We start from the raw sequence: 55,679 nt of genomic DNA, 5'->3' as shown, positions 1-55,679 counted from the left end.
ACGAGAAGTGCGCCGACGTCACGGTGAACTACAACCCGACCGGTTCCGGCGCGGGCATCAAGCAGTTCAACGCGAGCCAGGTCGACTTCGCCGGTTCGGACTCCGCCCTGAAGACCGAGGCCACCGACGGCGGTGAGACCGAGGCGGCCGCCGCGACCAAGCGCTGCCAGGGCAGCCCCGCGCTGAACCTGCCGATGGTGATCGGCCCGGTCGCGGTCGCCTACAACGTGGACGGCCTGGACAAGCTGATCGTCGACGGCCCGACCGCCGCCAAGATCTTCCAGGGCACCATCAAGACCTGGAACGACCCGGCCATCGCCGCCCTGAACCCGGGCGCCAAGCTGCCGACCGCCGCGATCGCCGTCTTCTTCCGCTCGGACGAGTCCGGCACCACCGAGAACTTCACCAAGTACCTGGCCGCGGCCGGTGGCGGCGCGTGGACCGGCAAGCCGGCCAAGAAGTGGACCGGCACGGGCGCCGGCAAGGAGAAGTCCGCCGGTGTCGCTGAAGGCGTGAAGAGCACCAAGAACTCGATCACCTACGTCGAGTGGAGCTACGCGGTCGACAACAAGCTCGGCGTCGCACAGGTCGAGACGGGCTCCGGCCCGGTCGAGCTGTCGGCCGAGTCCGCGGGCAAGGCGCTGGCGGCTGCCAAGCCGGCCGGCACCGGCTCCGACCTGGCGCTGAAGCTGGACTACGCGACCAAGGCCCCGGGTGCCTACCCGATCATCCTGGTCACCTACGAGATCGCCTGCAGCAAGGGCCTCCCGGCCGAGAAGACCGCACTGGTGAAGAGCTTCCTGACGTACTTCGCCAGCGCCGACGGCCAGGCCTCGCTGACCGAGCTGAAGTACGCGCCGCTGCCGGAGGAGACCCGGACCAAGGTCGACGCCGCCATCCAGGCGATCAGCTGACCCAGCCGGACCTTCGGAGTACGGCAAGCTGTGAGCCCCGGTCGTTCGTCACCTCGGACGGCCGGGGCTTCGGCTCGCCAGCTCGATCCCCCGCATCGACCAGGCGCTTGGAGCAGCATCGATGAGTAGTACAGACGGCACGGCCCCGCCCGACCGGCCGGCCGACCACACCCCCGGGAAGAAGCTCGACCTGGGCCCGGTCGGGCATCTCGGCGACCGGTTGTTCTCCGGCCTCGCCCACGGTTCCGGCGGCCTGGTGGTCGTCATCGTCGCGTTCGTCGGCATCTTCCTGCTCGCGCTGGCGATTCCGGCGCTGGCCGACAACCACACCAGCTTCCTCTTCTCCCGGGTCTGGGAGCCAGGCGGTGAGACTCCGCGGTTCGGCATCGCGGCGCTGTTCTACACCACCTTGATCAGCTCGATCATCGCGATGGTGATCGCGGTCCCGATCGCCGTCGGCGTCGCGCTGTTCACCACCTACTACTCACCCAAGCGGCTGGCCGCGCCGGTCTCGCACGCGATCGACCTGCTCGCCGCGGTGCCCTCGATCATCTACGGCCTGTGGGCGATCATCTTCTTCGCGCCGATCCTGCGCCCGGTGATCGACGGCCTGAGCTCCGCGCTCGGCTGGCTGCCGCTGTTCGAGAAGCCGGCCACCGACAACCTCGGCGTCGTGTTCACCGCCTCGGTGGTGCTGGCGATCATGATCCTGCCGGTGGTCACCGCGATCAGCCGCGAGATCTTCGCCCAGACCCCGATCACCCACCGCGAAGGCGCGCTCGCCCTCGGCGCGACCCGCTGGGAGATGATCCGGATGGCGGTGCTGCCCTACGGCCGCTCCGGCGTGGTCAGCGCCTCGATGCTCGGCCTCGGCCGGGCGCTCGGCGAGACCGTCGCGGTACTGATCATCCTGTCGGTGCCGAACGGCAACGACCCGTGGAACTCCTCCATCTTCGCCGGCGGCGAGACGTTCGCCTCCAAGATCGCCAACAACGCCGCGGAGTTCGACTCCCCGGAGAAGACCGGCGCCTACATCGCGGCCGGCCTGGTGCTGTTCGTGGTGACCTTCCTGGTCAACTCCGCCGCCCGCCTGATCGTGGCGCGCAGCGGCCCGGGCGGTAAGCGGCCGCGCCGCAACCGCCGGGCCGGCACCAACCCCGCCGAGACGCAAGGAGCCGCATCGTGACGACCCTCGCCGCGAACAAGCCGGCGTACGACGGGCAGGCGCTGGATCTGACCGGCAAGTCGGGCGCCCGGGCGTTCAGGAACACGCTGGCCACCGTGCTGATCGTGCTGTGCTTCCTGGTCGCGCTGGTACCGCTGCTGTGGATCCTGTGGACCGTTGTCTCCAAGGGCTACCACCTGCTGCTGGACCCGAACTGGTGGAGCCAGTCCCAGCGCGGCATCACCGTACGCCGGGTCGGCGGCGGCGCGTACCACGCGATCATCGGCACCCTGATCATGTCGCTGATCTGCGCCGCGATCGCGGTCCCGATCGCCATCATGGGCGCGGTCTACCTGGTCGAGTACGGCAAGGGCACCAAGGCCGCCCGGGTGGTCAGCTTCATGATCGACATCCTCACCGGGGTGCCGTCGATCGTCGCCGCGCTGTTCATCTACGCGGTCTGGATCACCGTGTTCGGCTTCAACCGGGTCGGATTCGCGGTCTCGCTGTCGCTGGTGCTGCTGATGCTGCCGGTGGTGCTGCGCTCCACCGAGGAGATGCTGAAGCTGGTCCCGGACGAGCTGCGCGAGGCGTCGTACGCGCTCGGGGTGCCGAAGTGGAAGACGATCCTCAAGGTGGTGGTGCCGACCGCGTTCGGCGGCATCATCACCGGCGTGATGCTCGGCCTGGCCCGGGTGATGGGTGAGACCGCGCCGCTGCTGATCCTGGTCGGCTACTCCAAGAACATCAACACGAATCCGTTCGACGGGTTCATGGGCGCACTGCCGACGATGATCAACCAGGACCGCACCGAGTTGGCGTTGCAGCCGGCGGCGGACCGGGTGTGGGCCGCGGCGCTGACGCTCATCCTGCTGGTCCTCCTGCTCAACCTGCTGGCCCGCGTGATCGCGCGGTTCAGCACCATCAAGTCCAAATAGTCGAGAGGTACTGAGTCGATATGGCTAAGCGCATCGAGGTCAGCGGCCTCAACGTCTACTACGGCGACTTCAAGGCCGTCGAGGATGTGTCGATGACGATCGAGCCCCGCTCGGTCACCGCGTTCATCGGCCCGTCCGGTTGCGGCAAGTCCACCTACCTGCGGACCCTGAACCGGATGCACGAGGTGATCCCCGGCGCCCGGGTCGAGGGCAAGGTGATGCTGGACCAGCAGGACCTGTACGCCAGCGGGATCGACCCGGTCGCGGTCCGCCGGGTGGTCGGGATGGTGTTCCAGCGGCCGAACCCGTTCCCGACCATGTCGATCTTCGACAACGTCGCGTCCGGGCTGAAGCTGAACGGTGTCAAGGACAAGAAGAAGCTGACCGAAGTGGTGGAGGCGTCGCTGAAGGGCGCGAACCTCTGGAACGAGGTGAAGGACCGCCTCGACAAGCCCGGCGCCGGGCTGTCGGGTGGTCAGCAGCAGCGGCTGTGCATCGCCCGGGCGATCGCGGTCGAGCCCGAGGTGATCCTGATGGACGAGCCCTGCTCGGCCCTGGACCCGATCTCGACGCTGGCGATCGAGGACCTGATCGAGAAGCTCAAGGACAAGTTCACCGTGGTGATCGTGACCCACAACATGCAGCAGGCGGCCCGGGTCTCGGACCAGACCGCCTTCTTCAACCTGGCCGCCACCGGCAAGCCCGGCCGGCTGATCGAGATGGGCCCGACCAAGCAGATCTTCTCCAACCCGAACGAGAAGGCCACCGAGGACTACATCACCGGGCGTTTCGGCTAACCGGCAAAGGCATTCGGCCGTAGTAGGGTCAGTGCCTTCTCAACGTTCTCCGAAGGGACCGTGGTGAGCACTCCGACGCCTCCTGGCGACGACAAGGACGACCAGAACCGGCCCCAGGACAATCCGGAGCAGCCGGGCGGATACGGGCAGCAGCCCGATCCGTACCAGCAGCCCGGTCAGCCTGGGGGCTATGGGCAACCAGGGCAGCCTGGCCAGTACGGGCAGCAGCCCGGCGAGCCTGGTTACGGCGAACAGCCTGGCTACGGCGAGCAGCCCGGGTACGGGCAGCAGCCGGGTCAGCCCGGTTACGGCCAGCAGCCCGGTCAGCCTGGCTATGGCCAGCAGCCGGGTCAGCCCGGGTACGGCGAACAGCCCGGGTACGGTCAGCAGCCCGGCTATGGTCAGCAGCCGCCCGGCCAGCCCGGCTACGGCCAGCAGCCTGGCGGATACGGGCAACAGCCCTACGGCCAGCAGCCCGGTGGCTACCCGGGCCAGCCCGGCGGTTACCCGGGTCAGCAGGGCGCCTACGGCTACGGCACCGGCGCACCGCAGAACAACACCCCGCAGACGCTGGCCATCATCGGCATCGTCTGCTGGTTCTGCTGTTCACCGGCCGCGATCGTCCTGGGCTTCCTTGCCCAGAGCAAGTTCCGTGAGCAGGGCAAGTCCGACACCCTGGCCAAGGTCGCGTGGATCGGCGGCATCGTCGCCTTCGTGATCGGCGTCATCGGCTACAGCGTCGGCCGCTAGCTCCACCCAGCACTTCCGCAGTACGTCGTACGGCGTCGCTCGTCAGTCAGTTGAGGTTGCGGGCGACGCCGTAGACGACCAGCAGGACAGCCAGCGCCTTGATGCCCCAGTCGAGAGCGCGCGGACTCAGCCGCAGCCGGGGCAGCTTGACCAGCCGGACCCGCTCCAGCCCCCAGGCCAGCAACTGGTAGCCGATGGCAACGCCCATCAGCGGGCCCAGGACCAGTACTACGGGGTTGAAGTGCCAGGCGGCGTCCAGATCCCCCCGGAGCAGCGCCGCGGCCATCCTGGTCGCTCCGCAGAACGGGCAGTTCAGCCCGGTGGTGGCGTGCAACAGACACGGGATGCCGAGCTGCCGCGAGCCGGACAGTTGGTAGATCGCTCCCAGGGCGAAGCCGCCGACGCCGACCGCCGCCAGACCGAGCACCTTGCGGTCCACCGGTTCGACCGGCCCTCGCGGGCGGAGGACGACTCCTTGCTGTGTCAGGGTCACGCCTCCAAGGTAACTCCTGGGCCTTGGAGGGATCCGCTCGGGCAGTTCATCCGTCGGATGGTCCGTAGCTTCCACTAGCCTGCAATCCACTCCTCACTTTGTCACTAGAAGGGACCGTCGTGAGCACTCCGACGCCGCCGCCGGGTTACGGCCCGCAGGACTCGAACCAGCCGGGACAGTACGGTCAAGAGCCCGGTCAGTACGGGCAACCCGGCACCGGCCAGTACGGGCAGCAGCAGCAGTACGGGCAGCCGCCGCAGCAGCCGGGCTACGGTCAGCCGCCGGCGCAGTACGGGCAGCAGGCTGAGCAGTACGGGCAACAGGCTGGGCAGTACGGACAGCCGCAGTACGGGCAACAGCAGTACGGTCAGCAGCCGGGCTACCCGCAGCCGTACGGGCAGCAGCCGTACGGGTACGGCGCTCCGACGGGTGCGCTGGCCGAGTGGCCGCTGCGGGTCGGCGGGACGCTCATCGACAGCGCGCTGGTGATGGTGCCGTACTTCATCGGTCTGGCCCTGGGCCGCTCCGTGCACAGCATCTTCCTGGTCGTCTTCGCCCTGGTGGCGTTCGGCGTCGGCATCTGGAACGTCGTCATCCGGCAGGGTCAGACGGGTCAGACCCTCGGCAAGACCGTGGTGAAGATCAAGCTGGTCGAGGCCACCACCGGGCAGCCGGTCGGGCCGGGCAAGGCGTTCATCCGCCAGCTCACCCACATCCTCGACGGGGCGGCTTGCTACGTCGGCTACCTGTGGCCACTGTGGGACGAGAAGAAGCAGACCTTCGCGGACAAGATCAACGACACCCTGGTCGTCAAGCTGTGAGAGGACTCCAGTGACCACCCCTCCTTACGGTCCCCAGGACCAGCCGCCCGGGCAGCCCTACGGCCAGCAGCCAGGCCAGTACGGGCCGCCCGGCCAGCCCGGCGGGTACGGGCAGCCGCAGTACGGGCAGCCCGGCTACGGCCAGCCGCAGTACGGCGCTCAGAACCCCTACCAGCAGGGCTACGGCTACGGTCCCGTCGGCGGCGGTGAGCTGGCCGGCTGGGGATCGCGGGTCGGCGCCTCGCTGCTGGACGGCCTGGTCTCCGGCGTACCGGTCATCATCGGGTACGTCGTGCTGCTCACCAGCGTCAGCAACAACGGCGAGAACATCTACTCCGACGGGAGCCCCTCGTCAGGAGCGATCGTCGTGTTCGTGATCGGCATCCTGGCCAGCATCGGCCTGTGGGTCTGGAACCGGGTGATCCGGCAGGGCAACACCGGTCAGAGCGTCGGCAAGAGCGTGCTGGGGATCAAGCTGGTGGACTCCGCCAGCTATCAGCCGATCGGCGCCGGCAAGGCGTTCCTGCGGGACTTCCTGCGCGGCATCTTCGACCAGGCCTGTCTGCTGAACTCGCTGTGGCCGTTGTGGGACGACAAGAAGCAGACCTGGCACGACAAGGTGATGTCCACCTATGTCGTGAAGCTCTAGCGCGACAAGAGGATGCCGGCGCAGGTGACGGACCAGAGCACGCTGGTGAAGGTGCCGATGATGAATCGCTCCGCCACCGCCTGGGGCGTCACCGACGCCGGCTGATCCGGAGCACGCAACTCGGGGTAGCGCGCGAGGCCCTTGATGGCCAGCACGATCGCCACTCCCTCAGGCCAGCCCGCCACGATCGAGCCGAAGATGGCGCCGCGCTCGAGCGCGCCGATCAGCGCGCCGCCGCGGAGTACTTCACCGGCTTGCTGCGTCGACTGCGACCGGGTGTTTCCCCGGTCGACCAGGGCCAGTACCGAGGTCGTCAGCGGTCCTCCCCCGGATACAGCGAGCGGACCGGCCAGCAGGAGCAGGATGTTCCACCAGGCCTCCCGCCAGCCCTCGACGCCGTGCCCGGTGAGCAGCACGATGGCCGCGGCCGTCAGACAGCCCAGCATCAGCCCACTGAACACGATCGCGAGCGTCGAGCCCGAGTTGGGCAGCCACGCCAGTACGGCGAACAGCAGGCCGGCCGCGGCCAGCGCCAGGACCACCGCCGTCATGCAGCGTCCCCTGCCTCGAGCAGCTCTGCCGCGAGCACTCGCCCGCGCTGCTCCTCGGCGAAGCCTGCCGCCTGTGCCCGTTGGGTCACCGCAGATTGGCTGATCCCCAGTTTCACGCCGATCTCCCGCCTGCTGAGTCCTTCGGTCAACAGATCTGCCACTGCCCAGCCGCGGTCGCTGCGGCGACGCAGTACCGATGCCATCAGCCACAGGACGCTCTCGGCCTGCTCGGCCAGGTGCTCGTTGGCGCCGACCACGTTCACGTGGTGGGGGCTGATCTTGGCCCGGTCGACCGCCTTCCGGGCCAGCACGAACGCGTCCCCGCTGCCCGCCCTGGTACTGCGGGGCAGCGGCTGGTCGACCGAGCCGACCCCGACCCCGACGTACCAGCTGTCCGCGCGCAGCAGCTGCACGATCACGTCGACGGTGGCACGCGCGTCCGACAGCACGCCCTGCACCTCGTCGCCCGCCGTCCGCTCGAACTTGCGCAGTAGCCCGATCCGCCGTGGCCGCCGGTTGAGCGTAGTCAGCAGCTCGGGTACGAGATCGCTCGTGCTTCGGCTGCCTCGCTGATCTACCGTGAGAACGAAGACCACTGTTCTACACCTCCCTCTCAACGCTGATTAAGGCTACAACCTTATTCACGCAGAGTGAAGGGAAAAACCTGAACCGGTTCGCCCGATCACTCACCGTGATCATCCCGATGGCCACCGAATTCCCAATTCTCCGCTGAATCCGGCCCTTCGCGCACCCCGACTCACCGCCGTTCTCACACGGAGTCAGGATGTTTTCGGACCGATTCAGCAGCGGACCGGGCAGTCCCGAAATACTTCCCGGGGTACCCCGGGCGCGCAGGCCCGGAGTACCCCGGATGGGTCAGTCAGCCAGCGGCAGGTAGAGCTTGGCGTCCTTGGCCTTGAACGTCTCCGACATCTCGGCGAAGCCGGCCTCGATCGCCTCGGCGGTGTCCAGACCGTTCTCCGCGGCGTACTTGCGGATGTCGGCGGTGATCCGCATCGAGCAGAACTTCGGCCCGCACATCGAGCAGAAGTGCGCGGTCTTGGCGGGCTCGGCCGGCAGCGTCTCGTCGTGGTACGAGCGAGCCGTGTCGGGGTCCAGCGAGAGGTTGAACTGGTCCTCCCAGCGGAACTCGAAGCGGGCCGTCGACAACGCGTCGTCCCAGTCCTGCGCGCCCGGGTGCCCCTTGGCCAGGTCGGCCGCGTGGGCGGCGATCTTGTAGGTGATCACGCCGACCTTCACGTCGTCGCGGTCCGGCAGGCCGAGGTGCTCCTTCGGGGTGACGTAGCAGAGCATCGCGGTACCGAGCCAGCCGATCTGGGCCGCGCCGATCGCGCTGGTGATGTGGTCGTAGGCCGGCGCGATATCAGTTGCCAACGGCCCCAAAGTGTAGAACGGCGCCTCGTGGCACAGCTCCTCCTCGAGCCGGACGTTCTCGGCGATCTTGTCCATCGGCACGTGTCCCGGGCCTTCGATCATCACCTGGACGTCGTGCTGCCAGGCGATCTGGGTCAGCTCCCCGAGCGTTCGCAGCTCGGCGAACTGGGCCGCGTCGTTGGCGTCCGCGATACAGCCCGGCCGCAGTCCGTCGCCGAGCGAGAAGGTCACGTCGTACGCGCGGAGGATCTCGCAGAGCTCCTCGAAATGCGTGTACAGGAAGGACTCCTGGTGGTGCGCGAGGCACCAGGCGGCCATGATCGAGCCACCGCGCGAGACGATGCCGGTGATCCGCCGGGCGGTCAGCGGCACGTACCGCAGCAGCACTCCGGCGTGCACGGTCATGTAGTCGACGCCCTGCTCGCACTGCTCGATCACCGTGTCGCGGTAGACGTCCCAGGACAGCTCGGTCGGGTCGCCCTTCACCTTCTCCAGCGCCTGGTAGAGCGGCACGGTGCCGATCGGGACCGGCGAGTTGCGCAGGATCCACTCGCGGGTGGCGTGGATGTTCTTGCCGGTGGACAGGTCCATCACCGTGTCAGCGCCCCAGCGGGTGGCCCAGACGAGCTTCTCCACCTCCTCCTCGACCGAACTGGAGACGGCCGAGTTGCCGATGTTCGCGTTCACCTTCACCAGGAACTTCTTGCCGATGATCATCGGCTCGGACTCCGGATGCCGGTGGTTGACCGGGATCACGGCCCGGCCGCGCGCCACCTCGGCCCGGACGAACTCGGGCTCGACGTTCTCCCGGATGGCGACGTACCGCATTTCCTCGGTGATCGTCCCGGCGCGCGCGTGCGCCAGCTGGGTCAGCGGCTCGCGGCCGGCCACCCAGTCCCGGCGTACGGGCGGAAGCCCTGCCTGGACGTCGATCTGGGCGTTCACGTCCGTGTACGGCCCGGACGTGTCGTACAGATCGAAGTGCTCCCCGTTGGTGAGGTTCACCCGCCGCTGCGGGACCCTCAGCTCGGAGGTGTAGATCTTCTCTGATCCGGAGATCGGGCCCGTGGTGACATTGGGCCGGACAGAGTTGTTCACAGTGGTCACGATGCTCCCTACGCCGGAATTACCCGGACAGGTTCGGCGGTCGGCGGCGCCGGGATCGAACCCAGCCGCCCTCTCAGCCCGCTACAGCGCGAGCTCCCGCGGTATCAACTTGTCGCCGTCACCCTAGCCTCCGTTGACCGAGCGGGTAACGTCAGCTCATGCGCGACATTGTGTACCCGCCGGTGATCGGCCTGGTAAAGACCGGCTTCAAGGTGCTCGACCTGGGGATCACCATGGTCGGGACGGAGCACATCCCGACCACGGGCGGTGCCGTGCTGGCGGTGAACCACATCAGCTACGTCGACTTCGTGATCGGCGGCTACGGCGCCCAGCCGAGCAAGCGGCTGGTCCGGTTCATGGCCAAGGAGGTGCTCTTCCGCAACCGGTACTCCGGTCCGCTGATGCGCTCGCTGCACCACATCCCGGTGGACCGCGGCGCGGGCGCGGCGTCGTACCGGCAGGCGGTCAGGTACCTCCGCGACGGCGAGCTGGTCGGCGTCTTCCCCGAGGCCACCATCAGCCGGTCGTTCGAGCTGAAGGACTTCAAGTCGGGCGCGGTCCGGATGGCCGCCGAGGCGGGTGTGCCGGTGATCCCGATGATCCTGTGGGGCACCCAGCGGATGATGACCAAGGACCACCCGCGCGACTTCTCCCGGCACCAGAAGGTCTCCATCACCGTCGGCGAGCCGATGCACGTCGCCCCGGAGGACGACGCCCTCGAGGCGACCGCCGAGCTGCGCGCCACGATGGCCGGGATGCTCGACCGCACGATCAGCTCGTACGCCGAGAAGCCGGCCGGCGCCTGGTGGCTGCCCGCGTCGTACGGCGGCAGCGCGCCGACACCCGCGGAGGCCGACCGGCTCGACGCCGAGGAGCTGCGCGAACGCGCCGCCAAACGCCGGAAATAGGCAGTAACTCCGCACAGCCGATCCAGTTATAGCGGTAATCGGTATCCGGACGAGGGGTTGACCCCAGGGCGGCCCACGGGTACCAAAGGTCTTTGGTAGTCGAAGCAGGACCTGGGGGGTCCCTCTCGACGGCAGGCTGCCGCGTTCCCGCCCCGGGCGCTCTGTCTGCGGTCATCGGGCTGGGCGGGGGGAAATGACAATCTTGTACGGATCAGACGAAGAGCTGCACCTCTTCGAGCCGGGGAAGCTGAGCATCCCGGGCAACGTCGCGGAGGAGATCCCGGACGTCGGGGTCTACTTCCTGTACTGGGCGACGCAGAACCTGCGCCCGGAACAGGCCCGCGAGATCGAGTCGGCGGTGAACGGCCGGCGCTGCCAGAACGGCTGGTTCCCGCTGGAGAGCCTGGACAATCTCGGCCGCCGGGGCGCCTGGCGGGGGCCGCTGACCTACCTGGCCCAGATGACCGCGAAGGACCCGGCGATCGTCAAGGCGTGGGCGACCATCAACATGCCGCCCGACGGCCACAAGGCGCGGATCGAGGACACGGCCGACCGGCTGCTGCACCAGCAGGGCCATGCCGCCGCCGCGACCTGGGTGATGGCGGTCCGGCCGCACGCGTTCCTGAGCCTCACCCTGCTCGGCGACTCCCTCTACAACAACTGGGAGAGCTCGGTGGCCTCGCTCCGCCCCAAGGACGTCGCGAGGTCGGTCCGCCGCTGGGGCCGCTAGTGGAACTGCGGGATGATCAAATACAACCCGTAGAGAACTGCACCTACGCAAGCCAGGAAACAGACGCCTGCCACCGCGGTGTCCGCCGGTGCCGTGCCCTTCTTCTCGTCGATCGCCACCGCGCGCCGCGACAGCGCGGTCACCCCGACGGCGAACAGCACCGCGATCCCGACCCCGAAGACCAGGCTGGCGATCGCGACCTGACCGAGTGCGCTCCAGTCGATGTGCATCCGTGCCTCCTCAAGCAGCCGGTACTGCGCTCGCCGGGGTCGCCGTCGCGCCCGGGTACTCGTTGACGTTCTTCGACGTCACCGGCTTGCGCCGCGACGCGTAGTACAGGCCACCGCCCGCTGCGGCCGCGGCGACGGCGATGATCGCGACACCGGTGTTGCCGGAGTTGGCGACCCTGCCTGCGAGTGCCCCGACCAGGGCGGCGGCCGGCAGCGTGAACAGCCAGGCCAGTGCCATCCGGCCGGCGACCGTCCAGCGGACCTCCGCGAGACGCTTGCCGAGGCCGGCGCCGAGGATGCTGCCGGAGCAGACCTGGGTGGTCGACAGCGGGAAGCCGAGGTGCGAGGAGGCCAGCAGGACGGCAGTGGAACTGCTCTCGGCCGCGAAGCCCTGCGGGGACTCGATCTCGGTCAGGCCCTTGCCCATGGTCCGGATGATCCGCCAGCCGCCCAGGTAGGTGCCGAGCGCGATCGCCAGCCCGGCGGCGAAGATCACCCACAGCGGCGGCCGGGAGCCTGCCGCCAGACTGCCCGAGGTGATCAGCACCAGCGTGATGATGCCCATCGTCTTCTGCGCGTCACCGGTGCCGTGGGCCAGCGAGACGAGCGAGGCGGAGGCGATCTGGCCGACCCGGAAGCCGTCGTCGACGGTCTTCTTCCGGGCCCGCCGGGTGATCGTGTAGGCCAGGTAGGTGCCCAGCAGGGCGACCACACCGGCCACGATCGGGGCGGCGACAGCCGGCACGATGATCTTCTGGACGACCGTGCCGAAGTTCACCGCGCCGCTGCCGGCCGCGATCCAGGTGGCCCCGATCAGGCCGCCGAACAGGGCGTGCGACGAGGAGCTGGGCAGACCGACGTACCAGGTCAGCAGGTTCCACAGAATCGCGCCGACCAGGCCGCCGAAGATGATCGGGACGGTGATTTTCGCGTCGTCGACCAGCCCGCTCGAGATGGTCTTGGCGACCTCGGTGGAGACGAAGGCGCCGGCCAGGTTCAGGATCGCCGACAGGCCGACGGCGACCTTCGGTTTCAGCGCGCCGGTGGCGATCGACGTCGCCATCGCGTTGGCGGTGTCATGGAAGCCGTTGGTGAAGTCGAACACCAACGCGGTGATGATGACCACGATGACAAGGAACGACAGATCCATCTCGTCCACATCCCGGAGGGCGGCGTCAGGGGCGCTTTCGACGCTAAGCCCGCCGGGTTAAATCGCAGTGAACTGAACTATTCCAGGATCAGATGGACAACGAAGTACACCCCGGCAGCCACCAGACCGGCGGCCGGAATCGTCATCACCCAGGCCAGGACGATGCCCTTCGCGACGCCCCAGCGGACCGCTGACAGCCGCTTGGTGGCGCCCGCGCCCATCACCGCCGAGGTGATCGTGTGCGTGGTCGAGACCGGCGCGTGCAGGCCGATCGCCATCACGTAGAGCACGGTCGCGGCGACCGCCTCGGAGGCGAAGCCACGGGCCGGGTCGAGGTGGATGATCCGGCGCCCGAGGGTCCGCATGATCCGCCAGCCACCCGAGTAGGTACCGAGCGAGATCGCGGTCGCGGCCGAGATCTTCACCCAGGTCGGGATGCCGTCCTCCTTGTTGACGTGCCCGGTGGTGAGCAGCGCCAGGAAGATCACGCCCATCGTCTTCTGGGCGTCCTGCAGACCGTGGCCGAGCGCCATCGCGGCCGCCGACAGCGACTGCGCCAGCCGGAAGCCACGGGTGGTCTTGCCGGGGTTGCTGCGGCGGAAGATCCACAGGATCGCCGTCATCAGCAGGAAGGCGCCGAAGAAGCCGATGGCCGGTGACAGCACCATCGGGATGACGACCTTGTCGACGATGCCGGACCACAGCACCACGCTGGTGGAGGCCAGTCCGGCGCCGACCAGGCCGCCGATCAGGGCGTGCGAGGACGAGGACGGCAGGCCGAAGTACCAGGTGATCAGGTTCCAGGTGATCGCGCCGACCAGCGCAGCGATCACGATCACCAGGCCGTGCTGCCCCGCCGGGATGTTGATGATGCCCTTGCCGATGGTGTCGGCCACCTCGGTGCCGAGGAAGGCGCCGACGAAGTTCATCACCGCCGCCATCACCAGGGCGACCCGCGGCGTCAGCGCCCGGGTGGAGACCGACGTCGCGATGGCGTTCGCGGCGTCGTGGAAACCGTTGGTGTAGTCGAAGGCGAGCGCGATGACGATGACCGCGATGACGAGCGCGAGCTCCACGCTCAGCTCTCCTTGACGGCGATCTGCTCGACCGTGTTCGCGACGTGCTCGAAGGCGTCGATGGCGGCCTCCAGCAGGTCGACCACGGTCTTCACCTTCATCACCGTCAGCGCGTCGAACTCGCCGCTGAACAGCTTGGCGATGATCCGGCGGTGGACCGCGTCACCGGTGTTCTCCAGCCGGTTGATCTCGATCCAGTACTCGGCCAGGTCCTTCATGGTGCGCAGGCTCGGCATCGTCTCGGCCGTCAGGGTGGCCATCCGCTGCAGCACCTCGATCTGCTCGGCCACCTCGGCCGGCAGGCTCTCGAGACCGAAGAGGTGGACGTTGTCGACCGCCTCCTCCATGAAGTCCATCACGTCGTCGAGATCGGAGGCAAGCCGGTAGATGTCCTCCCGGTCGAACGGCGTCACGAATGTCGAGTTGACCCGGCGAATGATCGAGTGGGTCGTCTCGTCCGCCGCGTGTTCGGCGTCCTTCATCTGGACTGCGATCTGGTGACTCGCGGACAGTCCCGATCCGGCCGTGCTGCCGAGCAGCTCAGCGAGAATGCGGGATCCGTCCACCAGGTGGTTGGCGGATTCGGTGAACAGGTCGTAGAACGTCGGGTCGTTCGGACGCAGACGTAACCGCACTTCAAGCTCCGGGTGAACGAGGGACAAACCGTGAACATGCTAGGGGCAACGGACCGCTGACGGAGCATCCGCCTGCTCAAGGTACCGCGAGATGACGGCTACGTAGACTCAATGCCGCCGGAAAGTGATCGGAAGACTTCACCGCGTGACCACCGCATAGAGGTCGAACACCCCCACCACGAGCACCAGACCGGCCGCCAGCCGCAGTACTCGCTCGGAACCCAGGGCGGTCGGGCGGACACCCCGGCGGTAGACCGCGCTGACAGCGGCCCAGCAGCCCAGTGCGAGCACTGTGACGACGATTCCGAGGCCCAGCCGGACGTCAGACGTACCGTGGCCGGAGGCAAGCAGCAGGCCCCCGTTGACGACCAGTCCCAGCGACGTACGGCGCCAGGCCAGCAAGGTGCGTTCGGCCTGGAGACCAGGATCACGTTCTGTGTTCATCGCCACAGGCTGAACAACAGGCCGATCAGCCCGACCACGGCGATTGTTGCCCCCAGCACCAAAGGCACCCTGGTCACCGGGAGTGGTCCGCCGGTTCGCATCGCGGTCTGATTGGCCTGCCAGCGCCGGAAGGCGCCTGCCGTGGTGACGATCCCCGCGGCGACCAGGATGATGCCGATGATCCGCGCGGGCCACCGGTCCGGACCGAGGTCCAGGAACTGTACTGCGGACAGCCCACCCGCGTAGCAGGCCAGCGAAGTGCGCAGATAGGCCAGGTAGGTGCGCTCGTTGGCGAGCGTGAACCGGTAGTCCGGCTCCTGCTCGGGCATGCTCATCCGCAGCTCAGCAGGCCGTAACTCTGCTTGAGCGTGAGGACCCGGCGAGCGCTGGTCCGGACACCCTCCGCGAATCCCATGTCCTGCTGGGCCTTCGCGACCAGCGCGTTGATCATGGTCGAGGTCAGCGAGGCCTTGGCGGTGATGACGATGTCGCCGCCCGCGGCGACGAACCGGGTGGCCCGCTGACCGGCCGGCACCGACGCGACCTCCGCGGCCGCACCGACGTCGTCGGTGATCACGACCCCGCCGTACCCGAGATCGCCGCGCAGCATGCCGCCGATGATGGTCGGCGAGAACACCGCCCGGTTCTTCGGGTCGATCTTGGTGTAGGTCACGGTGGAGATCATCACCAGGTCGGAACCGGCCTGGATGCCGGTGGCGAACGGCGCGAGATCGCTGTCGTTGCGGGTGGTGACGGTGTCCACCACTCCGGAGGAGAAGTCGGTGTTGCCCTTCACCCGGCCGAGCCCCGGGAAGTGCTTGACCGAGGTCATCACACCGGCCGACTTCATCCCCCTGACGAAGGCGGCGACGTGCGGGCTGACCTTCTCCGGCGTGTTCCCGTAGCCACGATCCAGCGCTCCGATGGGCGCGTTGCCATCACCGAGAGACGCCGGTACTACGTCCGCGACCGGCGCGAGGTCCATGTTCACGCCGGCCTGCTTGAGCTGGGTGGCCCAGGTCTTGGCTTGGGCGGTCAGCTTCTGGTCGGACCAGGTGGCTTGCACCGTCGCGGCTGGGATGCGGTCGAAGCCAGAGCCCTTGAGGCGCTGGATCTTGCCGCCTTCCTGGTCTGCGGCGATGAAGGGACGCACACCCTTCACCGTGGCCGCGGTGCTCGCCGTAGCCATCGCAGTACGGGTGTGGGAGGCGCTGCCGCCGGGGCCCATCAGCAGGAGGCCGCCGGGCTTCTGGGCGGTGGCGATGGCTCGCTCGGCCGAGGTCATGCCGTTGGTGGCGATACCGGTCATGATCAGCTGGGCTGCCTGCTCGCGCAGAGTAAGTTGCTGGAGCTTCTGGTCCACGCAGCTACCACCAGGCGGTGGTGGCGTGACGGTCTGGCTCGGTGTCTGGCCTGGAGACTGGCTGGGCGGCTGGATCGGCGTACTCGGTGGTGGGGTCTGCCGAGTGACCGTGGAGGAGGGCGCAGTACTCGGGCCCGCCGTTGGGGTGTCAGTGTCGCCGCAGCCTGCGAGCAGGGTGGCCGCAACTACTACGGCCAGTGCTCGGCTTCCCGTGGTCTTCATCCCGATCATTCTTGCCCATCGAGCTAGGCGGGCGAGGGACCAGCGCCCTTCGGCTCCCAGACAGCGCTGTCGTAGGTGCCGCCGGAGTGTCGGGCCAGGGCGGCGCAGATGTCCAGCAACTGCTCGACCTGCTCGCCGCTGAGCGCGTCGAAGACGGCCTGCCGGACGGTCTCGACATGGCCGGGCGCGGTGTCCTTGAGCTTCTGCCGGCCTTCCTCGGTGATGATCGCGACCTGGCCACGGCGGTCCGACTCGATCCCCTCGCGGCGGACCCAGCCGACCTTCTCCAGCCGGTTCACCGCGTGCGACAGCCGGCTGCGCGAACCGAGGGTGGAGACGGCGAGCTCGCTCATCCGCAACCGGCCGTCGTCGGCGTCGGCCAGCCGGACCAGGATCTCGAAGTACGTGTGCGGCATCCCGGCGTCGCGCTGCAGTTGCTGCTCGATCCGGCCGTTCACCACGCGCTGGGCCGCGATGAACGCTCGCCAGGCCCGCTGCTCTTGGTCATCCAGCCACCGTGGTTCCGCCATGGTCGCAGCGTAACGAGATCCTGGTCCTCGTGCGCCGTGGGCGGACCGTGATCAGCAGAACAGCCAGCGCGCAGAGCAGCATGCCGCCGACCGCGAGGGCGCCGATCGTCTCGCCGAACAGCAGGAAGGCGAAGACCATCGTCGTGGGTGGCACCAGGTAGAGCAGGGCGCTGATCCTGGTGGCGCCGGACAACTTGAGGTTCACCAGGTACAGGCCCCAGCCGCCACCGGTGGCCAGGACGACCAGCCACAGGACCGCGCCGTAGAACTGGACTTCGTGCGGCACGGTCAGTTGGCCGGTGGCTGCGGTGACCGCGACGAAGAACACGCACGAGACGAGACTCTGCAGGCAGAGTGCGTCCAGCAGGTTGGCGGTCGGCTTCCGGTGCCGCTCCCAGATCGTCCCGGCCACCAACCCGAGCAGGCCGCCTAATGGGAGGAGGAAGAGGACTGCCTTCGCGTGGCCCGCGCCAAGGTCATCCGCCACAACCAGGGCTACCCCGCCGACGCCCAGGACGAGGCCAAGCCACTGTTTGCTGCTGACTCGTTCTCCCAGCAGCGGACCGGCCAGCGTGGCGATCAGGATCGGTTGCAGCGAGCCGATCAGGGCTGTCACTCCGGCCGAGATGCCATGGTCGATGCCCGTGAAGATCAGGCCCAGGTAGAGGCACTGGGTGAGCAATGCCATCACCACGTGGGTGACGAGATCGTTGCGAGTCAGCCGCGGCCTCCGCTTCAGCAGTACTACGGCCGCGATCGCTCCGGCGAGCAGATAACGCCAGGCGAGCAGATCGAAGGCCGACGCGTACTCCGTTCCCCAGCGGGCGCCGATGAAGCCGCAACTCCAGAACACGACGAAGCCGCTTCCGGCGAGGACTGGGAGCGCCTTGGGATTGATCATGCTCTCCAAGTAACCACACCGGTCGGTATACTGTCAGTATGGTCGTTCACCAGGCGAGACTTCTGACGGACCGAGGCGAGCTGGAGGCGGCCCGGTTGACGCCTGCCGGCGAGCGCATCCTGGCGGCGGCGTCGACGCTGTTCTACGAGCGCGGGATCCGCACGGTCGGCGTCGACGCGATCGCGGAGGCCGCCGACGTGACGAAGAAGACCCTGTACGACCGGTTCGGGTCGAAGGACAAGCTGATCGCGGCCTACCTGGAGCGCCGGAACCGGGTGTGGCACGCGTTCCTCGACGACCAGCTGACCGAGCGGCGGCCGGCCTCGCCGGAAGAGATGATCCTGGCGCTGTTCGCGGCGCTGACGGACTGGATGGCCGAGTCACGGCGTGGCTGCGGCTTCATCAATGCGAGCGTGGAGCTGGCAGCGCCCGACCACCCGGCGATGCCGGTGATCGTGGCGCAGAAGCAGTGGATGCGAGCGGAGTTCCTGGCGCAGGCTGTGGTGGGCGGCTTCGAGCGGGTCGAGGAGCTGGCTGATCGGTTGCTGTTGCTGCACGAGGGTGCGCTCGTTTGCTTCCGGGTGGCGGCGATGGAGGATGCGCCGGAGGTGGCGCATCGGGCTGCTGCGGATCTGCTGGACGGTTGGCCGCGTCGCTAAGCAGGTGGCCGCGCCGCTAGGCGGTCAGGTTCGTTTGGCGACGGTCAGGCCGACAAGACGGGACACGACCATCGCGACGTACCCGAGGCCGGCCAGCTGCTCGATCATCACCACCGATCGTCCCCAGGACGTGATCGGCACGATGTCACTCAGCCCGGTGCTGGACAGCGTGGTGAAGCTGAGGAACAGCAGCTCCATCCAGTTGCGGTCCTGCGTCGGGTTGACCGCGGCGGTGAAGCTGCCCGGTACAAGCGCCTGGACGAAGACGAACAGGTAGGCGAAACCCCAAGCCACCAAGGTGAACGTGGCACCGGTGGCATAGAGCTCGTCGGAGCTCACGTCGTGGTCGCCCAACATGTAGCGGAGCAGACTGTAGGCGGCATAGAAGTAGAAGGCCGCATGCAGCGCGTTGGAGATCGGCACGATCGCTTCGGTCGGCCAGAAGACGTCCACCAGCGACAAGATGACCGCCGGAATTCCCAGGCAGACGCTGACCCAGGTGAGCCCCGGCGTCGAACGCACCGAGAAGACCGCCAGCGTCAGGACGACGATGCCGAGGATCTCGAACGCGACCCGGCCACCGCGCGAGCCCTCCATCACCGGATAGACCAGGACACCGAGCAACTGGACGACCAGCAGGATGGCGGACGGATGCCGCCGGGCGCTGCCCACCAGCGTCATTCGGACGCCCCGCCCGTAGCTGCTCCGTCGATGCCTGCGGTGGCCGCTCCGCTCGTGCCCGCCACTTCCGGTGCTCCTCCGACCGTTGCACCGCTTGTGCCTGCGGCCGCCGCTTCGGTTGCCTCGCGAGAGTCGAGGATCGCCTTCCGCCGGGCCAGCCGATGACTGCGGCGGATCTCCGCCTCACGCATCCGCCGGTGATCCTCATCAGTCTCCGGCACCACCTGCGGCACAGCCCGCGGCTTCCCGTCCTCGTCAACCGCCACAAACACCAGGTACGCCGTCGCGACATGCACCTGCGGCCCGACCGCATCCCACCGATCAGCCGTGATCCGCACCCCGATCTCCATCGAGCTACGCCCGGTCCAGTTCACCTGAGCAGTGAAGTGCACGACATCGCCAACTCGAACCGGAACCACGAACACCATCTCGTCCATCGACGCGGTCACCGCCGGCCCACCCGAATGCCGCGCCGCAACAACCCCGGCGACCGAGTCGACCAGCGTCATCACCACTCCACCGTGCACGGTGCCGAGCAGATTCGTCTCGTGCTGGGCGGTGATGTGCGAGAGCGAGAGCCGGGTGGCCGACGCGGAGCGGCTCGTCACCTGGTCGCGCGCGCCACCCTCGGCCGGCGTGCCGTCTGCGCTGGGGGTGGCGGGCATGGTGTCGCTCCTCGGTGGTTCCTGGTCGTTCCCGGGTCGGGTTCGGTCGGTTCGATTCGCAGAATATCCGGCGGTTGTCCACAGCCACGAAGTACCGGGTCGGCAATCGCCCGAACACTCGTACTTTCTCTGTCGAAGGAGGTGGACAGCATGCTCACTCACGACAACTCCACCGAACGGGCCCTAGGCAACGAACCCGAGGCGCTCGCCCCACTGACCCGGGCCGAGGCCGCACACCTGGTGCGGCTGAGCCTCGAGGCCGCCGCCACCCACGCCCTCCCCGCACGGTACGACGGCGCCGGAGCCCTCATCCTGCAGCCACCCGGCGGCCGGTTCGAGGCAGGCCTGACCAACCTGGCAAGAATCGTGGCCGGCCAGCGACCACACCACTGGCCCCGCCTGGTCGGCGAACACTTCGACCGCCTCGCCCACGCCGTGCGCCACGGCCCGCCCCCACTCCCCGCCGACCCACAGCGCGAATTACTGCAGCGCCTAGCAGTGAAGGACTCCCTCGACCCCCGCCTCCTCGACGCGGCCCCCGAGTTCGTGCCGGGTCTCGTGTCCGTGCCTGCAACCAGCACCAACGGCACCATCACCATGTACTTCGCCCCGGAAACAGACCTCGGTCTGTCCTGGTCCACCGCCGAGTCCTACGGCCTCCGCAACCTACGCGCCCTGACCGACACAGTCACCTACGCGGAACACAACGGCATCCAGGTCGCCATGATCACCGGCAGCGACTTCGCCGCCTCCCGCGCCCTGGTCCTCGACACCGTCCTCCGAGAATCCCTCCAAGTCGAAAACCCGCAGTACGGCGTACTGGCAGCAATGCCAGCCCGAAACCTCCTGCTAATACACGTCATCACCGACCTGTCCGTGATCCCCGCCCTAGGCCTGATGCTCAACCTCGCCGGCCGCTCCCATGCCACCGACCCCGGCCCCCTGACCCCCTGGGTCCACCTGGTCACCCCCACCGGCTGGCACCTGGCCACCCGCCCCGACACCGACCCAGGACCTGGCCTCTCCCCACACTTCATCAACCTCATCCACAGACTCGACCAGGCCTCGTGACGCCATGAACACCCCCAATGGCAAAGTCAGATCCATGGAGCAGCCGACACCAAACCCTCCCAAGGCAGACCCGAGCAAAACCCTGCCCACGGCCGCGGACGAGACCCCCTCCCCGCCTGCTCAGCCCAGGCTCTCCGACCTCGCAGCCGCGAACGGAACCCCCGCCGAGTCAGGTGTGCCAGGTGCCTCCGATGCAGATCTTCGGGGAGCATCCAACCTCCGGGAGTTGTTCGGCAACGCAGCAACCCGCGCCGCGCAGTACCGGGAGTCCCTTGGCGACCGACCAGTCGGCGCAACCAAGACCTTCGCCGAAGTACGAGCCGCCTTCAACCGCCCCCTCGGCAGTGCCGGCCGACCACCTGCCGAGGTGATCGATGAGCTCGCCACCCTCGCCGAGGCCGGCCTCGTCTCCAGCGCCGGTCCGCGGTACTTCGGCTTCGTCGTCGGCGGAGCACTCCCCGCCGCGAGCGCCGCCGACATCCTCGCCACCGGCTGGGACCAGAACGCCTGGAACAGCGTCCTCTCACCCACCGCAGCCGCCGCCGAGGACGCCGCAGGCAACTGGCTCAAAGACCTCCTCGGTCTCCCCTCGACAGCCTCAGCCGGCTTCGTCACCGGCGCCCAGGCAGCCAACACCGTCGCCCTCACTGCGGCCCGCCACCACGTACTGAAGAACGCAGGCTGGGACGTCGAAACAGACGGCCTGGCCGGAGCTCCAAGCGTCCGGATCCTCGCCGGCGAGGAGCGACACGGCACGATCGACCGCTCACTGCGCCTACTCGGATTCGGCTCCGGCACCCTCGAACTCGTCCACAGCAAGGCCAACGGTGAGATCGACCTCGACGACCTGCGCGCCAGACTGACCGACCACGAAGGCCCCCTGATCGTCTGTCTCCAAGCGGGCAACGTGAACACCGGCGCCTCCGACGCTCTCGGCGAGGCCTGCGACATCGTCCACGAGTACGGCGGTTGGGTTCACGTGGATGGCGCGTTCGGCCTATGGGCGGCAGCAAGCCCAACGCACCGACATCAAGTGGCCGGCGTCGAGCGCGCCGACTCCTGGGGCTGCGACGGCCACAAATGGCTCAATCTCCCCTACGACAGCGGCTTCGTCTTCTCCGCGCACCCCGAGTCACATGCGGCCGCACTCGGCTACAGCGCCTCCTACCTGGTCACCTCAGACGAACCAGAGCCAGGCGACTACGTCCTGGAGTCCTCCCGCCGAGCTCGCGGCTTAGCGGTCTGGGCCGGCCTGCAAGAGCTAGGACGAGACGGCGTCACTCTCCTAGTCGACCACTGCTGCGCCTTGGCCAAATCCCTCGCCGAGCAACTGACCACGGCAGGCTATGAGATCGGCAACGAGGTGGTCCTCAACCAGATCCTGGTCTCCTTCGGCAGCGACGCGGAGACCGACCGAGTGATCGCCGCCCTGCAAGCCACCGGCACCTGCTGGATGGGCGGCACCACCTGGCACTCCAAGCGCTACATGCGCATCTCGATCTCCAACTACCAAACCACGCCAGCCGACCTGACCCGAACCCTCCAAGCCATCCAGTCCGTCACCCACTGAAGCCCCGGGAGGCCAAGGCAAGGACAGAGGCAGCGACAGACCAACAGACAGACAAAGACTGGGCGGCGCCCCGGCAGATGAGGCACCGCCCAGTCGGCAGTGAAGCTTTATTTCACTGAATTTCTAGTTACTGCTGGTAGTGCGTTTGTCCGACTGGGATCAGGCGGCCGGCGGCATCAGAACGGTGTCGATCAGGTACACGGTCGCGTTGGCAGTCTTGACGCCACCACAGATCACCTTGGCGTTGTTGACCATCAAGTTGTCACCGGAACCGGTGACAGTGACGGCGCCCTTCTCGACGCTGACCTGCTTGCCGACCACCGCGGCCGGGTCGAGCTGGCCCGGGATCACGTGGTAGGTCAGGATCTTCGACAGCAGCGCACTGTCGGTCTTCAGCGTGTTGATCGTCGCGGCCGGGATCTTCGCGAACGCGGAGTCCACCGGAGCGAACACCGTGAACTCGCCACCGTTCAGCGTCGAGACCAGGTCGACCTTCGGGTTCAGCTTGCCCGACACCGCAGCAACCAGGGTCTTCAGCAGCGGGTTACCGGAGGCGGCGGTGGCCAGCGGCGCGGCCGCCATGCCGTCGACCGAACCGGCGCCGGTCGGGTTCGCCTTGGCGTAGTCGGCGCAGCCCGGGCCGACCAGACCAGCGGCGTTGTCCATCGACGCGGACGCCGACGGGGTCTCCATCGGGGCCGAGGACGAGGAGGTGGCGGACGGGCTGTCGCCGGCCTTGGTGTCGTCGCTGCCACAGGCAACAGTTGCGAAGAGCAACGAAACGGCGGAGGCGGCGAGGGCTACACGCTTGATGGTGTGGGACATGACGATCCTTCTCCTTGGGGTGATGACTTTCCTGACGCGGCCGCTGAGGGACCGCCAGGTACTTACTTGCTGTTGTTGGTTTTTCGGGTACTGCCGCGGTGCTGGTGATCGGTTACTCGACCATCACCACCGTGTTGTGCAGGCCGCTCGACCCGTTCGGTCGCGGCGCGGCTCGATCGGCTGTCTGCACCTGTCCGGTGGCGTCGGTCGCCCGGACGGTGAGTGTGTGGTTGCCCGGCGTCGCGTCCCAGCGGAACGTCCACTGGCGCCAGGTGTCGATGGTGTCCTCGGCCGCGAGCTTCGCGGGCTGCCAGTCGCCGTCGTCGACCTGGACCTCGACCTTGGTGATGCCGCGGCGCTGCGCCCAGGCGGTGCCGGCCGCGACGGCCGGTCCGGCCTTGATCCGGGCGAAACCCTTCGGCACGTCGATCCGGGAGGAGGTCTTGATCGGCGCTTCGACGGACCAGCCACGATCGGTCCAGTAGGCGCTGAAGTCGGAGAACTTGGTGACCTCGAAGTCGACGATCCACTTGGTCGCGGAGACGTACCCGTACAGGCCGGGCACCACCATCCGGACCGGGAAGCCGTGTTCGAAGGGCAGCGGTTCGCCGTTCATGCCGAGCGCGAGGATCGCGTCCCGCCCGTCGGTGAGCGCCTGCAGCGGAGTGCCGATGGTGAGGCCGTCAACGCTGGTCGACTTGACCGCGTCGGCGCCGCCCTGGACACCGGCTTCGCGCAGCAGCTCGGCGATCGGTACGCCGATCCAGCGGGCGTTGCCGACGTACGGTCCACCGACCTCGTTGGAGACGCAGGTGAGGGTGATGTCGCGTTCGATCAGCCGCCGGTTGAGCAGATCGGCGAAGTTCAGCCGCAGTTCGCGGTCGACCATGCCATGGATGCGCAACTCCCAGCTGCGCGGGTCCACCTTGGGGACGGTCAGCAGCGTGTCGACCCGGTAGAAGCTCGGGTTCGGCGTGACGAACCGGCTCACGCCTGGGACATCAGCAGCCACTCCGGCGGGGATCGCCTGAGCTCTGTCGGCAGGTACAGGAATCTTGATCGCGCGTCGGGTCGCCTCGGTGACGCTGTCGGGGAGCAGTTGCGAAACCGCCAGCCCGCCAACTCCGGCAACACCAAGAGCCATTGTCGTCACCATGAACTTGCGCCGATCAAACCCGTCAGGCGCCTCAGCCTCGCCGTCAGCACCTGCGGCAGTGGAAGCCGAGCTGGTGGCAGACGCAGGTGAGCTAGCCGAAGCGGGAGCGTCAGCCGAAGCCGAGCTGGTGGCAGACGCAGGTGAGCTAGCGGAAGCGGAAGCGTCAGCCGAAGCAGGCGTGGCAGCAGCGCCGGGGGTGTCAGCCGTCTCGGCGGAGCCGGGCGTGTCAGCTGAAGCCGACTCCGGAGTGGACGCGGGAGTGGCGGATGCCGCGGGTGAGGTGGATCCTTCGGCGGCGGGGATGTTCCGGCGTCCGCCGCCACCGAAGGGATTGAGGGAGAGAGCCCGCAGCACCAGCACCATGCCGGTGGTTGCTATGAGCAACGTCACTACGCCAGGCAACACCTGGACGAAGTGGTTGGTGGCCAGTGTGCGTCCGGTGGCGGCGGCGAGGATCGCCAGTGCGCCAAGGAGAACCGTCATCCCGACAGCGACCCGCGGCTTCGAGGCACCGATCGCGCCGGCCAGCAGAGCGAAGAGGGTGACGACGAGCAGCACGACGCCGATCAGTACCGGCTTGTCGGCGGTGCCGAGGTTCTTGACGGCGAAGTCTTTCGCGGGACCCGGCGCGAGGTCGATCAGCTGGGTGCCGACACCGACCACCGGGGATGTTCCGCCGGCCAGGGCGGCGGTCAGTTCACCCAGGCCGAGTCCTGCGCCTGCGGCGAGCAAACCTCCCAGCGCTGCCAGGGCCCTGCGTTTCCGTGTGGTCATGCTGGTACTTCGGGCCTGACCACACCCCGGATGGGTGTGGAGCGAAGAAAGTTCTCACCCCGACGACACCCAAAGGATTTCGCTTACCCGTCAGGGATTCTGCGGTTCCACGTAGTCCCCCGGCCAGTCCGACCACCGGATCCGGCTGAGGTCGCGGATCTCGCCGAGTGTCGACCACTCGTTCCGCCCGAGCCGGGCCAGTGGCTGCAACCGGGTGATCTCGGGGTGATTGCCGTCCAGCACCGACTCGTCGATGCTGATCTGCCGCACCTGCCCGATCACCACCGTCGAGTCGCCCAGCTCCAGCGTGGTGTGCAGCGTGCACTCGATCGCGACCGGCGACTCGGCCACCCGCGGTACGGCGACCGTCCTGCTCGGTTCGAGGTGCAGCCCGACCGCGGCGAACTCGTCCACCTCCGGCGGGAAGTCCGTCGCCGTCGCGTTCACCTGCTCGAACAACGCCTCGGCCGCGAAGTTGACCACGAACTCCCCGGTCGCCTCGACGTTGTTCAGGCTGTCCTTGCGCCCGACCGAGGTGAACTGCACCATCGGCGGCCGCACGCACGACACCGTGAAGAACGAGTGCGGCGCCAGATTGAGCACACCGTCGGCCGACCGGGTCGACACCCACGCGATCGGCCGCGGCACGACCACCGCGTTCAGTACTGCGTAGAAGTCCCTGCTGCCGACAAGCTCCGGATCTACGTCTCTCCGCACATCCGCCAGTATGTGCCCTATGGATCGACCACTGCGCGACGCCCTCGCCACCCAGTACGGCGTACCGGCCGAATCCATCCGCGAAGCGCCAGGCGGGGTAGCCAACCGTGCCTATGCCCTCGGCAACGATCTCTTCGTGCGGATCCCCCGCACCCCGGCCTTCGACCAGGACCTGATCAAGGAGTCCACCGTCATCCCAGTCGCCCGCGCGGCCGGCGTACGGACTCCCGGCATCGTCGCCTTCGACACCACCCGAGCCCTCATCGACGCGCCGTACATGGTGCTCGAGCGAGTCCACGGCACCGACCTGGTTGACACCGACGAGCCCTCACCCGCCTTCTGGCAAGAGGTCGGCAGCCAACTCGCGCTGCTCCACCAGGTGGAACAACCACCAACCGGCGTCCACCCAGACAACGGCGGCGGAGACCCCCGCCCAACCGTCGACCAACTAGCCACAGCCGGCTACCTCGACCCCGGTACTGCGAACTGGCTCCTAGCCTGCTTCGACCACCTGACAGGACTCATCCCCGACAATCTCCCACCGGTCCTCCTGCACGGCGACCTGGCCCAACAGAACCTGATGACCCACGACAACCACCTGCAAGCCCTGATCGACTGGGGCGACGCCGCCTGGGGCCCACCCGGCATGGAGTTCGCCAAACTCCGCCTTGACCACGTGCTCCCAGTACTACGCAACTACCCGCACCACGAAGGCCTGGAGGCGAGCATCCTCTGGTTCCACCTCAGCTGGGGCATCAGCGGTCTCGCCAAGCCCCCACAGCCCGGCCAGCGGCACTGGACCGCCCCACCGCCGAGCCGACTACTGGGCGTACTGCGCTTCTACGCCTCGTCACCGCCCACCCCCTGGCGAGAACTGCTCAGTCAGAAGGCGCAGTACTGACACTCACAATTCCCGCAAAACAAGGGTTCGCCCACTTGTCACGACATGGGGCAGACTGAGGAACTGTGACTGACTACGTAGCCGCTCAGGACCGGTACGACGACCAAATGACCTATCGGCGCACTGGCCGCAGCGGACTGCAGCTGCCGGCGATTTCGCTGGGACTCTGGCAGAACTTCGGTGGTGACAAGCCGCTCGACACCCAGCGCGACATCCTGCGCCGGGCCTTCGACCTCGGTGTCACGCACTTCGACCTGGCCAACAACTACGGCCCGCCGTACGGCTCGGCCGAGACCAACTTCGGCGGCCACTTCGCCCGCGACTTCAAGCCGTACCGCGACGAGCTGCTGATCTCCAGCAAGGCCGGCTACGACATGTGGCCGGGCCCGTACGGCCAGGGCGGCGGGTCCCGCAAGTACCTGCTCGCCTCGCTGGACCAGTCGCTGGAGCGGATGGGCCTCGACTACGTCGACATCTTCTACTCCCACCGCTTCGACCCGGACACCCCGCTCGAGGAGACGATGGGCGCGCTCGACACCGCCGTCCGCTCCGGCAAGGCCCTGTACGCCGGGATCTCGTCGTACTCCACCGAGAAGACCCGCGAGGCCGCCGCGATCCTGGCCGAGCTCGGTACGCCGCTGCTGATCCACCAGCCGTCCTACTCGATGCTGAACCGCTGGATCGAGGAGGACCTGCTGGACACCGTCGGCGAACTGGGGATCGGCGTGATCGCCTTCTCGCCGCTGGCCCAGGGCCTGCTCACCGACCGCTACCTCGGCGGTGTGCCGGAGGGCTCCCGCGCCTCCAAGAAGGGCGCCTCGCTGGGCTCCGACCAGCTCACCGAGGAGACCCTCGGTCACGTCCGCGCGCTGAACGAGATCGCCAAGCAGCGCGGCCAGTCGGTGGCGCAGCTGGCGCTGGCCTGGACGCTGCGCGACGACCGGGTCACCAGCGCGCTGATCGGCGCCTCCAGCGTCGCCCAGCTCGAGGACAACCTGGCCGCGGTGAAGAACCTGAAGTTCACCCAGGACGAGCTGGACGCGATCGACGCCGACGCGGTCGAGGCCGGCATCAACCTCTGGAAGAAGAGCTCGGACCACTAGGCACCGGCGAGCCGTGAGCCGGCGGTCCAGCTCACAGAGCCGGACCCGCACGGCGATCGGCCCGCACAGCGATCGGGCCCGCACGCGATCGGGCCTGCACAGCGATCGGGCCCGTCACCACCGGATGCCTCCGGTGGGACGGGCCCGATCTGTTCCCTCCCCCACTGCGCCTGGTCGTGAGGGTGGGCCTGGTTCCCGCCGCCGCTGCGCCTGGTCTGCGGCGGTGGGTCCCTGCGCCCTCCCCCGCTGCGCCTGGTGTGCGGGGGAGGACGGATCATGGGGTGCTACTTCAAGGCATCGATCGCCTTCTTCGCGCCGGGGTGCAGCTCGACCGGGTCGGTCTCGCCGGCCTCCTCGATCTTGATCCCCTTGGCCGCCGCGTTCACCGCGATCAGCGCGTCCTTGTTCTCGAAGATCGCCGTGGTCAGCTTCTCGGCCAGGTCGTCCGGCATGTTCTTGCGGACCAGCAGCACGTTCGGCACGATGATGGTGGCCACGTCGCCCGGCTGCTTGTAGGTCGCCGCCGGGATGTTGCCCTGGGCATAGATCGTGCCGTAGGTCTTGTTCAGGGCCGGCAGCAGGTCGGTGATCGGGATCAGCTTGACGTCCTTGCCGAGGCTGGTGGTCAGGTCGGTGATCCCGCCGGTCGGCAGTCCGCCGGACCAGACCAGCGCGTCGATCGAACCGGCCTTCATCCCGTCCACCGACTCCGGCAGGCCGAGCCGCTGGGCCTTGACGTCGCGGGCAGGGTCGAGTCCGGCCGCCTCGAGCAGCCGCCGGGCGATCACCTCGGTGCCGGAGTTCGGCGAACCGGTGGAGACCCGCTTGCCCTTCAGGTCCGCGATCTTGCTGATCCCGGCCGAGGCCCGAACCGCGACCTGGGTGTAGTTCGGGTAGAGCCGGGTCAGCGCGACCACGTCCTGCTTGGTCTTGAAGCTGTGCTCACCCTTGACCGCGTCGGCGGCGGTGTCGCCGAGCGAGAAGGCGATGTCGTAGTTGCCCGCGACCAGACCCTGGACGTTCTGCACCGAGGCGCCGGTCTCGCTGGCGGTCGCGCGGTAGCCCTCGACCTTCTCGGAGAAGACCTTCGCCATCGCGCCGCCGAGCTGGTAGTAGACACCAGTGGTGTTACCGGTGGCGATGGTGAGCCGGCCGCTGTCGGTACCGGCACCCCCGGCCTCGGGCTCTCGTTGCCCTCCGCAAGCGACCAGGGAGACGGCAGCAGCGAGCACGACCACGGCGGCGGGGAGGCGTCGACGGGTTCTCATGAGGCGGCAGGTCCTTCCGTTGGTTCGGTCTGGCGGGCCCGCCGGACCAAGTTGGTGACGACGGCGACAACTAGCAAACCGATTCCGGCGGCGATGGTTACGGGTGCCAGGTAGAGCAGCAGCAGTGCCGCGGGGATGCAGATCAGCCGCTCGGCCCAGCCGGTCGCGACCACGATCCAGCCACCCGTCACGACGGCCAGCGCCGCGACGGCGAGGATCGAGACGGCGAGGGTCCACACCATCCCGATCAGGCTGCCCTGGCCCAGCAGCCGGGCGCCGTTGTCGGTCAGCACGAACGCGAACGGCACCAGGAACGCGGGCAGCGTGTACTTCCAGGCCTGCCACATCGTCGGCATCACCTTGCCGCCGGTGATCGCGGACGTGGCCACCGCGGCGAGCGCGGTCGGCGGGGACACCTCGGACAGCACCGCGTAGTAGAAGATGAACATGTACGCCTCGGGCGCGGTGACGCCCAGCTGCACCAGCGCCGGCGCGATGATCACGGCCGCGATGATGAACGACGCCGTCACCGGCACCGCCAGGCCGAGGATCAGTACTGCGAACGCCGACAGCACCACGGTCAGGATCAGCACCACGGTGTGGTTGTCGGTCAGCCCCTTGGCCGCGTCGACGATGATCGAGGCCAGGTTGAGCCCGAGCCCGGTCTGCGTGGTCACCGCGACGATCACGCCGGCGGTCGCGCAGGTCGCCACCACCGGCAGCACCGAACGGGTGCCTTGGGCAAGCGCTTTGAACAGCGGCCCGGCGGTCAGCCGGTGGTCTTTGTCCAAAAAAGATAAGGCGAACTGGATCAGTACGGCGTACACGACGGCCTTGAACGGCGGCACGTCCACCGCCATGAAGGCGATGATCACGAACAGCGACAGGAAGTGGTAGCTGAAGCGCTTGAGCAGCTTCCAGGCCGACTGGGTGGACGGCTCGCCCTCGGTGGTGCCGTGCCGGCGAGCGTCCATCTCGATCGCGAGCAGGATGCCCAGGTAGTACAGGATCGTCGGGATCACCGCGTAGCCGAGCACTGTCAGGTACGAGACCTGCAGGAACTCGGCGATGATGAACGCGGCGGCGCCCAGCGTCGGCGGCGACAGGATCGCGCCGATCCCGGCCGCGGCGAGCATGCCGCCCGCGGGCTCCGGCGGGTAGCCCGCGCGGCGCAGGATCGGCCACGAGACGGTGCCCAGCGAGACGGCGGTCGCAGTACCGGAGCCGGAGACGCTACCGAGCAGGAAGCCGGCCAGGGTGACGGTCCGACCGGGTGCGGTGCGGCTGCGCTTGAAGGCGGCGAAGGACAGGTCGATGAAGAACTTGCCTGCGCCGGAGTAGTCCAGCACCGCGCCGTAGATGGTGAAGAGCACGATGTAAGTGGCGGCGACGTTGAGTGGGGTGCCGTAGAAGCCGGCCGTGCCCATCGTGAACTGGGCGATGATCGCGTCGAAGTTGAAGCCCTGGTGGGCCAGCGACCAGGTGTAGGGCAGGAAGCCGCCGTAGTACGCGTAGGCGATGAACACCAGGCTGACCAGCGGCAGCACCCAGCCGGTGGTCCGGCGGCAGGCCTCGAGCAGCAGGACGAGGAGCAAGGCGCCGGCCAGCACGTCGAGGCCGGTCGGGGTCTGTCTGCGTTCGAGGAAACCGTCGAAGTCGAGGAGCGGGTAGAGACAGACCACCAGCGCGACCACCGCGAGCACCCAGTCGGTGATGCCCGGATCATCGGTCGAGCGGTTCTTGAACGGATTCAGGAAGGGCGGCACCTTCCAGCCCCGATAGCACACCAAAGTGATCGGGAGGACGGCTGCGAGAAAGATCACTAAGTAGAACTGGGTGCCGGCCGAGAGCGGGAAGAACACCTGGACCAGGACGCCGACGCTGATCACCGCACACCAGACCGAGATCACCCGGTCCAGGGCAGGACGAAGCCGCCGAGCGGGCTTTTCCTGCTCGTACTCGGCAAGTTCGGACTCGGAGAGCGTGGTGCTGCCGCCCCCCGTTGATGCACCCACAGTCATCGACCGATTCCCTCCTGTGTTCGAAGGCTAGTGTTGCCGACCACGCCACGGAGTCGCATGATTACGTCTTTACCAAGATCTGACACATAACCCTCTTCCCTGCCCTACGATCACGGCATGAGCGGCGCAGTCAGGATTTTGTTGGTCGAGGACGATCTCGATATCGCGAACGCTCTGATACCTGCGTTGCGCCGGTACGGGTTGATGGTGACGCACGTCCGGACGGCTGCGGACGCGCTCGCCGCCGACCCTGGTGACCTCGTGCTGCTGGACCTCGGGCTCCCCGACGGCGACGGCATCAACGTGTGCCGGCAGATCCGCACGGTGTCGGACGTACCGGTGATCGCGGTGACCGCCCGAGGTGAGGCGGCCGACCGCGTCCGAGGTCTGCGCAGTGGCGCCGACGACTACGTGGTCAAGCCGTTCGCGATCTCCGAACTGCTGGCCCGCATCGATGCTGTACTTCGCCGTACCGGTTTGCTGCAGCCCCGCCCCAGGGTGACCGTCGGCGACCTGACCGTGGACATCGAGGCCCGCACGGTCCAAGTCGCCGACAAGCCCATCAGCCTGACCCGCAAGGAGTTCGACGTGCTAGCTGTGCTGGCCGCCCACCACGGCCGGGTGGTGCCGCGCGAGCAAGTGGCGCTGTACGCCTGGCAGTCCGTCTTCGAGGCTTCCTCGCGGACGATGGACGTGCACGTCGCGAGCCTGCGGGCCAAGCTCGGCCGGCCCGAACTGGTCCAGACCATCCGCGGCGTCGGCTACCGCCTCGGTTCGGACTGACCCTTGCGTCGTCGCCTGCTGCAGTCCCTCGTCCCGATGGTGATCCTGCTCGCCATCATCGCCGCCGTCCCGCTGGCCAACTTCATCGCCACCGGCGCGTCCCGCACCCTGTTCCTGTCCCGCAGCAACGACGCGGACTGGTTCGCCACGATGGCCGAGTCGCCGCTGCAGTCCAGCGACGTCGCCAGCCTGCGTGAGCTCGCGGTGCGCTACCACCAGCTCTACAACACCCCGGTCTTCGTGGTCGACGTCGACAGCCGGGTGATCGCCACCTCGCGATCCGGCGTGGTCGTGACCGAGCCCGAGATCGCCCGCGCGCTGTCCAGCACGCTGGCTGGCCGGTTGCCCGCCGAGCCGCCGGCGATGTGGCCGTGGCGCTCCGGCGACATGGTCGTGGCCCGCCCGGTCGTCAACAACGGCCGCGTCCTCGGCGCCGCCGTACTGCGGGTGCCCACCGAGCGCGCCCGCGACCAGGTGCAGAACGGCCTGCTGCTGCTCCTCGGCGGCCTGCTGATCAGCATCGGCGCCGTCGTCATCGGTATCGTCCGCCCGGTCACCCGCTGGGTACTGCGCCCGCTCAACGACCTGGACAACGCGACCCACCAGGTAACCCGCGGCGCGCTCGACACCCGCGTCTCCACCGACGGCCGTGCGCCCGAACTCCGAAGACTCGGCGACAGCTTCAACTCGATGGCGCTCAGCCTGCACCAGGCGCGACAACGCGAGCGAGAGTTCGTCGCCGACGCCTCACACCAGCTCCGTACGCCGCTGACCTCGGCCCGCATCCACATCGAGGGCCTGTCGCGGCTGTCGCCGACCGCACGGTTCGCGCTGAGCGACATCGACCGGCTCGGCCGGATCGTCCAGCGACTGTCCCGGCTGGCCGGCTCAGACCGCCCAGGTGATGCCGAGGGCAACGAAGAGCCGCTGGACCTGGCCCAGGCCGTCAAGGAGCGGCTGGTCGGCTGGAAGGCCGTCTACGCCGCCGACGACCTGGAACTGATCATCGGCGAGATGGTCCCCGGTGGCGTCGCCTCCGAGCTCGAGGTCGACGACATCCTCGACGTCCTGCTCGACAACGCCTCGAAGTACGGCGCGCCTCCGGTCGAGGTGTCGGTCCTCCGGGACGGCACCGAGGTCGTCCTCTCGGTCCGCGACCACGGCCTCGGCCTCGGCTCCCGCGACCTGAAGAAGGTCGGCGAGCGGTTCTGGCGCAGCGCGCACCACCGCGAGATGCCCGGCACCGGTCTGGGCTTGGCGATCGTCCGCTCCGAGGCCGCGCGAGTCGGCGGCCGGGTGGTGGCACGACCGCCGATCGGTGGCGGTCTGGTGATCGAGGTGCGGGTGCCGTTGATCGACGACTACGACTTGTAGTCCTGCGGACGTGGTACCGGACTCAGATGTGGTTGGTCCGGTACCAGCGCTCGGCCGCCGGGTGCAGCGGGATCGGCATCGTCGCGATCGCCGAGCGGGCGTCCAGTGAGCCCGCCTCCGGGTGGATCTTCATCAGGTCGGCCTGCCGGCGGAACATCGTGTTCAGCGTCCACCAGGCCCAGGAGTCGGACAGCCCGCGCTTGGCGAGCAGGTAGTTCGGGATGGCGAGGGTCGGTACCGCGCTGGCGAGCGAGTAGACCGACGGCGGGATCGACGACAGGATGTAGCCGCCGAAGCGCTTCAGGGCGATCTTCTCGGCGACGTCGCCGATGTCGACCAGCCGGAAGCCGATCGTGTTCTGCAGCTTCTTGATCGGGTCGGTCGGCAGGCCGCCGCTCCAGATCAGCGCGTCGATGCCGTTCTTGACGTTCGGGTTCTCCGCCTTCGCGGCGAGCATCTCGACCGCCGTCGCGAGGTTGTAGTTCACCGTCTTGACGGGCTTGAGCTTCGGGTTCGAGCCGTCGATCTTGGCCTCGGCGATGATCCGGTCGGCCACCACCTTCGTGCCTGACTGCTTCGGCCCGACGCTGACCACCTTGCCCGCGAGGCCGGCCAGGTTGGAGATCGGGGAGGCGGTCGGGACCACCACGTGCACGTAGTTGTCGTAGGCCCGGGCCAGCGCGGTGAACCGCAGGTTGCCGGTCGAGAAGATCCCCTTGCCCTCGAACGCGTCCAGCGCGGAGTCCGACAGGCTGAAGGCGATGTCCGCGCTGCCCCGGTCGAGCATCCGTAGGTTCTGCACCGAGCCCTCGGTCGGGATGGCGTCCATCTTGACCCCGGTCACCTCGGTGACCAGCTTCGCCAGGCCCGCGCCGTAGATCGCGTAGACGCCGTCCAGGTTGCCGGTGGCGATCCTGGCCGGTCCGGCCGGGGCCGGCTCGTTCGACTTTCCGCGCGAACAACCCGGCGTGATCAGGGTTGCCGCTGCGGCGGCGCCGAGGCCGAGGGCATGACGGCGATTCAGGAGGCGGGGACGGTCCATGGAGACAACCTAGAGGGCTTGTGGTTCGGAGGCTACTTACAGTGCTGGAACGAACAGGGTGTGGACGGGCCCCGGGTGGATGTGACAGCGTTGTCATCGCACCGGCCGCGAGGGCCGCGCCAGACCTTCATCGGAGGATGATTTCGTGCACGACGACCGTCAACTCATCGAGGAGCGGCTCCAGCGCGCCCTGCGGGAGCGGATCCGCCCCGCGATCTACGGCGCGGCCGTCCCACTGGACATCAAGGTGTGGCACGCGCCTGGTGAGCCGGTGCCGCCCTCGGAGGCGCTCGCGGCCTCCTACGAGCCGGCCGAGATCGGCCTGGCCTGGGGACCGGCCTGGGGCACCGCCTGGTTCCACTTCAGCGGCCAGGTGCCGGCCGAGTGGGCCGGGGCTGAGATCGAGGCGGTCATCGACCTCGGCTTCAGCGGCGGTCCGGGCTTCTCCGCGGAGGGCCTGGTGCACACCACCAAGGGCGTCCCGCTGAAGGGCCTGCACCCGCGCCAGACCTACGCGCCGCTCTCCATCCTCGGCCCGGACGGTACTGCGGCAGCGGCCGGCGACTCGATCGAGTTCTACGTCGAGGCCGCCGCCAACCCCGAGGTACTGGGGTACAACGCCTTCGCCCCGATCTCCTCCGACATGGGCTCGAAGCCGGAGCCGGGCGGCAAGCCGATCTACCAGCTGACCCGCGCCGACCTGGCCGTCTTCAACGCCGAGGTCTGGGACCTGATCCTCGACCTGGAGGCCCTCAACGGCCTGCAGAAGGAGCTGCCGAAGCAGGAGCCGCGCAGCCGCGAGATTCTCCGCGCGCTGAGCCGCGCCCTCGACGTGCTCGACTACGAGGACGTCCCCGGTACTGCGACCGACGCCCGCGCCGAGCTGACCGACGTACTGAGCCGCCCGGCCCACGCGAGCGCGCACCAGCTGTCGGCCGTCGGGCACGCGCACATCGACTCCGCCTGGCTCTGGCCGCTGCGGGAGACCCGCCGAAAGGTGGCCCGGACGATCTCCAACGTCGCCACCCTGGCCGAGGAGTACCCCGAGCTGGTCTTCGCCTTCTCGCAGGCCCAGCAGCACGCCTGGGTGAAGGACAACTACCCCGAGGTCTGGGAGCGGCTGAAGAAGGCCGTTGCCGAGGGCACGATCGTCCCGGTCGGCGGGATGTGGGTCGAGTCCGACACCAACCTGCCCGGTGGCGAGGCGCTGGCCCGGCAGTTCGTGCACGGCAAGCGGTTCTTCCTGGACGAGTACGGCATCGACACCCAGGAGGTCTGGCTGCCGGACTCGTTCGGCTACACCGCCGCGCTGCCGCAGCTGGTCAAGCTGTCCGGCTCGAAGTGGTTCCTGACCCAGAAGATCTCCTGGAACCAGAAGAACAAGTTCCCGCACCACACCTTCCTGTGGGAGGGCCTCGACGGCACCCAGGTGTTCACCCACTTCCCGCCGATCGACACCTACAACTCCGACCTGTCCGGCCGCGAGCTGGCACACGCCCAGCGCAACTTCGCCGAGAACGGCTCCGCGACCCGCTCGCTGGTCCCGTTCGGGTACGGCGACGGCGGTGGCGGCCCCACCCGCGAGTTCGTCGCGACGGCCCGCCGGGTGGCCAACCTGGAGTCCTCGCCGCGGGTGACGATCGAGTCGCCGACCGAGTTCTTCAGCGCTGCGCAGGAGGAGTACCCGAACGCGCCGGTCTGGTCGGGTGAGCTCTACCTGGAGATCCACCGCGCGACGTACACCTCGCAGGCCAAGACCAAGCAGGGCAACCGGCGCAGCGAGCACCTGCTGCGCGAGGCCGAGCTGTGGTCCGCCGCGGCCGTGGTGGCCGGCAAGCTCGACGTCTACCCGTACGAGGAGCTGGACCGGATCTGGAAGGCCGTGCTGCTGAACCAGTTCCACGACATCCTGCCGGGCAGCTCGATCGCCTGGGTGCACCGCGAGGCCGAGGCGACGTACGCGAAGCTGGCGGCCGAGCTCGAGGCGATCATCGGCAAGGCGCAGCAGGCGCTGGCCGGCACCGGTGACGCGCAGATCGTCTTCAACGGCGCGCCGCACGCCCGTGAGGGCATCGCCGGACTCGGCGCGGGAATCACGGTCGGCGAAGGCCCGGCGGCGACGATCGAGGACGGCGTTCTCGACAACGGCGTGATCCGGGTGACGATCGACGAGCGTGGCCTGATCACCAGCCTGTACGACGTGGCAGCACGCCGCGAGGTGATCGCTCCGGGCAGTACTGCGAACCTGCTGCAGCTGCACGTGGACACCCCGAACCAGTGGGATGCCTGGGACGTCGACTCGTTCTACAAGAACAACGTCCGTGACATCACCGAGGTCGACAGCGTCGAGTTCAGCACGGTCGACGGGGTCGCCACGGTCGTGGTGAAGCGTTCCTTCAACCGGTCCAGCGTCAACCAGACGCTGCGGCTGCGGCCGGGCGCGAAGCGGGTCGACATCGAGACCTCGATGGACTGGCACGAGTCGGAGAAGTTCCTCAAGGCGTCCTTCCCGGTCGACGTGCACGCCGACCGGTCGGCGTCGGAGACCCAGTTCGGGCACATCTTCCGGCCGACCCACCAGAACACCTCGTGGGACGCGGCGAAGTTCGAGATCGCGGCGCACCGCTGGCTGCACGTCGGCGAGCCCGGCTACGGCGTGGCCGTGGTCAACGACTCGACGTACGGGCACGACGTGAACCGGACCGCCCGCGAGGACGGTGGCACCACCACCACGATCCGCACCTCGCTGATCCGGGCGCCGCGCTTCCCCGACCCGCAGACCGACCAGGGCGTGCACGTGGTCAACCACGCGCTCGTCGTCGGCGCCGGGATCCCGGAGGCGATCGAGGAGGGCTACCGGATCAACCTGCCGGAGCGGGTCGTGACCGGGGCCGAGGGCACCGACCCGATCGTTGCTCTCGACAACGGCAATGTGATCGTCGAGGCGGTCAAGCTGGCCGACGACCAGTCCGGCGACGTCGTCGTCCGGCTCTACGAGTCGTCCGGCGGCCGCGCACGCACCACCCTCACCACCGGCTTCGCGGCCGGCTCGGTGACCGAGGTCGACCTGCTCGAGCGGCACCTGACCGACCGCGAACTCACCGGCAACGCGGTGAGCTTCGAGCTCCGCCCGTTCCAGATCCTCACCCTGCGCTTCACGCGCGCCTGATTCGACGCTGGAAGGGCCGCCCATGTCCCGGGGCGGCCCTTCTGCCGTTTCTCAGCTCGCTTTGGCGTTCCGCCGTACGTCGGTCCATGCCGAGTCGGTGCACAACCCACAGCCCGGCCCGGTGAACTCGGCCGCCGCGGCGCTGTTGCCGGTCAACTGGTAGGCGAACCAGGCGGTCACCACGCCGCGGAACCCGCCGCCATCACCCGTCGCCTCGGGATGTGTTGCCCCACGCAACGACCCGTAGACGGCCGGCACCTGCGGGGCCAGCAGCCACATCAACTGCACGAGAAGCGGCAGCACAATCAGGTCGTAGGATCCGGACAGGAAGAGCGCCGGCCCCTTGAGCTGACCCGGCGCCGCCAACGGCCCTGGCTGAATCGGAACGGTCGTGTCGACCCGCTGGTCCTGCCCGGCGTTGATCGCCCCCGCGCCGCCTTGCGAGTGCCCGGACGCACCGATGTGCTCCAGATCGACGTGCCGGTAGAACTCACTTCCCGGATCACGGTCGAAGCCCGCCAGCAGGTCGATCCCCGCCTTGATTTCGGTTCCACTCCCGGACTGCTCGGTGTTGGCCGCCGCGACGATGAACCCGTGACTGGCCAGGTGCCGCAGGAGTCCGCCGTAGGACTCCGGCACCTCAAAGGTCCCGTTCCCCCAGAGCACCACCGGTCGCCGCCCGGTCAGCGTCGCCGGGTAGTAGAGCGTGTGATTGGCCAAGACCTTGACCTTGACCGCCGATGGGCCAGGCTGAGCCCACCGCGGATCAACTCCACTGGCTGAGACAGCCAGGCTCTGCGAGCCTGACGCAGGCGAGGCGGCGGCGAGCGCTGGGGTGAACAGCAGGGAAGTTGCTGTCAGCAACGAGAGTGCGAGCCTCTTCATCGTGCTGCCTGGGTGGCGACGATGCGGCCGAAGGCGGCCATACCTGCCTGACTGGGATGCAGCGGTGCTGCGATCGAGCTGGGGATCAAACCCTCCAGCCACCGCGACCCAACCGGCGCGCACGCGTCATGCCCGATGCTCGGCGTCCGCAGATCGACGTACTCCGCCCCGTGCGCGGCAGCTTGCTGGGCAAGCATCGTGTTGAGCCGGTCGACCGTCGCCTGGAGATAGTTGGCGTCAGCGGACCAGACCGGCACCAGCGGCCAGCAGCCGTTCGGGCGGATGTAGGTCCCGTAGCCGGTGACCAGGATCTTCGCGTGCGGCGACAACTCACGGATCCGCTCGAGCGCGGCGCCAACTGCCGGCCCAGTCGCCGTGATGCGGGCAGCGAGCTGGTCCTTCCCGCCCGCGGTGAAGCGCGCCTTGCACGAGGAACCAGCAGGCGGCGGCAGCAGATTGATGCAGCTCAGCGCCGCGGTCACCAGTCCGGTGTCGTTCCCGCCGATGGCGACCGTCACCAAGTCGGTCGTCGATTTCAGCGAATTGAACTGCGGCGCCAGGATGCCGAACTGCCGACCGGTGAAATCAGGGATCACCGCCCCCGAGCAAGTCACGTCGGTCAACCGCGCCCCGAGTTGCTTGGCCGCGATGTGCGGGTAGTTGACGCCCGACCGCAGGCACGCGAGGTCGATCTGCCACGGGATCAGCGGCCCGGCTGCCGACGAGTCGCCGATCGCGACGTACTCCAGCGGATCCGCGGCCTGAGCGGTGGTGGTAGCCGAAGCCAGTACGCCGGCCAGCAGCGCCACCGCTCCGGCCAACCCCAGCGAGCGTCGTCCGAACATCCTCACCCTCCGCATTCTTTTGATCACCAGAAGCTTGATGAGTAATGTTCGAACACAAAGCATGGCCAGGTCGCTGGGGCGCACCCCAGACTTCAGGGGGCAACAGTTGTGACAGATCACAAACTGCTGGTCGGCGGCGTCCCCGCCCACGAGGTACTGACCAGCAATCTCGGCCGACTGGTCGACACCGTCCTGGAGCAACTGGTCACCGCGATCCCGCTCTACGCCCAGCTCCCGCACGAGGAGCTGCAAGGCGACATCCGCCGGGTCACCGACCGCACGCTGCGCGCCTTCATCGAGACGTTCCGGACCGGCCGGCCACCGACCAGCGAGTCGCTCGAACCACTCCGCGAGTCAGCCACCCGCCGAGCCGAGGAAGGTGTCCCGCTCGAAGCACTGCTGGCGGCGTACCACCTGGGCGGCCGGATCTGCGCGGATCACGTCGCCACCGGCTTCCGGCCGGAGGAGCTCGCCGACGCGCTCACCCTGAACCGGCTCATCCTCGACTTCCTCCAGCTCGTCACCGCCGCGGTCTCGTCCAGCTACTTCCAGGAACGCCAGACCATCGCCGGCGAGGACCTGGCGACCCGGCAGTCCCTCCTCGCCACCCTGCTCGACGGCGGTCCCGCGGCCGAGGTCGCCAGCCGGGCCGGCCTCCGCCTCCCCAGCCGGTACGTCGTACTCGGGCTGGCGTTCGGCGCCCACCCCGACGAGCAGCAGCCCGGCGTGGATGCCGAAATCGTTGCCCGCCGCAAGCTTCGGCGGATCCGGCTGGAGCTCGACCGCGCGCCGGCCGGACCGGCGATGTCGAGTCTGACGCCCGCTGACGGCATTGCCTTGCTGCCCGAATCCTTAATCCAGCTTGAAGAGTTGCGACTCAGGATGAGCAAAGCGTCCGGCGTTCAGGTGACCATGAGCGCGACCGCCGCGACGCCGGAGGAGATTCCGGCGGCGGTGGAGTTGGTGCGTGAGCTGCTGGACGTCGTGCGGATCTATCGACTGCCGGCCGGAGTGCACCGGCTCGAGGACCTGGTGCTCGAGTACCAGCTGACCCGGCCGAGCCCGGCACGCGATCAGCTGGCGTTGCTGCTGGCTCCGCTGATGACCCGGCCGGATCTCCTGCAGACGCTGCGCTGCTACCTCGGCCACGGCCGGAACCGGCGACAGACCGCCGCCGAGCTGCACGTCCACGCCAACACTGTCGACTACCGCCTGCGCCAGGTCGGCAAGCTCACCGGCCTCGATCCCGCCCAGACCGAGCAACTACCCCGCCTGGTCGCCGCGCTAGCTGCTCACGACGCCTCCTGACCCCGCGAGCACGCCACCGCCCACCGCGACCGCCGCCCCCGACCGCGAGCACGCCACCCGGCCGACTCCCCTCGTTCACGATGCTGTCGTAGCGTGGCAGTCAGACCTGGGAGGTGCCATGACCCCGCCTACGCCCTTGCTCGGCGCGCGCACGCTCGATCGAGAGACCGCTCGCTCGCTACCACCCGGATCGCGCCTACCAACCTTCGTGCAGACAGTGATGTTCGCCCGGCACCGCAAGACCTTCTTCCCGCAACTGCGGGCAAAGTACGGAGATGTCTTCACGATCCGGCTCGTTCCGTCCAGCCGAGTCGTCGTGGTGCTCAGCCGACCGGACCACATCCGCGAGGTGTTCAGCACCCCGCCATCAGTCGTGCACGCAGGTGAGGGCAACACCGCGCTGGCGCCGATCATGGGGCAGCACTCGCTGTTGCTGGTCGACGACGACGATCACGTCCGGATGCGACGGCAGCTGATGCCGGCCTTCAACGGGCACGCGCTGCGCGGGTACTCCGAGATGATCGCCGTCCTGGCCCGCGAGGCGGTCAAGACCTGGCCGATCGGTACGCCGTTCCGCCTGCACGAGCGGATGCGGGATCTCACCCTCGAGGTGATCCTGCAGGTGGTCTTCGGCGTCACCGACTCGGACCGGCTGGACCGGTTGCGTCCGCTGGTCGAGAAGGTGGTCTCGGTCGGGCCGGTCATGATGCTCGGCGCCTTCTACCCCAAGCTGCTCAAGCTGCCACCGTGGCGCACCTTCCTGCAGGCCCAGCAGCAGGTCGACGAGATCCTGTACGACGAGATCGCCCGCCGGCGCACGGACCCGGAGCTTGCCGAGCGCAACGACGTACTCTCCAAACTGCTTGCCGCAGGCACCTGGTCGGACATCGAGCTGCGCGACCAGCTGGTCACCCTGCTGCTCGCCGGCCACGAAACCACCGCGACCTCACTGGCCTGGGCCTTCCACGAACTGGCTCGCCGACCTGACCAGTTGCAAGCCGCCCAGCAAGCAGCAGACACGAACAACGCCGACTATCTCGAAGCCATGGGCAAAGAAGCCCTGCGCCTGCATCCGGTCGTCTACCAGGTAGGCCGCCGCCTCACCGAGCCGACCACCATCGCCGGCTACCGCCTCCCCCGCGGCACCACCCTGATGGCAGCCATGGGCCTGGTCCACGCCGACGAGCAGAACTTCCCCGGCGCCGGCACCTTCCGCCCGGAACGCTTCCTGACCGACACCCCACCGGCCGCCGGCACCTGGATCCCCTTCGGCGGCGGCACCCGGCGCTGCATCGGCGCCGGCTTCTCCCTGCTGGAGTCCACCGAGATCCTCCGCGCCGCCCTCACCCAGTACGACGTACGAGCGGTCCGGCCGGAGGCAGAAACAGCACAGCCGCGGAACGTGACCCTGGTCCCGTCCCGCGGCTGCGAGGTCATCGCGACAAAGCGCTCCTAGTCTTCGAGGTCGCCCACGTCGCCGAGGTCCACGTCCTTGAGATCGGCGAGATCGCTCTCGTCGTCCAGCTCGAACGGCTCGTCGTCGTTCACCACGTGAACCGCCGCCTCCTCGGCGCTGGCTCCCGCGCCGTCGAAGCCGACGTCCTCGGCCACCAGATCCTTCTCCTCATCGGCTCCCGCACCCTCGTCAGGCGCGACCAGCCGGCCGGAGCGGACCTCGCCGACCTCCGGACCACCGACGTTCTCGCCGTCCTCGGCGTACGGGTCGATGTCCGGCTCCTCCTGCGCGATCCGCTGGTCCAGCGTCTCGCCCTCCAGCGCCTCCTCGGCGGTGGTCCCGAAGCCTTCGCCCGCGGACCACTTCTCCGGCGGCGAGTAGCCCTCGTCGAGCAGGTCGTCCACGCCTCGGTCGTTCAGCGTGTCCGAGGCCTGCAGCTGGTCCTCGTCGTCGACGCTGTAACTGCCGTAGTCCTCACGGTTGTTCTCGGTCATGCCACCACCCTCGCTGTCCGGGCCACCTGAATCAAGGCGGCGCCCGGCAGCCCGGTGCCCATCTCACGCCACGGCATCCCTGATGATGGGCGGATGGATCCGGTCCGGCTGACCCTGGAGCAGTTGCGCGAGCTCCGCGACGACATCGCTCCGCGCGCCGCCCGGCGCTCCCGAGCCTCCGTCAACCGCCGCCTCGAGCGCTGGCGCAACCGGGCCTTCTTCATCGCCCAGTGCGCCCTGGCCGCCGCCATCGCCTGGGCGATCGCCCGGCACGCCCTGGGCCATCAGCAACCTTTCTTCGCCCCGGTCGCCGCGATGGTCTGCCTCGGCTTCAGCTTCGGTCAGCGCCTGCGCCGGGTCGCCGAGGTGATGGTCGGCGTGGCCGTCGGGGTCGGCGTCGGCGACCTGTTCGTCCGGCTGTTCGGCACCGGGGTGCTGCAGATCGTCTTCGTCGTCGCGCTCGCGATGAGCATCGCCGTACTGCTCGGCGCCGGCAACCTGATGACCACCCAGGCCGGCGTCCAGGCCGCGATCGTGACCACCCTGCTGCCCAGCGACGGCGCCGCCTTCAACCGCTGGGTGGACGCCGTCCTCGGCGGCATCGTCGCGTTGGCAGCGGCAACCATCGCGCCTGCCGCCGCAATCAGGCGCCCGAGGCAACAAGCGACCGCGGTACTGAACGAGCTGTCCGCGATCCTGGTCGAGACCGCCGACGGCCTGCGCAACCATGACGACGAGGCGGTCACCGACGCGCTCCGCCGGGCCCGCGAGTCCGAAGCCCTCCTGGACGACCTCCGCAGCGCCGCCGACGAGGGCATCGCGGTCATCCAGCTCTCCCCGTTCCGCCGCCGGCACCGCGGCCGGGTCCAGGAGATCGCCGACCTGGTGATCCCCCTCGACCGGGCGATCCGCAACATCCGGGTCCTGGTACGCCGGGCCGCCGTCTCCGTCTGGCGCGACGAGCGGATGCCCGACGAGTACCCGCTGCTGCTCGACCGCCTGGCCGACGGCACCCGCCTGATCGCCGAATCCCTGTTCGAACCGGCCGCCGACGTCGCCGCGCACCGCGTCCTGGGCGAGCTCGGCCGCCGTACCGCGGTCCTCCCGACCCCACCCGCGCTGTCCGCCGTGGTGGTCCTCGGCCAGATCCGCTCCACCATCGTCGACCTGCTCGAGCTGACCGGTACGACGTACGACGAGGCCCGCGCCTTGGTCCCGCTCCGACCTGACGGATTAGACGAGAAATAGGCGTCGAAAAAAGTTTTTCGGAATCCGCGTCATACCTGGTGAGCCCGTGCGTCTCTTAGGCATGACGATCCACCGACTGATGACAGTCATCGCCACCGAGCAGGTTCACCTGCGCCGCGATGACCGCAGTGCCAAAACCCCAGAAATCGACCGGAGCGACGCTGCCGCCAAGCAGTAAGGCGCGTACCGGACGAACGGCCAGGCGGCGTACCCGAACGATCTTCCCCACCGAGGTAGATCGCACGGAAGTCGCATGACGCTAGAGGCGCCCATTATGCGAGCGCGCCGCCTGGACCGTTACAAGAACCACCCGCTGGTCATCCTGACGCCGATTGCGCGAGGCTCAGGCCGACCCGGGTGGTTCTTTCTTTACCCGGCCTTCTCCACCACCACTTCGGTCGTCACCGAGTTCGCAATGAAGCACTCCTGATGCGACAGGTGATGCAGCCGATCCAGCACGGCCTCGTCCGGCGTCTCCCCCGCGAAAACAATGACGGGCCGCAGCGTCACCTTGGTGACCGCCACCCGGCCGGCCTCGTTCTTGGCCATCACGCCGACCGCGTGGTCGACGTAACTGTCGACCACCAGCCGCTTCTTCGCCGCGATCGCGAGGAAGGTCAGCATGTGGCACGACGACAGCGCCGCCACGAACGCCTCCTCCGGATCGACCGTGCCGGAGTCCGTGCCCAGGTACGCCGGATTGGCCGAGCCGGGCACGGTCACTCCACCGTCGAAGCGCCACTCGTGGTCGCGGTTGTAGCTCTGGTAGGTGAACTCGTGCTCACCACGGCTCCAACTGACGTCCACCACGTGCTCCGACATCGACTCACCTCTCCGCGACGGCGCCCCGGTGTCCCTTCGACGCCGTGACAGGGTTGAATCGTACGGCGAACGGCCCCGGCAGGTCGGCGACGAAGTCACTGTCGTACCGCGCTGCCATCCCGGCGACCGGGAAGTCCGTCGTCACGTACTGCGCGCCGCTGGCCAGCGCGACGCCGACCCGGCTGGTCTCGTTCGCCCGGATCGTGGACAGCGGCTCGTCGGAGCGGGTCCGGATCAGGTACCCCTTCTTGACCAGCCGCTGGATCTCCGCCTGGTTCGCACCCCGCGGGTCGTTCACCTGGGTGATCGCGGCATCCGGCTCGCCCTCGGGACCGCGGGTGAAGACCGCGCGACCCTCCAGGCTCGGCTTGCCGTCGCGGTACAGGTCGCGGATCTCGCCCGGGCCGCCGTTGTCGAAGTAGAACAGCACCTTGCCGCGGGCCTGCTTGAGCGTCGGCCAGCCCTTGGTCAGCACCGACTGCTCCAGCGTCTTGCCCGGCTTGCGGACGTCGTCCGGCGAGAGCAGCCTGTCCTCGCTGAAAACCGAGCGGATCTCGGCGTCGACGCTGTTCAGGTTGCCCAGGTCCCACGGCGGAGCCTTCACGCCGCCCGCGGCGACCACCTGCGGGTCGGACTGCTTCAGCTCGAGGTTGATCGTGATCGGCGCGGCGTTCGGGTTCTTGTCGCTCCACGCCTTGACCTGCTGCAGGCAGAGCACGAAGGTCCGGCAGTTGGTGTTGTAGTCGAAGTCCGCGATGTGCAGCACCTTGATCCCCGGCTGGGCCAGCGCCGGGTCGGTGAGCGGACCCTGACCGGTCAGCTTGCGCAGCAGCGGGTAGGTGTAGAGCCCGCCGGCCGGGTCCGGGAACAGGTCCAGCTCCAGCGACCGGACGTTCTGGTCCGCGAGCTGCTGCGGGATCGAGGCGTGCGAGTACCAGAGGTCGACGGCTCCCGGGTTCAGCTGCTGCTGCGCCTTCTGCTCGTTCGCGCTCAGCTCCCGGTGGTACGAGTTGTGCGACCCGATCTGCTGGACCTGGTTCATCCGTACGCCGGACCCGGAGGTCTGCGCCTCCGCCTTGCCCGGCAGCGCCGCACTGCCGGCGAGACCGGCGCCGGCGACGGCCACGGACGCGAGCCCCGCGACGAGTTTCCTGCTGACCTGCATCTGTTGTCTCCCTCACTCAACCCGACTGACGATCTCCAGGGTGATTGTCGTCTAGACCGGTGTCATCCGGCTGACCTCAAGCTGACAGCAAATCGTGCATTGCCGACCCTGTGCAGATGGCAACGTTGTCCCCTGCTGGAGGCACAATGAAGACCATGGTCACCACAGCCGCCGGCGAGGAGCCGGGCCCGGACGCCGGTACGGCGTACCCGCTGCGCCGGACGCCGACCCAGGACCGGGCCAACCGTCAGGTCGAGCGCATCCTGGACGCGGCCTGCGCCGAGGTGGTCGAGCGCGGCTACGACGCGGCCTCGACCAGCAGTATCGCCCGGCGCGCCGAGATCGCGGTCGGCAGCGTCTACCGCTACTTCCCGGACAAGCGCACCCTGATCCAGGCGATCGAGCGGCGCAACCAGAACCGCTACACCGAGACGGTCCGCGAGCGGCTGGCCGTGGTCGCCGACTGGCGCGAGGCGGTCGACGTCACGCTGGACACCTTCCGCGAGATGCACAACACCGACCCTGGGTTCCGCGCGGTGGTCCTGAGCGGCCTTGGCGACCCGGAGCTCGAGACGACACCGGGTGAGTTCGACGATCAGCACGCGGGCGAGTTCGCCGAGCTGCTGACGCTGCGGTTCGGGGCGACGGACAGCCACGAGTTCCGGATGAGCGTGACGCTGACGATCGCGATGGGCGAGGCGCTGGCCCACCTGGCCGACCGGGTGCCGGCCGCCGACGCGGAGTACGTGCTGGCTCAAGGCCGCCCGGCCCTGCATCACCTGCTCGAGCCGCACCTGCCGGCCGAGCCGCGGGCCTGAACTACTGCCCCCGAAATCACCAGTTGCTCGAGCCGGAGGCGCTGGCTCGAGCAACACACATTCTGAACTGCCTGAGAAGTAGGACCTACCCCTGCGACATCGCGGATCGCGGGCCGATCTGCGGCCAGTAGCTGACCTTCCCCGCGATCCGCGCCCGCCGGGGCGCCCGGATGTCGTAGCTGACGATCACCCGGTCGTTCTTGGCGTAGCTGCTCGCCGCGGCCAGCGGAATCATCCGCTGGACCTGGAACGGGCCCTCGCCGTGCCGCGTGTAGTACTCGACGGTGATCTCCAAGCACTCCGCCATCGCACCACTTTCGAGCTGTCCGCGAACCGGTCCCCGCACCCGCGTCACTCGTCCGGCTGTCTTCTCCACCCCATCACTGCGGCGCCGGACGCCCGCAACGATGTCTGCCACGATGCATGCCGTGACCAGCAGCACCAGGCCTAAACCACCGAATACAACGATAGTCAACATGGCACTCACCCCCGACGCGCCGCCCGCTGCGGCGCGGTCGTTGTCGAAACTGGCTGTACGGGCCTTCCCGTACAACGGTGAGACGGCGGCTGAGCTCAGTCGGTTCCCACGTAATGACAATTGTGGTTCAGCTGACGCCGGACATGCCGAACTGATACCGCGACGGCACCGGCCGTGACGTGCCCAGCTCTCGCTGCGCCCACTGCCAGTACTCCGCCAGCGGGTTCACGCCCTCGCGCAGCCCGGCCAGCTCGATTCCCTTGTCCAGCAAGGCTTGTGCGCCACTGGCATCGCCGATCTGCAACAAGTGCTTGACCCAGGCCAGCTCGATCCGCGGGTGCGACCGCACCGCCTCGGAGGCCTTCCGATGGATCTCGGCGGCCAGCCGGCTGTCCTGATTCTCCACAGCCCAGTCGAGGGCTTCTACATACAACGGCAGCAACTCGCGCGGCGCCTCGCTGATCGCCTGCTCCCACTCGCCTGAAGACACGGCGAGATTGCGCCGCGCCCAGACAGTCGGCCGATGCCGCAGCGACTGCTCCCAGGCTTCGACCGCACCCGCTTCGTCTTCCGCGTACCAACGGGCGACGCCACGGTGGTACCAGACCAGCCAGTCGTCATCCGTGATCGCTTCGAGCAGGTCCTTCCACCCGACCAAGGTGCCGTCCGGCGCATCCTCGGGCGACAGCGGCTCGGGCATCCGCCCTTCCAGCACCGGCAACCAGGCGCGTTCGCGGTCCGTCATCGTCTCGTCGGCGAACGGCGTACCGGCGGAGACCTTCCACCCCGTACGCCGCAACTCCAGCGCGCCCCATCCCGACCCGGTCGCCAACTGCTCAGCCGGCTCCGCATCGATGACGGTCGACCACTCTTCTTCTCGACTGGCCAACGAGGCAAGCACCGGCTCCAGTACTGCGCCCGCCGCGGCGCGCGCCTTCCCCCAGTCCTCCGCGTGCGCGGCGACCGGATCGACCGACACCCGCCCGTACGCCTCCAGCCATTGCCAGTTCGTTGCTGCAGGCAACTTCAAGTGTTCCATCTGGGTCCGGGCCAACCCGGCCTGGATCTCGGCATACCCATGCCCCTGCAGCCCCGGCGACAGCCACTCCTGCCACCTCCGCCCACCCTCGGCCTCACCCCACACGAACAACTTCCGCCCCCGCAGCAGATCCGTCGAGGCCTGCGCCAATCCGTTGCCCTCAGCATCGACCGACGCGATCCACGGCCGCTGCTCCGGCGGTACCTCGAAGAAGAAGTCGACCGCCCGCTGATGCCGCATCGGATAGGTCAGATCACTCCCCTCGTACTCCGGTACGCCGATCAGGTCGAGCCGGTTGCCGTAGCCGAACCGCCAGGCCTGGTCGGCCGGCGCCAGCACCCGCGTCTCCGGCGACTGCTCGACCGCGATGTTCGACCACCAGTACGCCGGGACCGCCTCACTCGACGGGTTCTGAATCCGCGCCCCGACGTACAGCTGGTCGGAGTCCTCGGGGAGCCAGAAGTCCAGCTGGACGACCAGGTTGCGGGTCCGCTCCAGCTCCCAGAGGCGCAGCACCGGCGTACCGTCCGGGCCGTCGACGCGGGCCGCGTGCATCGGTGAGCAGGTGCCGGTCCAGTGACCGGTGCTGCCGAGGTTCCACTCGACGCCGCCCGCGAACCAGGCATTGCGCAGCGCGAGGTTGGCCGGCTGGAGCACCGGGTTGCGGTACAGCAACTCCTGGCCGCTCGGCTTGTGCACCAAGGAGTAGAGCCGGCCGCCGAGACTCGGCAGGATCGTTGCGCGGAGGTGACTGTTCTCCAGCACCAGCGACGGCAGCGCGCGCTCGACCAGCTCGCGGTCGTAGCCGTCCTGGTCGAGACAGGGCAGGGTGCCACCGAGTTGCCCAAAGCCGATGTTCCCGCGCATCTCCGGCGACAGCTCGGCGAGGTTGTCGATCTGATGCAGCTCCTGCACCGAGCGCAGTGGCGGCAGCGGGTTCTCCGTGCCGAAACCAGCGACGGGCAGAACCAGGTCTTGCGCGGAAAGGGTCGTCACCAGGTAAATACTTGCAACTTTGCGCAGTTACGTCCAGCGCGCCCGGAGGTCGGCTATACATGGACGACCGACGCGAGGGGATGGGCACCGATGGATGCAGATGTGATCGTGGTGGGAGCCGGCCTGGCCGGGCTGGCCGCCACCGCCGAGCTGGCCGACGCGGGCAAGAAGGTGCTGCTGCTCGACCAGGAACCGGAAGCCTCCCTGGGCGGGCAGGCGTTCTGGTCGTTCGGCGGCCTGATGTTCGTGGACTCACCCGAGCAGCGCCGGATGGGCATCAAGGACTCCCGCGATCTGGCATTCCAGGACTGGCTCGGCTCGGCCGGTTTCGACCGGCTGGACGACGAGGACAAGTGGGCCCGGCGGTGGGCCGAGGCGTACGTCGACTTCGCGGCGGGCGAGAAGCGGCCGTGGCTGCACGCCCAGGGTGTCCGGTTCTTCCCGGTGGTCGGCTGGGCCGAGCGCGGCGGCTACAACGCCGACGGCCACGGCAACTCGGTCCCGCGCTTCCACATCACCTGGGGCACCGGCCCGGGCCTGGTCGCGCCGTTCGAGCGCAGGGTCCGTGAGGCTGTCGCCAAGGGGCTGGTGGAGTTCAGGTTCCGGCACCGGGTCGACGAGCTGACCGTGACCGGCGGGGTCGTCGACGGCGTCTCGGGCAAGGTGCTCGAGCCGAGCACCGTCGAGCGCGGCGTCTCCAGTTCGCGGACCGAGGTGGAGGACTTCGCGCTGACCGCGCAGGCGGTGATCGTCACCTCCGGCGGTATCGGTGGCAACCACGACCTGGTCCGCGCCTCGTGGCCGGAGCGGATGGGCAAACCGCCGAAGGAGATGATCTCCGGCGTACCGGCGCACGTCGACGGCCGGATGCTGGCCATCACCGAGGCGGCCGGCGGCCGGCACGTGAACCGCGACCGGATGTGGCACTACACCGAGGGCATCCGGAACTGGGACCCGATCTGGCCGCTGCACGGGATCCGGATCCTGCCCGGCCCGTCCTCGCTCTGGTTCGATGCCACCGGCAAGCGTCTGCCGGTGCCGTTGTTCCCCGGCTTCGACACCCTCGGCACCCTCGAGCACATCATGAGCACCGGCTACGACTACAGCTGGTTCGTGCTCACCCAGAAGATCATCGAGAAGGAGTTCGCGCTCTCCGGCCAGGAGCAGAACCCGGATCTGACCGGCAAGGACATCAAGGGCGTGCTCGGCCGGGCCAAGGGCGGCGCGACCGCGCCGGTCCAGGCGTTCATGGACAAGGGCGCCGACTTCGTCGTCCGGAACAACCTGTCCGACCTGGTCCGCGGCATGAACGAGGTGACCGGCACCGACCTGATCCAGTACTCCGAACTGGAGCGCCAGATCCTGGCCCGGGACCGGGAGATGGACAACACCTTCACCAAGGACCTGCAGGTCACCGCGCTGCGCGGCGCCCGCAACTACCGCGGCGACAAGCTGATCCGGGTCGCGCCGCCGCACAAGATCCTCGACCCGAAGGCCGGCCCGCTGATCGCGGTCAAGCTCAACATCCTCACCCGCAAGTCGCTCGGCGGCCTGCAGACCGACCTCGACGCCCGGGTACTGCGCTCCGACGGCACGCCGCTGCCCGGTGTCTACGCGGCGGGAGAGGTGTCCGGCTTCGGCGGCGGCGGGATCCACGGGTACCGGTCGCTCGAAGGCACCTTCGTCGGAGGATGCCTCTTCACCGGCCGGACCGCGGGTCGCGCCGCCGCCAAAGCAGTGTCCTGAGCACCCACCCGGACAGGGGATCTTGTGTGCTCCGATCCCCTGTCCGGGTATCGACCCGGCTCCTAGCGTTGCGCCCAGTCAACCCTGGGAGGACCCGCCATGCGCCGCCTCGCTCTGTCCGTCACCGTCCTGCTGCTGGCCGGCGGAATCGCCGTTCCGGCCGAGGCCCACGGCTGTCCACGCCTTCGGGTGCCCGGTACGCAGTACCAGGTGGTGGCGTGTCTGGACGACCTGACGACGGCGGGAACGGTCGCGTCCGGGCACACCAACCCGGCTGACTATGCGGGGCTGACGCACGCGGCGCTGCCGCAGCAGTCGGGCGTGCGCGGAGTACAGATCGACGGGTACTTCCCGGACAGCTCGCGGACGAACACCAACCACGGGTGGAACCACGACTCGCAGTACGTGATCAGGCTGCCGGAGAAGTGGAACGGCGGACTGGTGGTGGCGGGCTCACCCGGCGTCCGGGCGCAGTACGCGAACGACCGGGCGATCTCCGACTGGGTGCTCGCGAAGGGCTACGCGTTCGCGGCGACCGACAAGGGCAACACCGGCGCGAACTTCTTCACCGACGGAGTGCGGCCGGGTGATGCGATCGTCGAGTGGAACCAGCGGATGACCCAGCTGACCCGGGCCGCGCGGGCTGTCGTCGCCCAGCGCTACGGACGCGCGCCCCGCGAGGTGGTGGCCGCCGGGATCTCCAACGGTGGCTATCTGGTCCGCTGGCAGTTGGAGAACCATCCGGAGCTCTACACCCGAGGCGTCGATCTCGAAGGCACCCTGTGGACTGTGCGGGGACCGAACCTGTTCACCTTCCTGCCGCCCGCGATCAAAGGCTATGAACAGCAACAGCCCGCGCTGATCACCAAGGCCGGCTTCGATCCCCGCTCCGACTTCCTCTGGGACTTCCACTACTCGGTCTACTGGAAGCTGACCCAGCGGATCTACGCGGCTGAGCTCGATCCGACGTACGCCGGAACCGAGGCGGACTACGACTACGCGTCCCGACCCGCGGCGCAGCAGGCTGTCCGGCGGATCGCCCTGACCGGCAAGATCGGCCGACCACTGACGACGTACCACGGCACGCTCGACAGCCTGTTGCCGATCAGCCAGGACTCCGACACGTACGCCGAGCTGGTGCGGCGGGCGGGGCGGTCGCGACTGCTGACCTACCAGCGGGTCGAGGCGGGCAATCACGTCGACGGTCTCGTCGACGCCCACCCCGACCGGCTGGTACCGCTGGTTCCCCTGCTGCAGCAGGCGATCGCAGGTTAGAACACCATCGTCAGGAGGTCGGCGAACAGCTCGTGCTCGTCGACCTCCAGGCCACGGTTGGTGAACCACGTGCACATGTTGTGGCAGTCCCGCAGCAGGAAGTCCATCCCCTTCGGGTTGCCGACGATGTCGACCACCTGCGGGAGATCGATCATCACGATCCGGTCGCCCTGGGCCAGCACGTTGTACGGCGACAGGTCTCCGTGGGCCAACCCCGCCCTGGCCAACTCGCGCATGCCGTCCCGGAGCTGCTCGTAGTACGAGGTGAGCAGCTCCCCCTTGGGCCGGACCTGCGCCAACCGCGGCGCCGCGCCGCCGTCACCGTCGTCGATGAACTCCATCAGCAGTTCGGTGCCGTCGACCTGGACCGGGTACGGCACCGGGACACCGGCCTTCCAGAGCATGCAGAGCGCGCCCCACTCCGCATAGGCCCATTGCCCGGCCGCGACGCTCCTGCCGTGCGACGACTTCTTCGCCATCGCGCGGGCGTCCCGGCTGTTGCGAGTACGCCGGCCCTCGACGTACGACGTACTGCGGTGGAACGAGCGGTGCTCTTCGCCGCGGTACCGCTTGGCGGCCAGCAACGACCGCTTCGCCGGGTTGTCGCCGATCTGGGCGACCGCCCGCTCGACCAGGAAGACATCGGCTTCCTTGCCAGTTTTGAGGATGCCGAGCTCGGTATCGATCGCGGCCTGTTCCGTCACAACCCACGAAGGACGTGGCTGCGCCGTCGAATGGGGGCCACGAGAACCGCGCTCGACATCCAGCCAGGTGGACCAGCGCTGATCGGCCGCGAGTTCTTCTTCTACTTCGCTGAAGTTGAAGACGAAGGCGTCGGCGACCTCTGGTTCGCTGGTTTCGTCGGTGAGGTCAGGAAAGAACGGTGGTTCGGTACGAAAGACGTCGGAAGACATCGGATGTGCTCCTGGAGAAAGAAGTGAGGCTGACGCGGGCATGCCGCAGCGCAGTGATAGCCATTCGTCCAGCCCTCCTTAGTCCAGGCAGCAGTCGTCGCTGCACAGTTCTGGATCAGAATGCGGCCCGGCTCCGGGCAGCGCAACTGATTTATTTCAGCTCCACGCCGTGACGAGCCGGCGGGCGTGATCCCGGAGCTCGGCCCGCGGCGGTACGGCGCCGCCGGTGAGGACGATCAGCACGATCGGACCGCAGAGTTCGGCCACCGCGAACTGGTCGTTCGGGAGCTGGCCGAGTTGCGGGCGCAGCTGCTCGAGCACCACCCGGGTCGGACCGGCCAGCAGGTCGGCCGCGGCGACGAGGCCGGCCACCTCGGCATCGTGTTGCGCCTCGCCGAGCAGGGCGCGGTAGCCGACTCCCGCGGGCTCGGCGGTCAGGAACCGGCCCAGGGTGGCCAGGTAGTCGGTGATCGTCCGGACGGGATCCTTGTGAGCTGTGACAGTGAGCTCTGTCCGGGCGTCGTCGGCGCAGGCCTCGATCAGGATGTGCGCCTTGGTCGGCCACCAGCGGTAGACGGTCTGACGGCCGACACCGGCCCGCTCGGCGATGCCCTTCATCGTCATCGCCGAGTAACCGATCTCGGTCAGCAGGTCGTCGACCGCGTAGAGAACGGCCGCACGGGCGGACTCACTGCGAGGGCGCCCGGGAGGAGCGGTCTGAACCATGGCCGTTAGCTTAACGAGTCGCCGTGTGCCGTTACTCGCCGCGGGTAGCCGGCCTGAGCGCCACCGCGACCACCACCGTTCCCGCGACCAAGGTGACGACACTGACCACTCGCAACGCGTCGTGGGCGCCGACAGTAAAGGCATCGGAGAGTCGGTCGTGGCCGCTGGACGCGATGGTGCCGACCACCGCCACCCCGAGTGCGCTGCCGAGCTCGCGAGTAGCCGATTGCAATCCGCCCGCGACGCCTGCCTGCTCGGGTGGCATTGCTGCCATGAGTCCGGCAGTCAGGCTTGGCAGGGCGAGGGCGAGACCCACACCGATGACGACGAGCCACGCGGCGTACGCGAGGTACGGCCCGGCGGTCGACAGGCCGAACAGTCCGCCGCTGATGGCGACGAACGCGGCGGCCAGCGTCACCGGAGTACCGACGCGGTTGATCAGGCCGGGGACGAAGCGGGCGAGGAACAACAGCGGAAGGGCCAGCGGGAGGGTGCCGAACCCGGCTTGCAGGACGGAGTACCCGCGGCCGTACTGCAGCAGCGAGGCATTGAGGAAGAACAACCCGAAGCTGCCGAAGAAGGTGACCAGCATGCCGAGGCTCGAACTGCTGAGCAACGGGATCCGGAACAACCGGGGATCGAGCAGCGGGTGCGGGATCCGGAGCTCGGCGACGACCCAGGCCGCGGCCAGCAGCACGCTCAGGACGAACATTCCGACCACGAGCGGGCTGCGCCAGCCTTGCTCCGGTCCCTCGATGATGCCGATCAACAGCGCCACGGTCGTGCCCACGAACAGGATGGTGCCTGCCGGGTCGAGGCTGCGGGCATGCCTGCTGCTGATCGGCACGGTCCTGGCGACCCAGACCGCGCAGGCCACCGCGATGACGGCGACGGCCGCGAACAAAGTGCGCCAGGACCCACTCGTCAGGAGCGCGGCGCCGCCGGTGTTGCCGATGATTCCGCCCATCCCGGATGCGACTGCCCAGGTGGCCAGCGCGCGGGTACGACGTTCTGGCGGTATCGCGTGAACCAGTACGCCGATGCAGTTGGGCAGTACCAGCGCGGCGCCGAGACCGGTCACCGCGCGGCCGGCCAGCAGCACCGGGATGTTCGGCGCGACGGCGGCGATGGTCGCGCCGACGGCGAAGGCCGCGAGCCCCGCCAGCAGCACGCCTTTGCGGCCGAACCGATCGCCTGCGGCGCCACCCGGGATGACCAGGCAAGCGAACACGACGACGTACGAGTCGACGATCCACAGCAGTTCGGCCGAGTCGGGGTGGAGGTCACTGGCGGCCAGCATGGGCACGGCGAGGTTGGTCGCCGCGACCAGGCCGACCACCAGGACCGTGCAGACGGACACGCAGGCCAGCACGAGGCCGGCGGTGCGGGTCCGGCTGACGGTCGTCAGTTGGACAGAGTTCATCTCACTCGCCGCTGTACGCGCCGGCTTTGATGTCCTCGACCAGCGTCGGGCCGGTCGGCGACCAAGGCAGCTCCGCCCGGGTGATCTCGCTGGAGGCGCTCATCGTCAGCCCGAAGAAGCCTGCGACGAATCCGAAGTGCTCACCTGCATCTGCTGGGGCGATCGACGTGACGGGCAGGTTCAGCGCGATGCCGAGCGCCTCGGCGATCTCGCGGGTGGTGATGGCCTCCTCCGCGACCACGTGCATCCGGAAGCCGGCCGGGGCGTGCTCCATCCCCAACCGGAGCAGGCGTGCCGCGTCCGAGCGGTGCACTGCCGCCCACTCGGTGCTGCCGTCGCCGATGTAGCCCGACACTCCGCGGCGACGCGCCGCGTCGGCCAGGAAGGTGACGAAGCCCCAGTCGCCGACGCCGTGGACGCTCGGCGCGAACCGGGCGATGACAGTCCGGACGCCGCGGTCGGCGTACTCGAGAGCGAGGTTCTCACTGCCACC

The 55,679-nt window shown here is 68.4% G+C and carries 56 protein-coding genes and 1 riboswitch (2 of these 57 running past the window's edge); of the genes, 23 read left to right on the top strand and 33 right to left on the bottom strand.

Annotated elements, in window-relative coordinates; all coding sequences use genetic code 11:
• The 5 genes from pstS to AB0P21_RS37950 form a co-directional block, all read left to right on the top strand.
• Positions 1–914, top strand: the 3' portion of a protein-coding gene (gene pstS, locus AB0P21_RS37970) for a phosphate ABC transporter substrate-binding protein PstS (RefSeq protein ID WP_363703739.1). Its footprint begins 220 nt before the window's first position; the window shows 914 of its 1,134 coding nt (coding positions 221–1,134); the start codon falls outside the window, past its left edge; its stop codon occupies positions 912–914.
• Between the two features lie 121 nt (positions 915–1,035).
• Positions 1,036–2,100, top strand: coding sequence for a phosphate ABC transporter permease subunit PstC (gene pstC / locus AB0P21_RS37965; RefSeq protein WP_363703737.1), 1,065 nt, complete (start codon positions 1,036–1,038; stop codon positions 2,098–2,100).
• The gene (gene pstA / locus AB0P21_RS37960; RefSeq protein WP_363703735.1) at positions 2,097–3,017 is read left to right on the top strand and encodes a phosphate ABC transporter permease PstA; all 921 of its coding nucleotides are present in this window, start codon (positions 2,097–2,099) and stop codon (positions 3,015–3,017) included. Before pstC ends, pstA begins: the two co-directional genes overlap by 4 nt.
• 20 nt (positions 3,018–3,037) lie before the next feature.
• Entirely contained in the window at positions 3,038–3,814 is a 777-nt protein-coding gene (pstB, locus tag AB0P21_RS37955; protein ID WP_363703733.1) for a phosphate ABC transporter ATP-binding protein PstB, read from the top strand.
• 63 nt (positions 3,815–3,877) lie between these two features.
• Entirely contained in the window at positions 3,878–4,564 is a 687-nt protein-coding gene (locus AB0P21_RS37950) for a DUF4190 domain-containing protein (protein WP_363703731.1), read from the top strand.
• A 46-nt stretch (positions 4,565–4,610) separates the two neighbouring features.
• Here the strand turns inward: AB0P21_RS37950 and AB0P21_RS37945 are convergent, their stop codons facing one another.
• Positions 4,611–5,057, bottom strand: a complete 447-nt coding sequence (locus tag AB0P21_RS37945) for a DUF2752 domain-containing protein (protein WP_363703729.1) — start codon at positions 5,055–5,057, stop codon at positions 4,611–4,613.
• Between the two features lie 119 nt (positions 5,058–5,176).
• Here AB0P21_RS37945 and AB0P21_RS37940 point away from each other — a divergent pair, with 119 nt between their 5' ends.
• Both AB0P21_RS37940 and AB0P21_RS37935 read left to right on the top strand, forming a co-directional pair.
• Complete coding sequence (locus tag AB0P21_RS37940; RefSeq protein ID WP_363703727.1) at positions 5,177–5,878, top strand: RDD family protein; 702 nt, start codon at positions 5,177–5,179, stop codon at positions 5,876–5,878.
• A 10-nt stretch (positions 5,879–5,888) separates the two neighbouring features.
• Positions 5,889–6,527, top strand: a complete 639-nt coding sequence (locus AB0P21_RS37935; RefSeq protein WP_363703726.1) for an RDD family protein — start codon at positions 5,889–5,891, stop codon at positions 6,525–6,527.
• Here AB0P21_RS37935 and AB0P21_RS37930 read toward each other — a convergent pair.
• From AB0P21_RS37930 to thiC, 3 genes are all read right to left on the bottom strand, one after another.
• On the bottom strand, positions 6,524–7,078 hold the full coding sequence (locus AB0P21_RS37930; protein WP_363703724.1) for a hypothetical protein: 555 nt from the start codon (positions 7,076–7,078) through the stop codon (positions 6,524–6,526). The two genes, AB0P21_RS37935 and AB0P21_RS37930, sit on opposite strands and share 4 nt — an antisense overlap.
• Entirely contained in the window at positions 7,075–7,674 is a 600-nt protein-coding gene (locus tag AB0P21_RS37925; protein WP_363703722.1) for a transposase, read from the bottom strand. The genes AB0P21_RS37930 and AB0P21_RS37925 overlap by 4 nt, the downstream gene beginning before the upstream one ends.
• A gap of 280 nt (positions 7,675–7,954) precedes the next feature.
• Positions 7,955–9,580: a phosphomethylpyrimidine synthase ThiC gene (gene thiC, locus AB0P21_RS37920; RefSeq protein WP_363703720.1), complete on the bottom strand. Its 1,626-nt coding sequence runs from the start codon at positions 9,578–9,580 to the stop codon at positions 7,955–7,957.
• A riboswitch (TPP riboswitch) is annotated at positions 9,570–9,690 on the bottom strand. It overlaps the preceding gene by 11 nt.
• A 48-nt stretch (positions 9,691–9,738) precedes the next feature.
• Between thiC and AB0P21_RS37915 the strand changes: the two genes are divergently transcribed.
• Both AB0P21_RS37915 and AB0P21_RS37910 read left to right on the top strand, forming a co-directional pair.
• On the top strand, positions 9,739–10,488 hold the full coding sequence (locus AB0P21_RS37915) for a lysophospholipid acyltransferase family protein (RefSeq protein WP_363703718.1): 750 nt from the start codon (positions 9,739–9,741) through the stop codon (positions 10,486–10,488).
• Between the two features lie 193 nt (positions 10,489–10,681).
• Positions 10,682–11,218: a hypothetical protein gene (locus AB0P21_RS37910; RefSeq protein WP_363703716.1), complete on the top strand. Its 537-nt coding sequence runs from the start codon at positions 10,682–10,684 to the stop codon at positions 11,216–11,218.
• On the opposite strand, the gene AB0P21_RS37905 is transcribed toward AB0P21_RS37910, so the two are convergent.
• The 9 genes from AB0P21_RS37905 to AB0P21_RS37865 all read right to left on the bottom strand — a co-directional run bounded on the left by AB0P21_RS37905 (position 11,215) and on the right by AB0P21_RS37865 (position 17,769).
• On the bottom strand, positions 11,215–11,448 hold the full coding sequence (locus tag AB0P21_RS37905) for a hypothetical protein (RefSeq protein ID WP_363703714.1): 234 nt from the start codon (positions 11,446–11,448) through the stop codon (positions 11,215–11,217). The two genes, AB0P21_RS37910 and AB0P21_RS37905, sit on opposite strands and share 4 nt — an antisense overlap.
• 10 nt (positions 11,449–11,458) lie before the next feature.
• Positions 11,459–12,598, bottom strand: a complete 1,140-nt coding sequence (locus tag AB0P21_RS37900; RefSeq protein WP_363703712.1) for an inorganic phosphate transporter — start codon at positions 12,596–12,598, stop codon at positions 11,459–11,461.
• 77 nt (positions 12,599–12,675) lie between these two features.
• Positions 12,676–13,674, bottom strand: coding sequence for an inorganic phosphate transporter (locus AB0P21_RS37895; RefSeq protein ID WP_363703710.1), 999 nt, complete (start codon positions 13,672–13,674; stop codon positions 12,676–12,678).
• Positions 13,675–13,676: 2 nt separating this feature from the next.
• On the bottom strand, positions 13,677–14,309 hold the full coding sequence (locus AB0P21_RS37890) for a DUF47 family protein (RefSeq protein WP_363703708.1): 633 nt from the start codon (positions 14,307–14,309) through the stop codon (positions 13,677–13,679).
• A gap of 138 nt (positions 14,310–14,447) precedes the next feature.
• Entirely contained in the window at positions 14,448–14,753 is a 306-nt protein-coding gene (locus AB0P21_RS37885; protein WP_363703706.1) for a DUF202 domain-containing protein, read from the bottom strand.
• Entirely contained in the window at positions 14,750–15,088 is a 339-nt protein-coding gene (locus AB0P21_RS37880; RefSeq protein ID WP_363703704.1) for a DUF202 domain-containing protein, read from the bottom strand. Before AB0P21_RS37880 ends, AB0P21_RS37885 begins: the two co-directional genes overlap by 4 nt.
• Positions 15,085–16,338, bottom strand: coding sequence for a glycoside hydrolase family 3 N-terminal domain-containing protein (locus AB0P21_RS37875; protein WP_363703702.1), 1,254 nt, complete (start codon positions 16,336–16,338; stop codon positions 15,085–15,087). Before AB0P21_RS37875 ends, AB0P21_RS37880 begins: the two co-directional genes overlap by 4 nt.
• Before the next feature lie 23 nt (positions 16,339–16,361).
• Positions 16,362–16,868: a MarR family transcriptional regulator gene (locus AB0P21_RS37870; RefSeq protein ID WP_363703700.1), complete on the bottom strand. Its 507-nt coding sequence runs from the start codon at positions 16,866–16,868 to the stop codon at positions 16,362–16,364.
• On the bottom strand, positions 16,843–17,769 hold the full coding sequence (locus tag AB0P21_RS37865; RefSeq protein ID WP_363703698.1) for a DMT family transporter: 927 nt from the start codon (positions 17,767–17,769) through the stop codon (positions 16,843–16,845). Before AB0P21_RS37865 ends, AB0P21_RS37870 begins: the two co-directional genes overlap by 26 nt.
• Positions 17,770–17,807: 38 nt before the next feature.
• On the opposite strand from AB0P21_RS37865, the gene AB0P21_RS37860 reads away from it, so the two are divergent.
• Entirely contained in the window at positions 17,808–18,428 is a 621-nt protein-coding gene (locus AB0P21_RS37860; protein ID WP_363703696.1) for a helix-turn-helix domain-containing protein, read from the top strand.
• Positions 18,429–18,452: 24 nt separating this feature from the next.
• Here AB0P21_RS37860 and AB0P21_RS37855 read toward each other — a convergent pair whose 3' ends face one another.
• Together AB0P21_RS37855 and AB0P21_RS37850 are read right to left on the bottom strand one after the other, a co-directional pair.
• Positions 18,453–19,109 (bottom strand): potassium channel family protein, encoded by a 657-nt coding sequence (locus AB0P21_RS37855; protein ID WP_363703694.1) that lies wholly within the window; start codon positions 19,107–19,109, stop codon positions 18,453–18,455.
• Positions 19,106–19,774, bottom strand: coding sequence for an acyl-CoA thioesterase (locus AB0P21_RS37850; protein WP_363703692.1), 669 nt, complete (start codon positions 19,772–19,774; stop codon positions 19,106–19,108). The genes AB0P21_RS37855 and AB0P21_RS37850 overlap by 4 nt, the downstream gene beginning before the upstream one ends.
• 150 nt (positions 19,775–19,924) lie before the next feature.
• Between AB0P21_RS37850 and AB0P21_RS37845 the strand changes: the two genes are divergently transcribed.
• Both AB0P21_RS37845 and AB0P21_RS37840 read left to right on the top strand, forming a co-directional pair.
• Positions 19,925–20,845, top strand: a complete 921-nt coding sequence (locus tag AB0P21_RS37845) for a hypothetical protein (protein WP_363703690.1) — start codon at positions 19,925–19,927, stop codon at positions 20,843–20,845.
• A 226-nt stretch (positions 20,846–21,071) separates the two neighbouring features.
• The gene (locus AB0P21_RS37840; protein WP_363703688.1) at positions 21,072–22,415 is read left to right on the top strand and encodes a pyridoxal-dependent decarboxylase; all 1,344 of its coding nucleotides are present in this window, start codon (positions 21,072–21,074) and stop codon (positions 22,413–22,415) included.
• Positions 22,416–22,574: 159 nt separating this feature from the next.
• Here the strand turns inward: AB0P21_RS37840 and AB0P21_RS37835 are convergent, their stop codons facing one another.
• The 3 genes from AB0P21_RS37835 to AB0P21_RS37825 all read right to left on the bottom strand — a co-directional run bounded on the left by AB0P21_RS37835 (position 22,575) and on the right by AB0P21_RS37825 (position 25,887).
• The gene (locus tag AB0P21_RS37835; protein WP_363693832.1) at positions 22,575–23,240 is read right to left on the bottom strand and encodes a fasciclin domain-containing protein; all 666 of its coding nucleotides are present in this window, start codon (positions 23,238–23,240) and stop codon (positions 22,575–22,577) included.
• A gap of 112 nt (positions 23,241–23,352) precedes the next feature.
• Positions 23,353–25,170 carry a molybdopterin-dependent oxidoreductase gene (locus AB0P21_RS37830; protein ID WP_363703685.1) on the bottom strand — a complete coding sequence of 606 codons (1,818 nt, stop codon included), beginning with the start codon at positions 25,168–25,170 and terminating at the stop codon, positions 23,353–23,355.
• 90 nt (positions 25,171–25,260) lie between these two features.
• Positions 25,261–25,887 (bottom strand): flavin reductase family protein, encoded by a 627-nt coding sequence (locus tag AB0P21_RS37825; protein ID WP_363703683.1) that lies wholly within the window; start codon positions 25,885–25,887, stop codon positions 25,261–25,263.
• Positions 25,888–25,906: 19 nt separating this feature from the next.
• On the opposite strand from AB0P21_RS37825, the gene AB0P21_RS37820 reads away from it, so the two are divergent.
• Together AB0P21_RS37820 and mgrA are read left to right on the top strand one after the other, a co-directional pair.
• Complete coding sequence (locus tag AB0P21_RS37820; protein ID WP_363703681.1) at positions 25,907–26,788, top strand: aminoglycoside phosphotransferase family protein; 882 nt, start codon at positions 25,907–25,909, stop codon at positions 26,786–26,788.
• A gap of 65 nt (positions 26,789–26,853) precedes the next feature.
• Positions 26,854–27,891 carry an L-glyceraldehyde 3-phosphate reductase gene (gene mgrA / locus AB0P21_RS37815; RefSeq protein ID WP_363703679.1) on the top strand — a complete coding sequence of 346 codons (1,038 nt, stop codon included), beginning with the start codon at positions 26,854–26,856 and terminating at the stop codon, positions 27,889–27,891.
• A 284-nt stretch (positions 27,892–28,175) separates the two neighbouring features.
• Here mgrA and AB0P21_RS37810 read toward each other — a convergent pair whose 3' ends face one another.
• Positions 28,176–29,159 carry a TAXI family TRAP transporter solute-binding subunit gene (locus AB0P21_RS37810; RefSeq protein ID WP_363703677.1) on the bottom strand — a complete coding sequence of 328 codons (984 nt, stop codon included), beginning with the start codon at positions 29,157–29,159 and terminating at the stop codon, positions 28,176–28,178.
• Positions 29,156–31,180 carry a TRAP transporter fused permease subunit gene (locus tag AB0P21_RS37805; RefSeq protein ID WP_363703675.1) on the bottom strand — a complete coding sequence of 675 codons (2,025 nt, stop codon included), beginning with the start codon at positions 31,178–31,180 and terminating at the stop codon, positions 29,156–29,158. Before AB0P21_RS37805 ends, AB0P21_RS37810 begins: the two co-directional genes overlap by 4 nt.
• Positions 31,181–31,297: 117 nt before the next feature.
• On the opposite strand from AB0P21_RS37805, the gene AB0P21_RS37800 reads away from it, so the two are divergent.
• Both AB0P21_RS37800 and AB0P21_RS37795 read left to right on the top strand, forming a co-directional pair.
• On the top strand, positions 31,298–31,963 hold the full coding sequence (locus tag AB0P21_RS37800; RefSeq protein ID WP_012918592.1) for a response regulator transcription factor: 666 nt from the start codon (positions 31,298–31,300) through the stop codon (positions 31,961–31,963).
• 3 nt (positions 31,964–31,966) lie between these two features.
• Positions 31,967–33,337 (top strand): ATP-binding protein, encoded by a 1,371-nt coding sequence (locus tag AB0P21_RS37795; protein ID WP_363703673.1) that lies wholly within the window; start codon positions 31,967–31,969, stop codon positions 33,335–33,337.
• 22 nt (positions 33,338–33,359) lie between these two features.
• On the opposite strand, the gene AB0P21_RS37790 is transcribed toward AB0P21_RS37795, so the two are convergent.
• Positions 33,360–34,379: a TAXI family TRAP transporter solute-binding subunit gene (locus AB0P21_RS37790; RefSeq protein ID WP_363703671.1), complete on the bottom strand. Its 1,020-nt coding sequence runs from the start codon at positions 34,377–34,379 to the stop codon at positions 33,360–33,362.
• 145 nt (positions 34,380–34,524) lie between these two features.
• Between AB0P21_RS37790 and AB0P21_RS37785 the strand changes: the two genes are divergently transcribed.
• Positions 34,525–37,548, top strand: coding sequence for a glycoside hydrolase family 38 C-terminal domain-containing protein (locus tag AB0P21_RS37785; RefSeq protein ID WP_363703669.1), 3,024 nt, complete (start codon positions 34,525–34,527; stop codon positions 37,546–37,548).
• Between the two features lie 51 nt (positions 37,549–37,599).
• Here the strand turns inward: AB0P21_RS37785 and AB0P21_RS37780 are convergent, their stop codons facing one another.
• Together AB0P21_RS37780 and AB0P21_RS37775 are read right to left on the bottom strand one after the other, a co-directional pair.
• Positions 37,600–38,433: a hypothetical protein gene (locus AB0P21_RS37780; RefSeq protein WP_363703667.1), complete on the bottom strand. Its 834-nt coding sequence runs from the start codon at positions 38,431–38,433 to the stop codon at positions 37,600–37,602.
• Positions 38,430–39,278 (bottom strand): SGNH/GDSL hydrolase family protein, encoded by an 849-nt coding sequence (locus tag AB0P21_RS37775; RefSeq protein ID WP_363703665.1) that lies wholly within the window; start codon positions 39,276–39,278, stop codon positions 38,430–38,432. The genes AB0P21_RS37780 and AB0P21_RS37775 overlap by 4 nt, the downstream gene beginning before the upstream one ends.
• Positions 39,279–39,386: 108 nt before the next feature.
• Here AB0P21_RS37775 and AB0P21_RS37770 point away from each other — a divergent pair, with 108 nt between their 5' ends.
• Both AB0P21_RS37770 and AB0P21_RS37765 read left to right on the top strand, forming a co-directional pair.
• On the top strand, positions 39,387–40,586 hold the full coding sequence (locus AB0P21_RS37770; RefSeq protein WP_363703663.1) for a helix-turn-helix domain-containing protein: 1,200 nt from the start codon (positions 39,387–39,389) through the stop codon (positions 40,584–40,586).
• 118 nt (positions 40,587–40,704) lie between these two features.
• Complete coding sequence (locus tag AB0P21_RS37765; protein WP_363703661.1) at positions 40,705–42,042, top strand: cytochrome P450; 1,338 nt, start codon at positions 40,705–40,707, stop codon at positions 42,040–42,042.
• On the opposite strand, the gene AB0P21_RS37760 is transcribed toward AB0P21_RS37765, so the two are convergent.
• A complete protein-coding gene (locus tag AB0P21_RS37760; RefSeq protein WP_363703659.1) occupies positions 42,039–42,536 on the bottom strand; it encodes a DUF5709 domain-containing protein in 498 nt (165 codons plus the stop codon). The genes AB0P21_RS37765 and AB0P21_RS37760 overlap by 4 nt on opposite strands.
• A 93-nt stretch (positions 42,537–42,629) precedes the next feature.
• On the opposite strand from AB0P21_RS37760, the gene AB0P21_RS37755 reads away from it, so the two are divergent.
• Entirely contained in the window at positions 42,630–43,784 is a 1,155-nt protein-coding gene (locus AB0P21_RS37755) for an FUSC family protein (RefSeq protein WP_363703657.1), read from the top strand.
• 55 nt (positions 43,785–43,839) lie between these two features.
• On the opposite strand, the gene AB0P21_RS37750 is transcribed toward AB0P21_RS37755, so the two are convergent.
• The 3 genes from AB0P21_RS37750 to AB0P21_RS37740 form a co-directional block, all read right to left on the bottom strand.
• Positions 43,840–44,013, bottom strand: a complete 174-nt coding sequence (locus AB0P21_RS37750; RefSeq protein ID WP_363703655.1) for a hypothetical protein — start codon at positions 44,011–44,013, stop codon at positions 43,840–43,842.
• A 140-nt stretch (positions 44,014–44,153) separates the two neighbouring features.
• Entirely contained in the window at positions 44,154–44,606 is a 453-nt protein-coding gene (locus AB0P21_RS37745; protein ID WP_363703653.1) for an OsmC family protein, read from the bottom strand.
• A 4-nt stretch (positions 44,607–44,610) separates the two neighbouring features.
• Entirely contained in the window at positions 44,611–45,771 is a 1,161-nt protein-coding gene (locus tag AB0P21_RS37740) for a phosphatidylinositol-specific phospholipase C1-like protein (RefSeq protein WP_363703651.1), read from the bottom strand.
• 155 nt (positions 45,772–45,926) lie between these two features.
• On the opposite strand from AB0P21_RS37740, the gene AB0P21_RS37735 reads away from it, so the two are divergent.
• Entirely contained in the window at positions 45,927–46,589 is a 663-nt protein-coding gene (locus tag AB0P21_RS37735; protein WP_363703649.1) for a TetR/AcrR family transcriptional regulator, read from the top strand.
• Positions 46,590–46,674: 85 nt separating this feature from the next.
• Here the strand turns inward: AB0P21_RS37735 and AB0P21_RS37730 are convergent, their stop codons facing one another.
• A complete protein-coding gene (locus AB0P21_RS37730) occupies positions 46,675–47,067 on the bottom strand; it encodes a DUF3592 domain-containing protein (RefSeq protein ID WP_363703647.1) in 393 nt (130 codons plus the stop codon).
• A 127-nt stretch (positions 47,068–47,194) separates the two neighbouring features.
• Entirely contained in the window at positions 47,195–49,102 is a 1,908-nt protein-coding gene (locus AB0P21_RS37725; protein ID WP_363703645.1) for a DUF5107 domain-containing protein, read from the bottom strand.
• Between the two features lie 90 nt (positions 49,103–49,192).
• Here AB0P21_RS37725 and AB0P21_RS37720 point away from each other — a divergent pair, with 90 nt between their 5' ends.
• Together AB0P21_RS37720 and AB0P21_RS37715 are read left to right on the top strand one after the other, a co-directional pair.
• Positions 49,193–50,848 (top strand): FAD-binding dehydrogenase, encoded by a 1,656-nt coding sequence (locus AB0P21_RS37720; protein WP_363703643.1) that lies wholly within the window; start codon positions 49,193–49,195, stop codon positions 50,846–50,848.
• A 99-nt stretch (positions 50,849–50,947) separates the two neighbouring features.
• Positions 50,948–52,123, top strand: a complete 1,176-nt coding sequence (locus tag AB0P21_RS37715) for a tannase/feruloyl esterase family alpha/beta hydrolase (RefSeq protein ID WP_363703641.1) — start codon at positions 50,948–50,950, stop codon at positions 52,121–52,123.
• Here AB0P21_RS37715 and AB0P21_RS37710 read toward each other — a convergent pair.
• The 4 genes from AB0P21_RS37710 to AB0P21_RS37695 form a co-directional block, all read right to left on the bottom strand.
• Positions 52,120–53,037, bottom strand: a complete 918-nt coding sequence (locus AB0P21_RS37710; RefSeq protein ID WP_363703639.1) for an RIO1 family regulatory kinase/ATPase — start codon at positions 53,035–53,037, stop codon at positions 52,120–52,122. The genes AB0P21_RS37715 and AB0P21_RS37710 overlap by 4 nt on opposite strands.
• A gap of 156 nt (positions 53,038–53,193) precedes the next feature.
• Positions 53,194–53,763: a TetR/AcrR family transcriptional regulator gene (locus AB0P21_RS37705; RefSeq protein WP_363703637.1), complete on the bottom strand. Its 570-nt coding sequence runs from the start codon at positions 53,761–53,763 to the stop codon at positions 53,194–53,196.
• 31 nt (positions 53,764–53,794) lie between these two features.
• The gene (locus AB0P21_RS37700) at positions 53,795–55,186 is read right to left on the bottom strand and encodes an MFS transporter (RefSeq protein ID WP_363703635.1); all 1,392 of its coding nucleotides are present in this window, start codon (positions 55,184–55,186) and stop codon (positions 53,795–53,797) included.
• Between the two features lies 1 nt (position 55,187).
• On the bottom strand, positions 55,188–55,679 hold the 3' portion of the coding sequence (locus AB0P21_RS37695; RefSeq protein WP_363703633.1) for an SDR family oxidoreductase. It continues 405 nt past the right edge of the window; 492 of the gene's 897 nt are visible here — the last part of the coding sequence; the start codon falls outside the window, past its right edge; its stop codon occupies positions 55,188–55,190.

Origin of the sequence: Kribbella sp. NPDC056861, from assembly GCF_040687575.1 — a bacterium.
Taxonomy (GTDB): domain Bacteria; phylum Actinomycetota; class Actinomycetes; order Propionibacteriales; family Kribbellaceae; genus Kribbella.
This window is presented reverse-complemented; position numbering and strand designations above follow the sequence as displayed.

What these genes read in the sequence shown, in the direction of transcription:
- AB0P21_RS37835 (WP_363693832.1), bottom strand. Translation starts at nt 23,240, where the DNA reads ATGTCCCACACCATCAAGCGTGTAGCCCTCGCCGCCTCCGCCGTTTCG.
- AB0P21_RS37915 (WP_363703718.1), top strand. Translation starts at nt 9,739, where the DNA reads ATGCGCGACATTGTGTACCCGCCGGTGATCGGCCTGGTAAAGACCGGC.
- AB0P21_RS37820 (WP_363703681.1), top strand. Translation starts at nt 25,907, where the DNA reads ATGGATCGACCACTGCGCGACGCCCTCGCCACCCAGTACGGCGTACCG.
- AB0P21_RS37875 (WP_363703702.1), bottom strand. Translation starts at nt 16,338, where the DNA reads ATGAAGACCACGGGAAGCCGAGCACTGGCCGTAGTAGTTGCGGCCACC.
- AB0P21_RS37845 (WP_363703690.1), top strand. Translation starts at nt 19,925, where the DNA reads ATGCTCACTCACGACAACTCCACCGAACGGGCCCTAGGCAACGAACCC.
- AB0P21_RS37745 (WP_363703653.1), bottom strand. Translation starts at nt 44,606, where the DNA reads ATGTCGGAGCACGTGGTGGACGTCAGTTGGAGCCGTGGTGAGCACGAG.
- AB0P21_RS37710 (WP_363703639.1), bottom strand. Translation starts at nt 53,037, where the DNA reads ATGTCTTCCGACGTCTTTCGTACCGAACCACCGTTCTTTCCTGACCTC.
- AB0P21_RS37755 (WP_363703657.1), top strand. Translation starts at nt 42,630, where the DNA reads ATGGATCCGGTCCGGCTGACCCTGGAGCAGTTGCGCGAGCTCCGCGAC.
- AB0P21_RS37900 (WP_363703712.1), bottom strand. Translation starts at nt 12,598, where the DNA reads ATGGATCTGTCGTTCCTTGTCATCGTGGTCATCATCACCGCGTTGGTG.
- AB0P21_RS37720 (WP_363703643.1), top strand. Translation starts at nt 49,193, where the DNA reads ATGGATGCAGATGTGATCGTGGTGGGAGCCGGCCTGGCCGGGCTGGCC.
- AB0P21_RS37870 (WP_363703700.1), bottom strand. Translation starts at nt 16,868, where the DNA reads ATGGCGGAACCACGGTGGCTGGATGACCAAGAGCAGCGGGCCTGGCGA.
- AB0P21_RS37860 (WP_363703696.1), top strand. Translation starts at nt 17,808, where the DNA reads ATGGTCGTTCACCAGGCGAGACTTCTGACGGACCGAGGCGAGCTGGAG.
- AB0P21_RS37735 (WP_363703649.1), top strand. Translation starts at nt 45,927, where the DNA reads ATGGTCACCACAGCCGCCGGCGAGGAGCCGGGCCCGGACGCCGGTACG.
- AB0P21_RS37775 (WP_363703665.1), bottom strand. Translation starts at nt 39,278, where the DNA reads ATGTTCGGACGACGCTCGCTGGGGTTGGCCGGAGCGGTGGCGCTGCTG.
- pstC (WP_363703737.1), top strand. Translation starts at nt 1,036, where the DNA reads ATGAGTAGTACAGACGGCACGGCCCCGCCCGACCGGCCGGCCGACCAC.
- AB0P21_RS37885 (WP_363703706.1), bottom strand. Translation starts at nt 14,753, where the DNA reads ATGAACACAGAACGTGATCCTGGTCTCCAGGCCGAACGCACCTTGCTG.
- AB0P21_RS37700 (WP_363703635.1), bottom strand. Translation starts at nt 55,186, where the DNA reads ATGAACTCTGTCCAACTGACGACCGTCAGCCGGACCCGCACCGCCGGC.
- AB0P21_RS37800 (WP_012918592.1), top strand. Translation starts at nt 31,298, where the DNA reads ATGAGCGGCGCAGTCAGGATTTTGTTGGTCGAGGACGATCTCGATATC.
- AB0P21_RS37780 (WP_363703667.1), bottom strand. Translation starts at nt 38,433, where the DNA reads ATGAAGAGGCTCGCACTCTCGTTGCTGACAGCAACTTCCCTGCTGTTC.
- AB0P21_RS37850 (WP_363703692.1), bottom strand. Translation starts at nt 19,774, where the DNA reads ATGCCCGCCACCCCCAGCGCAGACGGCACGCCGGCCGAGGGTGGCGCG.
- AB0P21_RS37830 (WP_363703685.1), bottom strand. Translation starts at nt 25,170, where the DNA reads ATGACCACACGGAAACGCAGGGCCCTGGCAGCGCTGGGAGGTTTGCTC.
- AB0P21_RS37740 (WP_363703651.1), bottom strand. Translation starts at nt 45,771, where the DNA reads ATGCAGGTCAGCAGGAAACTCGTCGCGGGGCTCGCGTCCGTGGCCGTC.
- AB0P21_RS37930 (WP_363703724.1), bottom strand. Translation starts at nt 7,078, where the DNA reads ATGACGGCGGTGGTCCTGGCGCTGGCCGCGGCCGGCCTGCTGTTCGCC.
- AB0P21_RS37765 (WP_363703661.1), top strand. Translation starts at nt 40,705, where the DNA reads ATGACCCCGCCTACGCCCTTGCTCGGCGCGCGCACGCTCGATCGAGAG.
- AB0P21_RS37880 (WP_363703704.1), bottom strand. Translation starts at nt 15,088, where the DNA reads ATGAGCATGCCCGAGCAGGAGCCGGACTACCGGTTCACGCTCGCCAAC.
- AB0P21_RS37730 (WP_363703647.1), bottom strand. Translation starts at nt 47,067, where the DNA reads ATGTTGACTATCGTTGTATTCGGTGGTTTAGGCCTGGTGCTGCTGGTC.
- AB0P21_RS37855 (WP_363703694.1), bottom strand. Translation starts at nt 19,109, where the DNA reads ATGACGCTGGTGGGCAGCGCCCGGCGGCATCCGTCCGCCATCCTGCTG.
- AB0P21_RS37865 (WP_363703698.1), bottom strand. Translation starts at nt 17,769, where the DNA reads ATGATCAATCCCAAGGCGCTCCCAGTCCTCGCCGGAAGCGGCTTCGTC.
- AB0P21_RS37715 (WP_363703641.1), top strand. Translation starts at nt 50,948, where the DNA reads ATGCGCCGCCTCGCTCTGTCCGTCACCGTCCTGCTGCTGGCCGGCGGA.
- AB0P21_RS37905 (WP_363703714.1), bottom strand. Translation starts at nt 11,448, where the DNA reads ATGCACATCGACTGGAGCGCACTCGGTCAGGTCGCGATCGCCAGCCTG.
- pstB (WP_363703733.1), top strand. Translation starts at nt 3,038, where the DNA reads ATGGCTAAGCGCATCGAGGTCAGCGGCCTCAACGTCTACTACGGCGAC.
- AB0P21_RS37705 (WP_363703637.1), bottom strand. Translation starts at nt 53,763, where the DNA reads ATGGTTCAGACCGCTCCTCCCGGGCGCCCTCGCAGTGAGTCCGCCCGT.
- AB0P21_RS37805 (WP_363703675.1), bottom strand. Translation starts at nt 31,180, where the DNA reads ATGACTGTGGGTGCATCAACGGGGGGCGGCAGCACCACGCTCTCCGAG.
- AB0P21_RS37810 (WP_363703677.1), bottom strand. Translation starts at nt 29,159, where the DNA reads ATGAGAACCCGTCGACGCCTCCCCGCCGCCGTGGTCGTGCTCGCTGCT.
- AB0P21_RS37760 (WP_363703659.1), bottom strand. Translation starts at nt 42,536, where the DNA reads ATGACCGAGAACAACCGTGAGGACTACGGCAGTTACAGCGTCGACGAC.
- AB0P21_RS37910 (WP_363703716.1), top strand. Translation starts at nt 10,682, where the DNA reads ATGACAATCTTGTACGGATCAGACGAAGAGCTGCACCTCTTCGAGCCG.
- AB0P21_RS37790 (WP_363703671.1), bottom strand. Translation starts at nt 34,379, where the DNA reads ATGGACCGTCCCCGCCTCCTGAATCGCCGTCATGCCCTCGGCCTCGGC.